We start from the raw sequence: 57,671 nt of genomic DNA, 5'->3' as shown, positions 1-57,671 counted from the left end.
AACGACTCGCCGCCCAGCAGCGCGCCGCGGTAGCCGCGCACCGTCGACGGGCCGCCCAGGTACCACAGCCCCTGCACCGGCACGTCGCCGGTGGTGGTCCCCGCCGCCGCCTCCAGCGCAAGGGCAAAGCGCCCCAGCGAAGGCGCCGCCATGCGGGCGAACGCCTGCCCCCGGCCAAAGCCGAAGGTCCCCGTCTGCCCCTCCAGCCCCGTCCCCAGCGTCAAGCGCGCAGGCGAGCGGTCGCCGCCGAAGTCGCGGGAAAGGGATACGCCCAGCCCCGCCTGGTCCGCGTCGTCCGCCGCGCGCACCTCGTGAAACGGGTCCGAGTCCCACGCGCGCGCCAGGGAGAACTGCGTGTTGCGCTGGACCGCGTGCTGGTGCTCGCCGAACGCGCGCCAGGCCAACGACCACCGCCCGTCGCGCACGGGGCGGCCGGTGAGCTCCGCGCCGGTGGCCCGGAAGTACTCCGCCTCGTCGCGGCCAAAGAGCAGCGCGTTCAGCGACGCGCCGATGCCGAACGCGCGCGCCGCCGGGTCGAACGCCGTCAGCCGCCGGTAGCCGGCGACGCGGGTGCGCCGCGCCAGCGTCTCGCGCGCCACCCCGATCTCCACGTTGGGCTCGCGGTCCGCCAGCCCGATGCGCGCCTCGCCGTCGATGGCCAGCGGTCCCCACGCCACGTCCGCCCGCGCCCCGATGGACAGCCCCTCCACGCGGTTGTAGCGCAGCATCCGCAGCCCGGCGATCTGCGTCGTCAGGTCCGGACGAAAGTCGCCCATGCTTCCCAGCGAGGGGGTGAGCACGCGGGCCAGCGACTCCACCTCTTCGCCGGTGATCAGCCGCGCGCCCTCGCTGGCCAGCGGCGGCGGCAGGTCGGCGCTGGTCAGCAGCGAGGCCGTGTCCGCCGGCACGTCCACCCGCCAGCGGCGGCAGCGGTTCCACTGGCACTGGCACGTCTCGCCCGCGGCTTCCGCGTCGCGCTTGCAGACGGTCTCGGCCGAGGTGTCGCGCTGCGCCAGCGTGGCCACCGGCGCCTGCTGCGGCGCCGCCGACGCCTGTACCTCGTAGTCGCTGTAGCTGCGCTCGAAGCGCACCGGCATGCCGGCCACCATCCCCAGGTTGGCCTCCATGTCGATGGCCATCAGCCGCGGCAGCCACCACCGTCCCTGCACCAGCGCGTACTCCACCGTCACGTACCGCACCGTGGCGCGCACGCCGCCCATGATGTTGATGATGCCGGGGACGTCCTCGTCCACGTCGCGGCTCAGGTCGAACGGACGCGCCGTCGTGAGCACGCTGCGGGCGACGCCGTGCGTCTGCGAGTCGATCCACAGCGACCCGCGCAGCAGCCGGAACTCGCGCCGCCGGGGGATGATCTCCAACTGCACCAGCCGCAGCTGCGACCCGTCGGGGAGGCGCACGACGGTGGTCTCGCCGGTGCGGAAGCGGTAGTGCGCCTCGCTTCCCGGGCTCAGCGGGTCGACCGGCTCCACGTCGACCTGCACGCTGATGGTGTCGTTCTGGCGCTCCACCACGTTCTCGCGCTCGTCCTCTTCGTCGTCGTCCACCCCCAGGCTTCCCGCGCCGAACTGGAACAGGCTCAGCTGCAGCTCGTCGGGGTCGAAGGCCAGGTTGGTCGCCTCGCCGGGCAGGTCGCCGGGGACCTCGGCGCCGCGGCTGGTGGCGGGGCTCACCTCGCGCGCGCCCAGCACCTGCACCACGCCGCTCTGCCCGCGGCGCCACTCGATGCGCACCGCCATCTCGCCCCCGAACAGCGTGCGGTCGCGGCTGAGCGCCTCCACGCCGGCGTGCGTGCGCTGGCGGGCGGTCACGCGGTACAGGTCGATGGCGCGCTCCACGCGGGCGCGGCGCTCGCGGGCGCCGCGCAGCAGGTCGGCGGCGCCTCGGTCCATGTAGGCCGAAAGGGTGTCCTGCGGTGTCGCCGCGGGAAGCGCGGCGGGGGTGCCCTGGAACAGAACGGCCAGGGCGGCGGCAATCAGCATCGGGGGATCTCCGGGTCGGGTAGGTTGCGCGCGTCCTGCTACGCCACACGGTGCACGTGAGTTTCATCGTCCTCGGCGGATGACCGGCAAAGGGGCAGGGGCGGTCGTCCGCGCCTGCCCCTTCCCGTTCGACGTCAGCCTCTCGGAGGGCGCTGGTCGTAGATCTTCTCGGCCCAGCCGCAGAATACCGCGGCGTCGTCCAGCAGCCGGCGCGCCTCGCCGACCCGGTAGTAGCTGCCCTGGTACGAAACGTGGTCCTTTTTGCCGACCACCGTCCGCAGCTGGCGAACCCGCTCCGGGGGCGCCTGGTGGCTCAGCGCGAACACCAGCGTGTCCGGCGCGCGCGTGTGGTCTCCCTCCGTCGACTTGACGCCCTTCCAGGCGATGCAGAGCGCGTCGTTGTACGCGATGCACGCGTGGACCGCCACCACCGCGATGGCGTTGCCGAAGCTGTCCGACTCCGTCGCCAGCTCCGCCATCACCTCCGCGCTCTGGAGCAGCGCGGCGCCCACGCGCCGGTACCGCTCCGCCTGTCCGCGGTCAACTTCCTTTCTGCTTCCGCGTGTGACCATGAACGATCTCCTCCAGTCGCTTGCCCGTGATCCGCCGGTTGTCCCGCAGCAGCTCCGCGATGAGCGCGTCTCCGTCCGCGTGCATCGTCCTGAGCTTCGCCAGATCGAGGACCACGGCGGAGAGCCGCAGCCCGTAGCGAGTGTACAGTTGTTCGGCGGATTGCGCCAGAGTTTCGTGCACGGTGTCCACCTGCGCGGGGCCCGAGACGACGGCGAGCACGTCGAAGTCGCTCCCCACGCGGTCCCTGCCGCGCGCCGCGCTCCCGAACAGGTACAGGCCTTCCAGGCTCTTTCCGGGCTTGCCCCCCACCGCGCGGGCCAGTTCGCGGAACACCTCGTCCACCCGCGCCTCCTCGGCCTGGAACAGTGGCCCCAGGGCGCGCTGCACCAGCACGTTCTGCCGGTTCAGCGTGTACAGGTGCTGGCTGCGGGTGTCGTCGCGATGCACCACCCCCAGCGCGACCAGCTGCGCGAGCGACCGCTGCGCGGGCTGCACCGCGACGCCGGCCGTGCTCGCCACCTCGCGCCCGGACACGGGAGAACGCATTCCGTGCAGCGCGCGCAGCAGCCGCAGCTTGCTGCTGGAAGACAGGATCAGGTCGAGCGGCGTAAAGAACAGTCCCATTCCGGAGCCCCGGTTCCGTGACTCACTTGTAAGTCACCTGACTTCATTGTAAGCCACGTGACTTACTTTTAAGTCACACAAGTATACTCCACCCTGGCTCCCGTGCCAAGGATCGCCTACCGATATCCCGCCGCCTGGAGGTTGAACAGCTCGGCGTAGCGGCCGGAAAGGGCCAGCAGGGCGTCGTGCGTGCCCTGCTCCAGCACGCGGCCGTGCTCCAGCACCAGGATGCGGTCCGCCATGCGCACGGTGGAGAACCGGTGCGAGATCAGCACCGCCATCCTCCCCTCCGTCAGCTCGGCGAAGCGGCTGAACACGCCGTACTCCGCGCGGGCGTCCAGCGCCGCCGTGGGCTCGTCCAAAATCAGCAGCTGCGCGTCGCGCATGTAGGCGCGGCCCAGCGCCACCTTCTGCCACTGCCCGCCCGACAGGTCCACCCCGCCGTCGAAGCGCCGCCCCAGCATCTGCCGGTAGCGCCCGGGAAGCGCTTCAACCACCTCCGACGCCAGCGACCGCTCGGCCGCGCCCACCACCTTGCCGTGCGCCCCGTCATCCCCCGACGCCAGCTCGCCGATGCGCCCCACGGCGATGTTCTCCTCCGCCGTCATGTCGTAGCGCACGAAGTCCTGAAAGATCACGCCCACCTGGTCGTGCAGCTCCGCGGGGTCGTACTCCGCCAGCGGGCGGCCGTCCAGCAGCACCGTGCCGCGGGTGGGCTCGTACAGCCGCGCCAGCAGCTTGGTGATGGTCGTCTTTCCCGCGCCGTTCTCCCCCACCAGCGCCACCCGCTCGCCGGGGTGGATGCGAAAGCTGATGCCGCGCAGCACCCACGACGGGTCGTCGTCCGGCACGTCCTCCGTCACCGGTGTCCCCTCGACCGCCTCGGGATAGCGGAACCAGACGTCGCGGAACTCGAAGCCCTGGCGGATGGGGCGGGGAAAGGGAATCGCGTGCTCCGGCCGGGCGATGGACGGGCGCATGGAGAAGAAGAGGAACAGGTCGTCCAGGTACAGCGCCTGCTCGTACAGCTCCGTGGTCGACAGCAGCATCCGCTGGATCAGGTCGCGCGAGCGGGAGAACGTTCCCGACAGCAGCGTCAGGTCGCCCAGCGTCAGCCGGCCCAGCACGGTGCGTTGGACGATGGTGGCGTACGCGGCGTAGTAGCCCAGCGTGGAGAGGAGGGAGAGCCCCGTGCTCACCAGGTTGCGGCGGATGGCCAGCCGCCGGTTGGCCGCGTAGAAGCGGTCCGCCAGCGTGCGGTACTGGTCGATGAGGTACGGGGACAGGCCGAAGAGCTTTACCTCCTTGGCCGTCTTTTCGGACGCGGCGATCAGCCGGTAGTAGTCCAGCTTGCGCCGCTCCGGCGTCCACTGGTACAGCAGCGAATAGCCCAGCGCCGCGAAGTGCGTTTCTCCCAGGAACGAGGGGAGCACCGTGATCACCAGCAGCGCAAAGAGGAGGGGCGAAAAGGCCAGCAGGGTGCCGGTCAGCGTGAGCAGCGTCAGCGCGTCCTGCGCCAGCCCGAACAGCTGGGACAGGAGGACGATGCGCCCCACCGTCTGCCGGCGGGCGCGCTCCAGCCGGTCGTAGAAGGCGGGATCCTCGAAGTGCTGCAGGTCCAGCTCGGCCGCGTGCTCCATCAGCCGCACGCTCATCCGGTTGCTGAACAGGTCGCCCAGCAGGCTTTCCAGCAGCGTCCCCGTGCGCGCCGCCACCTCGCCCACGGCCACGATGCCGAACTCCACCCCCACCAGCGTGGCGATGCGGTTCCAGTCCGGCGCCCCCGTGCGCGAGGCCTGCACCACCTCGTCCACGATCAGCTTGCCCACCCACAGCGTGGCGATGGGGATGAACGCCCGCAGCAGCCGCAGCGCGGCGACCCCCGCCACGTAGCCGCGGTGCGTCTGCCACACCATGCGCAGGAACGGCGGCAGGTTGCGCATGGCCCGCCAGCGCTGCGCCCACGTGGGGGACGCGGGCGGCGGCGTGCGGCGGCGGCTGGGGACGTGCTGGGGCTGCGACATTGCAGGAAAGTACGAGGGGACAGGTTACAGGGGACAGGGGACAGGGGGAGGATGTTACAGCCGGGCGTCTGCGATGCGCGGCTGTAACTCTCCGATCGGCGAGCCGGTCCAGGAAAATGCACGGATTTCCGCGGAATTCCGGGCGTTGGGAGGCGCGCGGCGGGGGTAGGCGTTCTCCGCAGGGCGCGTCCGAAATTTCCCCACAGACGCGGCGGCCGGCGGAGCATAGATTCCCCGGGCCGAAGCACGTGGTTTTTCCCTGCACGCGCGGTGCGCGGCGGGGCTGGCGAACGCTGGCGGGGGGGCGTATTATGCCCGCCGCCGGGCCGCCCGCCCGCTGCATGCGCGCCGAAGCGCGGGCCCGGGCCGCCGGAACGACCTGGAAAGAACGCCGAACACCCACAGCCGATGAAGTCAGTCTCCGCACCCGCCGGGCGCCTCGCCCGCCCGGGCGCCGCTCCCGGGGCGCGGCCCCTGCTGGCCGCCGGGCTCCTGCTGCCCCTGCTGGCCGCCTGCGGCGAGGACCACGTCACGCGCTACCCGCAGACCACGTTCGCCCCCACCACGGAGATGGGGGAGATCCAGATCGGGCTGTTCAACCTGACCCTGTACCTGGGGGTCGCGGTCGGCCTGCTGACGTTCGCGGGGCTGGGCTACATCCTGTGGAAGTTCCGCTACCACCCGGATGCGCCCGAGCCCACGCAGGTGCACGGCAACACCACGCTCGAGGTGGCGTGGACGCTGATCCCGGCCCTGATCGTGGCCGTGATCGCCGTGTTCACCGTGCAGGCCATCTTCGCCACGCAGCCCGAGCCGCCCGCCAACGCGCTGAGCGTGCGGGTGATCGGCAAGCAGTGGTGGTGGGAGTTCCAGTACCCGGTCAACGGCGGCCGCGACACCGTGGTCACCGCCAACGAGATCCACGTGCCCGTGGGCCAGCCGGTGCAGCTGCTGCTGGAGTCCGACAACGTGCTGCACTCGTTCTGGGTGCCGCAGATGGGCGGCAAGCGCGACCTGATCACCAACCGCGTCAACCGCCTCATCTTCACCCCGCGCGAGCCGGGCGTGTACATGGGGCAGTGCGCCGAGTTCTGCGGCGACAGCCACGCGCTGATGAAGATGCGGATGATCGCGCACACCCCGCAGGGCTTCCAGGACTGGCTGAACAACGAGGCCAGCCCCGCCCTGCAGCCCACCGACTCCACGTCGGCGGTGGCGCTGGGGAAGAAGCTGGTCACGCAGGGCGTGTGCGCCGGCTGCCACGTCGTCGGCGGCACGCCCATGGTGGGGCGCACCGGGCCCAACCTGACGCACTTCGGGCGGCGGCGCACGCTGGCGGCGGGGATCATGGAGAACAACGCGGCCAACCTGCACGCGTGGATCCGCAACGCCCCGTCCATCAAGCCGGGCTCGCTGATGCCGCAGCTGGGGGGCGACATCCCCAACGCGCTCACGGACGAGCAGATCACCTACATCGTGGCGTACCTGCAGTCGCTTCAGTAGCGGCGCGCAGGGCTGTACATAAAGACCGACGGCGACGGCCGGCCCCGGGAGCCATTCCCGGACGCGGCCTTTCGTGATCAGGCGCCCGCCCCGTAAAAAGGGCGCCCCGAACCCGATGGAGCAGGAATGGCATCGACAGCAACGGTGGCCGCACCGCACCACCCTCATACCGCGGCACCCGCCGAGCCCACCGGCCTGTGGAGCTGGATCACCACGGTGGACCACAAGCGGATCGGCATCATGTACGGGGTGACGGCCTTTGCCTTCTTCCTGATCGGCGGCATCGAGGCGCTGCTGATCCGGGTGCAGCTGGCCGTGCCCAACAACAACTTCGTCAGCGCCGACTTCTACAACCAGCTGTTCACGGTGCACGCGCTGACGATGATCTTCGCGGCGCTGATGCCCCTGACGGCGGCGTTCTTCAACTACATCATGCCGCTGCAGATCGGCGCGCGCGACGTGGCGTTCCCGCGGCTCAACGCGCTGTCGTACTGGGTGTACCTGTTCGGCGTGCTGTTCTTCAACGTCGGCGTTTTCCTGCAGATGGGCCCCAACTCGGGGTGGTTCGCGTACGCGCCCATCACCACCCGCGAGTTCTCGCCCGGGCTCAACATGGACTTCTACGTCCTGGGCCTGCAGATCCTGGGCTTCTCGTCGATCCTGGCGTCGCTCAACTTCATCGTCACCATCATCAACATGCGCGCGCCGGGAATGCGGCTGATGCGCATGCCGATCTTTACCTGGCTCACGCTCATCACGGCCATCCTCATCGTGACGGCCATGGCGGTGTTCACCATCGCCGTGACGGAGCTGATGGTGGACCGGCTGTTCGGGGCCACCTTCTACGACATCCGCAAGGGCGCCGACCCGCTGCTGTGGCAGCACCTGTTCTGGATGTTCGGCCACCCCGAGGTGTACATCCTCATCCTGCCCATCATGGGCATGGTGTCGGAGGTGATCCCCACGTTCAGCCGCAAGCCGCTGTTCGGCTACAACGTGATGGTGTTCTCGGGGGTGCTCATCGGCTGGCTGGGGTGGGGCGTGTGGAGCCACCACATGTTCGCCACGGGCATGGGGCCCATCGCCGACAGCTTCTTCGCGCTGTCCACGATGCTCATCGGCATTCCCACGGGGATCAAGATCTTCAACTGGCTGGGCACCATGTGGGGCGGCAGCCTGCGCTTCACCACGGCCATGCTGTTCAGCATCGCGTTCATCGCGATGTTCACCATCGGCGGCATCTCGGGCGTCATGCACGCGGCCGCGCCCAGCGACCTGCAGCAGACCGACACGTACTTCGTGGTGGCGCACCTGCACTACGTGTTCTTCGGCGGCACGGTGCTGGGGCTGTGGTCGGGGATGTACTACTGGTACCCCAAGATCACCGGCCGGCTGATGAGCGAGCGGCTGGGCAAGGCCCACTTCTGGCTCACCCTGGTCGGGATGAACCTGACCTTCTTCCCCATGCACTTCCTGGGGATGCTGGGGATGCCGCGCCGCATCTTCACCTACGCCGACAACATGGGCTTCAACGAGATGAACCTGGTCATCTCGGCCGGCTCGTTCATCATCGCCCTGGGCACGCTGGTCTTCGCGATCAACCTGGTGTGGGCGTGGAAGCGCGGGAAGATCGCGGGGCCCAACCCCTGGGGCGCGGCCACGCTGGAGTGGGCCATGGCCTCGCCCCCGCCGGTGTACAACTTCGTCAAGATCCCGGTGGTGCACTCGCGCATGCCCCTGTGGGAGGGCGACCCCACCAAGTCCAGCGGCATTCCGCACGGGCGGGTGGAGGAAGAGACGGAGCAGGTGACGCTGATGGGCGCGAAGGTGGGCGAGGTGCGCGACCCGGAGCAGGACGTGAACCGCATGTCGGCGCACGACCTGGGCATTCACCTGCCGCCGCCGTCGTACTGGCCCATCATCACCGCCGCGGCCATCTCGATCATCTTCATCGGCCTGCTGTTCCGCAACGTGGAAGGCTGGGCGCACAACCTGTGGCTGATGAGCATCCTGGGCGTGGTGGGGCTTGTGCTGTGCGTCTACGCCTGGGCGTTCGAGCCGGGGCACAGCCACTGAGGGAAGAGTGCCTAGTACCCAGTATCTAGTGCCAAGTAACTCAGGCACCAGGTACTGGGCACTAGGTACTGGGCACCAGGTACCAGGCACTTTGTACTTCGGCACTAGGCACTAGGAACTTCTTCGCAATGGACCACACCCACGCGCTGGACCCGAACGCGGCGCACGCGGCCCACGCGGCCCATATCGACACCAGCACGGGGCTGGACAGCCGCAAGATGGCGTTCTGGGGCTTCATCGGCTCGGAGTGCCTGCTCTTCGGCTCGCTGATCGCCACGTACATGGCGTACAAGGGCCGCAGCATCGGCGGGCCGCGCCCCCACGAGGGCGGCTGGACCAACTCGGTGACCGGCCAGGTGATGGAGCACGGGGTGTTCAACATCCCGCTCACCACCTTCAGCACCTTCATCCTGCTGATGAGCTCGGTGGCGATGGTGCTGGCGCTGAACTACACGCAGCGCGGCGACCGCAGGAACAGCGCGCTGTGGCTGTTCCTGACGGCGTTCGGCGGCTCCATCTTCCTGGGGTGCCAGGTGTACGAGTTCACGTACTTCGTGGTGCACGACGGGATGACGCTGAGCAGCAACCTGTTCTCGTCCAGCTTCTTTCTGCTGACGGGGTTCCACGGCGCGCACGTCACGGTGGGGGTGCTGTACCTGCTCACGCTGTCGGTGATGGCGTGGAAGGGAAAGATCGGTCCCGAGAAGTCGCTGAACGTGGAGATCGCGGGCCTGTACTGGCACTTCGTGGACGTGATCTGGATCATCATCTTTCCCCTGGTCTACCTCGTACGGTGAACGGCGACATGACGAGCGAACTGCGCGAAGTGGCGCACAACCAGCACGCCCATCCCACGAACCGGTTCTACATCATCGTCGGCGTGATCCTGATCGCGCTGACGGTGCTGGAGGTGCTGGGGTACATGGGCGAGCAGAGCGGCACCCTGGGCCCGGGGATGGCGACGACCATCATCCTGTTCCTGTCGGCGCTCAAGTTCCTGCTGGTGGTCGCGCTGTACATGCACCTGAAGTTCGACCACAAGTTGTTCACGGGGATCTTCGTGTTCCCCGCGCTGCTGGCCACGCTGGTGATCGGGTCGATGATCCTGCTCTTTGGCCCGCTGCACGGCACGTCCACGGCCATCCACGGCAGCATGAGCAGCGACGAGGGGGTGCACGGGCCCAGCACGGCGCCCCAGGGCAACCCCGGCGCGCCCACGACGCCCCCGGCGCCGGGGCACTGACGCACCCAGGCAGGACAAGGCAGGTTTCCGGATGTCCATCGCGGTTCTGGGCCTCGCGCTGCACGGCGAGGCCTTCTCGTGGTCCGAATGGCGGGTGTACCCCAGCTTCATGGCGGGGTGGCTGCTGCTGTTCGGCGCGTACTTTCTGCTGATCGGCCCCCTGCGCCACCGCTTTTCCGGCTCGCGTCCCGTGCCGGCGAAGAAGGTGGCGTCGTTCGTCTTTGGCATGGGGCTGATGTTCGCGGCGCTGCAGGGCCCGCTGCACGAGCTGAGCGACTACTTCCTGTTCAGCGCGCACATGGTGCAGCACCTGGTGCTCATCCTCATCATGCCGCCCTTTCTGCTGTACGCCACCCCCGACTGGGCGCTGCGCCCGGTGGTGCGGCGAAAGTGGCTGGGGAAGGCCGCGCGCCTGCTGACGCTGCCGCTGGTGGCGTTCGCGCTGAACAACGCCATCTTCCTGGCCTGGCACTTTCCGGGTCCGTACGACCTGATGATGCGCGACCACGGGGTGCACGTGACCATGCACCTGATGATCATGGTGACGGGCACCATCATGTGGTGGCCGGTGATGAGCCCGCTTCCGGAGCTGCCGCGCATCGCGCCGGCGCTCCAGATGGTGTACCTGTTCCTGGTGGGCATTCCCATGATGGTCTCGGCGGCGCTCATCACCTTCTCGGCCACGGAGCTGTACACGTGGTACGTCGAGGCGCCGCGCATCGTCCCCGGGCTGACGGCGCTGGAGGACCAGCGGCTGGGCGGGGTGATCATGTGGGTGCCGGGCGGGCTCACGCTGTGGCTGGCCATCACCGCGGTCTACTTTCGCTGGACCGGCCGCGAGCGCCGGGAGGACGAGGCGGTGGCGCTGCAGCAGCCGCGGGTGAACCGCGCTGGCCTCATCGTACCGCCGCCGTTTCCGCAGGGCTGATTCACGCAGCGATCGCAAACCGACGCGCCCGGACAAGTGCTTGTCCGGGCGCGTTTTGCGTATGGATCGTGGCCGGCGGGAAACGGGTCCGCGTGTTGGCGGGTCGCGGTATTGGACGTTCCGGACGGCCGGGTTATACTTGTGGGCGAGAAGAGAACGTGTCCCTGAACGGAGCAATCGATGAGCACTCCACTGCCGGCTGATGACGCCGAAGGACCCTGGGCAGATCCTTTCGTGCGCCGGGCGGAGTTCCGCCGGCGGCTGGCCGCCAAGGGGATCTTCGTCCGCTTCCCGAGGACGGACAAGGAGTGGGTGCCGCCGGTTCCACTCCCCGTCTCCGCCGACGAGGCCAGCCAGATGGTGATCCGGATGCGCCGGGGTGAGGATTGACCACCTACTTCTTCGACACGTCGGCGGTGGTCCGGCTGTACACGACGGAGACCGGAGCCGTCCTGGTCCGGAATCTGGTTCGCAGCGCGGTCGTCGCGCGGCCGACCACCGAGATCGTCGTGTGCGACCTCGCGCGGCCGGAGACCTTTGCGGCGCTCAGGAAGATCGCGACCGGAGCCGATGCCGCACGCCGGGGGCTGAGCCGTGCCGCGCTCCGCATGGTGCTTCCACGGGTACGCGAGGACTTCAGCGAACAGGAGAGCTTCTTCGTCATGCCGGCGACCCCTTGCATGACGGTAGCCGCGGAGATCGCCGGACGGCACCCCATCAAGGGGGCCGACGCGGTCCACATTGCATCCGCCCTGACCGCGAAAGAGGCTGCGCCTGTACCGGAGCGGTTCTTCTTCGTGAGCGATGACCTGGCGCAGTGCCGGGTTGCCGAAGCGGAGGGGTTGAACGTGCTGCGCCCCTCCGCGTAGCCGTCGCGGTTCAGCCGGCGCCTACCGCTCCAGCTGGCGCGGTCCAGCCGGCGAGGGTGGCGCGGGCGGCGCAGGTGGTCTCCAGAAAGTTGCGGAGGGCTGCGTCGGAATGGGGGGCGTGGACCAGGAGAGAGGAGACCGACGCCGCGTCCGTGCAAGTGCTTGCCCAAGCGCGTCTTGCGTTCGGATCGCGGTCGGCGGGAAACGGGTCCGTGAGTTGGCGGATCGCGATAATTGGACGTTGCAGGCGGTGCGGCTATACTTGTGAGTGAGAAGAGGACGTGTCCCTGAACGGAGCGGTTTGGTGAGCAACCCACTGCCGAAACATGACGAGGATGGCCGCTGGTCGGATCCACATGCGGTTCGTGCGGAGTTCCAGCGGCGCCTGGCCCAGCGCGGGATCTTCATCCGTTTGCCTGAACCGGGCAGGGAGTGGCTTCCGCCGGTGCCGTTCCCCGTCTCGGCCGATGAGGCCAGCGCGATGGTGATCCGAATGCGGAGGGAGGATTGAACACGTACTTCTTCGACTCCTCCGCACCCCTCCGCGTAGTCGTCGCCGGACAGCGGGCGATATCTGTGCGAACCTGAACCGTGTGCGATCATGAGCAACGCTGCGATTGAAACGCAACGCAAAGAGATGCCCCGGGACCCGCAGGCTTGGCGCGAGGAATTCCGCCGTCGCCTGGCCGAGCGGGGAATCCACATCCGCCTTCCGCCTCCGGGTGCAACCTGGGAGCCGCCGGAGCATCCCCTTCCGATCGATGCGGACGAGATGAGCCGCTTCGTGGTGCAACTGCGCAGGGAGGGCAAGCTGTGAAGGTGTTCTTCCTCGACACCTCGGCGATCATCCGGCTTTACGTAGTGGAGACGGGCTGGCGATGGCTCCGGGACCTGATGCGTAGCGCGACAGGTGAGCACGCATCGGCCCTGGTGTGCTTCTGTGACCTGGCACTCCCGGAAACCGTGTCTGCCCTCCGGCAGATCGCGCAGAAGCCCGACGCGGCCCGGCGGGGGCTGAGTCGCGCGGCGTTCCGGCAGACGGTGCCTCGCGTGAGGGCAGATCTGCTGGACGATTTCCTGCTCACCGTTCTCCCCGCGAGCCGGTGCATGCCGTTGGCCGCAGAGGTCGTGGAGCGGCGGGAGATCCGGGGTGCGGATGCGGTTCACCTGGCCGCCGCGCTCACCGCCCGGACCACGATCGCCGGTGACGCGCCTTTCGCGTTCGTGAGCCACGACCAGCGCCAGTGCCGCGCGGCGCAACGCGAAGGGCTGGAGGCCATCACGCCCTCCTGAGCCGCTCCGCCTACCGCTCCAGCGCGGCGCGGTCCCAGCCGGCCAGGGTGGCGCCGGCGGCGTAGGTGGTCTCCAGGAACTCGCGGAGGGCGGCGTCGGGGTCGGGGGCCGTGCGGACGGCTTCGTAGGGAAGCAGCCACTCGCCCATTTCGGCGCCGTAGTACGCGGCCTCCGGGCCCACGGAGGCCGATTTGTATCCCTCCGGCTCCGGGTAGAAGTAGGCGTAGAACGCCGGCTGCGGGAACATGGCGTTCCCCGGCCAGAAGCCCGCGCTGCTGGCCGCGTGCGAGTACGCCTCGCGCGTGACGGAGTCGGCGATGCCGGGCGCGCCGGGGTGCACCGGCGCCGGCCCGCCGCTGAAGCGCGTGACCGCCAGGTCCAGGCTTCCCCAGAACAGGTGCACGGGGCTGCACTTGCCCAGCCACCCCGCGCGAAACTCGCGCATCACCCGGTCCGCCTGCGCCAGCACCCGCCAGAAGCGGTTCGCCGCGTCCGCGTCGTACGAGGCGTGCGTGGTGTCGCGCTCGAAGGGAATGGGGTCCGGCACCTCCTGCGGCAGCGTGTTGATTCGCACCGTGATCCCCAGCTTCCCCAGCACCGCCATCAGCTCGGCATGAAAGTCCGCCACGGTGCGGGGGCGCAGCTCCAGCGTGCGCACCTCGCCCTCGCCGGTGCGCACCACCAGGCGGTGGTCGATGAAGTCGAAGTCGATCTCGAAGGTGCGGACGCCATACGGGATGGCGGTGGTGGTGAGGCCGCGGGCGCAGACGTACAGCGGCACGTGCCACCAGTGGTTCACCGCGGGGGTGAGCTCCATGCGGATCTTGCCCACGATCTGCGTCCACATGTGCAGCGTCTGCAGCGTGTCCTTCCACGCCTCGTACGGAAGCGCGGGCCAGACGTCGGTGCGGGGAAGGACCACGGTCTGCGGCATGGGGCACCTCCGGAGGGGAGAGGGAGGGAAGACGCCGCGCCGCCGGGGATCGGCGGCGCGGCGTTGTTGCGGTCGGAACGGTCCGCCGGGTCAGCCGGTGGGCGGCAGGCGCTCCCACTTGGGCAGCGCCGCGCAGGCCAGCGGCGGCGTGGCCGGGCCGGCGTTCTGGCCCTTGATGATCAGCGCGTGCTGGCCGTTGAGCACCGTGCCCACCGGCACCTGCAGCGTGTCGGTGAGCGTGGCGATGTTGCCGGCGCCCACCGGGATGGGCCCCACGGGAGCCACCTCGCCGCCGTTCTGCTCGCAGGTGCCCTGGACGATGGCGCCCTGCAGCTGCTGGTTCCCCTGCGAGATCCCGGTGACGTTCAGCGAGATCTCCGTTCCCTGGTCCAGCCCGCGAAAGTTCACGGAGCCGTTGACGCCGGAGTTGTTGACCGGCGACAGCTGCCCGGCGGCGATGGTCTGCTCGGGGCGGGGGATGTTCTCCACGCCGGGCGCGGCCTGCTGGCCGGCGTCGGCGTTGGGGGTCATGGTGGTGCCGGTCTGGCCCACCTCCTCGGTGTTGCCGCCCGGATCGGGGTTCTCGCCGCCGTCTTCCCCGCATGCGCCCATGGCCAGGCACAGCACCGCGGCCGCCGTCGTCAGCATCTTCATCCGCCCATCCTCCCTCGTCGTCAAAAATCCGCGATCAGGACCGGGGTGGCGGGCAAGGAGCGTTCCAGATCAGCCCCCGCCGAACCGCCGCCGGGCCTCCTCCAGCTGCTCCGGGCGGCCGATGTCCACCCACGCGTGGCCGTCCACGTGAAAGGGAAGGATGCGCTCGCCCTCCGCGGCCAGGCGCAGGTACGGATCCAGGATGGAGAACGCCCCGCGCTCCGTCATCAGATCGAAGATGCGCGGCGAGAGGACGTGGATGCCGGCGAACGGCAGCGCCCGCACCTCGCCCGCCGCCGGGCGGACGCGCAGGTCGATGCCCTTCGTCTCGTCGGTGCGCCCCAGCAGCCCGGCGTCGTCGAACAGCATCTTGCGCGTGGTCTGGCGCCGCATGACGGCGACGGTGGCCAGCGGGTCGCCGGCGGCCCCGTGCGCCGCGTACATCTCGCCCAGCGGGATCTCGGAAAGGATGTCGGCGTTGTGCAGAAAGAAGGGCGCGTCCTTTCGGAACAGCCCCTCCGCGGCCAGCAGCGCGCCGCCGGTCTCCAGCGGGCCGGGGTCTTCGCGCGAAAAGACGGCCTCCACGCCAAAGCCGTCCCTGGACCGCACGTAGTCCTCGATCTGCTGCGCCAGGTGGGCCGTGTTGACGATCAGCCGGTCCGCGCCGGCCTCGATCAGCCGCCGCGCCACGCGCTCGATGATCGGCATGCCGCTGACGTCGATGAGCGCCTTGGGGGTGTGGTCCGTCAGCGGGCGCAGGCGGGTGCCGAGGCCCGCCGCCAGGATCATGGCGTCCACGACGCTACTCCGGCTTCGACGCCGCGCCCGCCGCGGCGCCGGCGGCGGCGATCTCGGCCTGCTCGCGATTGGCGGGCCACTTCGATTCCTCCCTGTGCGTCAGCACCACGTTGACCGACGGGTAGTGCGCGCGCAGGAACGCCGCCAGCCGCTCCGCAAAGTAGACGGAGCGGTGCTGGCCGCCGGTGCAGCCGAAGTTGGCCGAGAGCGAGGCGAAGCCGCGGGTAAGCCACACGCCCACGTGGCTTTCCACCAGCCCGCGCACGTGACCCCAGAACTCCTCCACCTCCGGCTGCTGCTCCAGAAAGTAGACGACCGGCTCGTCGCAGCCGCAGAGCGGAGCATATTCCGCGTAGCGGCCGGGGTTGTGGATGGCGCGGCAGTCGAAGACGAAGCCGCCGCCGTGCCCGCCGCCGTCCTCGGGGTAGCCGCCCTTGAAGCTGAAGCTGCCCACGTGCACGGTAAGCCCGGGCAAGGCCTGCGGCGCCGCCTTTCGCAGCGACGTGGTCTTGCAGATGCGTTCGAACACGGCCTGCAGCTCGGGGAGCTCGATGCTGACGAAGCCGGTCTCCAGGATGCGCTCGATGTTGCGCACCGCCTGCGGCACGCTCTGCAGAAAGCGCGGCTTGCGCTCGTAGAAGCCGCGGTAGCCGTAGGCGCCCATCGCCTGCATGATGCGCACGAGCACGTAGCCCCGGAAGTGCTGGCGAAACCGGTCGCGGTCCACCGGCAGCAGCTTTTCCAGGTTGGCCAGGTAGTGGTCCAGCAGCTCTTCGCGCACGGGCTCCGTCATCCCCACCTTGGGGTCGTACAGCAGCGACGCCACGTCGTACTGCAGCGCGCCCCGCCGGCCGCCCTGGTAGTCGATGAACCACGGCTCGCCGTCGCGCAGCATCATGTTGCGGCTCTGGAAGTCGCGGTACAGGAAGTGGCGCGTGTCCGCCCCCAGAAGGAAGGTGGCAAAGCGGCGGAAGTCCTTCTCCAGCCGCGCCTCGTTGAAGGGGATGTGCGCCAGCTTGAGAAAGTGGTACTTGAAGTAGTTCAGGTCCCACAGGATGGACTGGCGGTCGAACGCGGCCCGCGGATACGCCAGCGAGTAGTCGATGACCTTGCCGCCCTCCACCTGGAATCGCGGCAGCAGCTCCAGGATGCGCCGGTAGACGGGGAGCACGGCCGCGGGAAAGTCCGCGCCGGGGTCCTCGCGGCGCGCCTGGGTGACCGCGTCGAACAGCGTGGTCTCGCCCAGGTCCTCTTCCAGGTAGATGCCGGCCTTTTCGTCCACGCCGTAGATCTGCGGGACGGGAAGGTCGATGGAGCGGAACGCCTTGGTGAACGAGAGGAAGGCGCGGTTCTCGTCCGCGTCGGGCCCCACCACGCCCACGGCCGTCTCCATCTCCTCGCCCACGAGCCTGAACATCTGGCGCGCCGAGCCGTCGCCGGCGATCTCGAGGATGCTGACGGGCGGCTTGCCGAAGTGCTGCTTGAACAGCCTGCGAAAGATCTTCTCCACTGCCGTGCCTTGCTTGCGGGCCGAAACGATTCCCCGGACGCAACATAACGTCGCAACCACGGTGCCGTCAGCACCGTGGACGTTGGACGATACGGACGCGCCACCGCCCGCAAGGCACTTTCCGCCGCTCCGTGGACGGGTGGAGACGCCGATAGAAACGAGCAAAGCCCCGCATCGTGCGGGGCTTTGAGGGATGGATACGGGTCCGCTCCGCCCTTGGACGATTACTGTCATTCTAAGGAAGGCGCTCGCCCACAACTATCCTCACGCTCCAGGGCCTGTGCGCCGACCGAAGAATCTCCGTCGGGAACGCGCGGCCCCTCGCGCCGAACCCGGCCGTAGCCGACGGGACGGTGCGCCCATCCGGCAGATTCTTCGGTCGGCGCACAGGCGCTGGTGCAACTGAAAAGGATTGCGCGCGCGCCCCCTCAGAACGACACCAGTCCGCTGGACTGCGTCTCTGTGCTCTTCCTGGATCGTCTCGCATCTCGCGCCACCGCGCGGACCGCGCGGTGCGTGAAAGCGGCCAGCGCGGCTATTCGTGGCGGATGGCGTCGATGGGGCTCAGCCGTGCCGCGCGCAGGGCGGGCCAGGTGCCGAAGGTAAGGCCGATGACGATGGCGGAGAGCGCGGCCACCGCCAGCGTGCTCAGCGAGACGCCGGCGTACATCGGCACGTCCAGCGTTGCCCGCATGACCGCAGTGACGGCGAACGCCACCAGCAGGCCGAAGACGAGCCCGATGGCGCTGCCGGAGCCGGTGATGGCGACGGACTCGGCGAGGAACTGCAGGATGATGTCGCGGCGGCGGGCGCCCACCGCCTTGCGGATGCCGATCTCGCGGGTGCGCTCGGTGACGGAGGCCAGCAGCACGTTCATGATGCCGATGCCGCCCACCAGCAGCGAAATCCCCGCGATGGCGCCCATGAACACCTTGAAGAGCAAAAAACCGCGCGCCATCTCGCGCGAGCGCGCCTGGTCCGTGGACACCTCGAACCGCGCCGGGCTGCCGTAGCGCGCCGCCAGCCACCGCTCCGCCGCCGCGCGGGCGCTGTCCACCTGCTCCACCGTGGCGGCCCGCAGCACCAGCATGCGCGCGCGGTCCGCTTCGCCCGGCGCCATCACGGCGGGCCCGGCGCCCAGCGGCACGTACGCGGCGAATCCTTCCTCCCCCGGCCGCCCCTTCAGCACGCCCACGACGGTGCGGGGAACGCCGCGAAACAGGAGGGTGCGGCCCAGGATGGCCGGCGGGTCCTGCCCGGGGGCGAACTCGCGCGCCAGGTTGTGCGATACCACCGCCACCGGCGCGTCCGCCGCCACCTCCGCGGGGGTAAAGAAGCGCCCCGCGGCCAGGTCCGCGCCGTAGAACTGCGCCGTGTTCGCCATCGCGGCGGTCACGCGGGCGGCCCGGTCGCGGCCGGCGGAGTCGCCGCGGACCCGCGTGGTGCCCGAGTAGGTGATGGAGACGCTGCCCACGCCGGGGACGCGCGCCGCCTGCGCCGCGTCCGCCGCCCCGAAGCGGGGAAAGTCTTCGCGCGGCACGCGCATCCCGTCCATCGTGTCGTAGGTGACGGGGCTCACGTAGACGTTCTGCACGCCGGTGGTGACGGCAAGCTCGCCGCGGGCGTAGCGCTCCATCCCGTCCCCCAGTGACAGCACCGCCACCAGCGCGCCCACGCCCACGATCACCCCCAGCGTGGCGAGCACCGTCCGCAGCGGGTTTACGCGCAGGGCCGACAGCCCCACGCGCACGGAGGCCAGGTCCGCGACACGCGTCCGCGGCGAGCGTTCTGGTTTTTCGGACGGCATGATGCGGATCGGGCGCGGAGGGGCGAGAAGGGTGGAGCACGATGGATGATGATGCGCACCGGCAAGTACGCGGGTGCGGCGGCGAAGTTTCGCGCGGAGCGTAGCGAGCGCATGCGCCGCGTGATGAACGCGCGATGGAACCGGGCAAACGCGCTGATTTGGTGGAACATCAACGTGGCCGTGCTCATGCTTGTTGCTTTTCCGCAACGATTGCGCATTTTGGAGCGGAATGCGGATGTCGTATCCCACCCTTGGAATGTATGGAGGACAGTCATGAAGAAGCTGAAGATGGAAGACCTGCGCGTGGAATCGTTCCTCACCGAGCTCCCGATCCAGGCGCGGGGCACGGTGCACGCGGAAGGGTCGGGGTTCTGCGAGACTGGTGGCTCGATAACGAACTGCATGGAAACCTGCGCCGCCACCCATCCCTGCGGATCGTGCTTCCCCGACAACTCTTGTGGATATACCTGCGACAACAACTACGGCTGCAGCACGCAGGATTACCGATGCACCTATGGAGGGGTTTATGCCTGCTGATCGTGAAGGATTGCGCGTTCGAGGATGGTCAGATGATCGCGGCTGGTCGGGTGAAGCGTCCGCGGGACTATCCGTCGTGCAGTGACGAGACCGGCTTCTCGTAGCCCGCGGGCGGCGCGAGGGCGGCTGCCCGGTAACGGATACGTGCGCGCGCCGGTGGTGGCAGTTCGCCGCGCCGAGATTTTAGAAGCGAGATCGAGTTCTCGCTTTTCTCCCGCGCAGCGGGGGAGAGGGGCCGCCGGGCGCCAGCTCGATCCCCATCGCCGAGCCCGCAGCCCGTCGGCAACACCAACCTCCCCCAATCTTGGGGGAGGTGCGAGCCTAAGCGAGCGGAGGGGGCGCCCCGCCGACGCAGCGTGATCCCCTTCGCCGAGCCTCCGTCCCGGCCCTACGCTCCCCTCCCTCCCGAAATCGAAATCCCACCCCGGCGGCCGCGCCAGGGTGGGATTCCGACCTTCAGCCGATCTGCGGCTCAGTACATCCGCCGATCCGCCGAGCCGACGGGATCAGCGCGACTTGGGCGCCGCGCCGGCCGGAGCCGCCGCCGGGGCCGCGCCGCCGGCCGCGGGAGCCGCCGTGGCGGGCAGTTCGCGCGGCGTGCGGCCGCCCAGGGCGCTGCGGTTCAGGTACTGCGCCTGGCTGGCCGGGTAGCTGATCGTCCGCGGATCGCCGTCCGACACGTAGCGGTGCGTGGGGTCCGCCTCCCAGCGGCGCAGCTGCGCCTCGAGCGCGCCCGGCGCCACGATGAAGCGGTCCACCGAGTGCGGGTCCCACCGCGTGTCCCACGGCGTCACGCTGGGGCCGCCCGAAACCTCCAGCACCACCTTGTTCTCGTAGCGCTTGCCGTTGCGGTACGTGCCCTCCCACGCCGCCGACTTCTGGTCGGGCCACATGCCCAGCGGCAGCGCAAAGGTCACGATGTCGTAGTCCGCCGGCAGGTACGCCTTGATGCTGTCCTCGCCGATGCCGATCCAGTCCATCGCCTGCTGGGCGCTGCTGGCGCGGTCGAGCCGGGCGTGGTACAGCGTGTGGTTGCACACCTCGTGGCCGTTCTGGACGATGAACTCCATCTTCTTGCGGATGGTGGCCTCGCGCTGCTCGCGCGGCGTGTCGCGGTCCTTGGTCTCGCCAAAGAAGTTGGACGGGTGCGCCGCCGCGGGAAGGATGCACCACACCATGCCGCCCGGCCCCCAGCTGGGGTTCTGCTCCTTGAACGACACCCACGACCCCATCATGGTGTTGGGGTCGATGCTGCCGTCCGGGCGGTAGTAGAACTGCCCGCGCGTGGCGTCGTCCATGGTGAACACCACCGGCGTGGTGCCGCGGGGGATGTCGATGTTCCCCTCCAGCACCTGGCGCATGGTCACCGGGCGGTAGCCGGCGTCGTGCAGCGCCTTGAGGTCCTTGCGGAAGTTGTCGAGCGTGCGGACGAACTCGCCCTCGGGGCTGCCGGTGCGGTGGTACTCAAGCACCATGATGCGGCCCAGCTCGTTGGGCGGCAGCTGCGTGGTGGGCCCGGCCGGCAGGTTGTTGGCCGGCTGGCCCCCCGGCGCCGCCGACTGCGCCCCGCCCGCCGAGTCGAACGGCGCCGCCGTGGCCGAGTCCGTCGCCCCGCCGCCCTTTTCGCCGGCGGCTTCGTCGCCGCCGCCGCACGCCGCCAGCAGCGCCAGCAGGGCCGCCGCCGCGGTGCCGCGAATCCGTTCCATCTCCATGCGCATTCTCGCCAGTCCGTCTTCGTTTGATTCCGTCAGAAAGCCCGCCGGGCGGCGGGGATCACCGCCGCCCGGCAGGCGCAAGGTTCGTGCTTGAAGGGGCGCGCTACTGCTGCTCGTCTTCCGGCAGGCGGGGAAGCAGGTCCTCGGCCAGGCGCGCCATCACCCGCTGGTACACCATGCGCGCGCGCAGCTCCGGCAGCTCCAGCCGCTCCACGTACAGCGCCACCGCGCGCGTGGGGTCGGCGTGGTCGCCCATCACCTCCACGAAGCGGCTGGCGTGCTGCATGTGCGCGTCCACCAGCGTCTCCTCGGCCCGCGCGGCCGACAGCTCCAGCCACAGCTCCTCCTCGTCGCTGCGCTTCTGCTGGCGGCGAATGTAGCGCACCATCCCCAGCGGCGTGGCGTAGCGCCAGTTCCATCCCCAGCCGCGGTGCCCCTCGCGCGCCAGGTCCTCGCGCACCTCGCCCTCGTTCATCAGCGCCACCGCCCGCGTGCCGATGGCCTCCTTTTCTTCGCCGTCCAGCGCCACCGACTCCAGGTAGCGCTCAATGGCCTCGTCGAAGGGCATCCGCGGGGCCAGGATGCTCACCAGGTCCAGCGCCAGGTTGGCGTGCACGTCGATCAGCGCTTCGCGGGCCAGGGCCTCGGCGCGCTCCAGCTTGCGTTCCAGCTCCGGCGGCATGCGCGAGAGCCACTGCGTAACGGGGGATGCCATGGGTACGGTCCGGACGGGGGAGGGAAGGGCCGCCGGGGCCTAGAAGCCCCGGCTGTTCCAGTAGATCGCGACCAGCACGATCCCGAATACAATGCGGTACCAGGCGAACGGGCGAAAGGTGTTCTTCGACACGTACGCGATCAGCGTGCGGATCACCACCAGCGCCGAGACGAACGCCACCACGAAGCCGATGGCGAACACCGGGATGTCGGCGGGCGTGGCCACCTCGGCGATGTCGCCCATCTTGACCACCGACGCGCCCAGCATGGCCGGGATGGCCAGGAAGAACGAGAACTCCGTGGCCGCCGTGCGCGAAAGCCCCAGCGTGAGCCCGCCCATGATCGTCGCCCCCGAGCGCGACATCCCCGGCCAGATGATGGCCAGCACCTGGAACAATCCCACGCCGATGGCCTTGGAAAGCGGAATGCGGTCCACCGACTCCACCGTGGGCGTGCGGAAGTACTTTTCGATCAGCAGGATGGCGATGCCGCCCACCACCAGCGCCAGCGCCACGGGAAAGGGCTTGAACAGCCGCGCCTCGATCCACTCTTCCGTGGGCAGCCCCACCAGCACCGCGGGGATCGTGGCGACGATCAGGTTGATGATGAGCCCCTTGCTTTCCGGCTGCCGCCAGGTGCGCAGGACGTTCCAGATCTTGGCCCGGTACATCCACACCACGGCCAGGATGGCGCCCAGCTGGATGAAGATGATGAAGGCGTTTTCCTTTTTGCCCGTAAAGTTCAGCCAGTCCTGCGCAAGGATCAGGTGCCCGGTGGACGAGACGGGGATGAACTCCGTGATCCCCTCCACCAGCCCCAGCACCGCCGCCTTGATCCAGAGAATCGGATCCATCCACGCCTCGTTTTGCTGCGTCCCCGCCCGCTGGACTGGTTGTATTGTGATCTCTGGCTACGACGACTGCGACGGCGGGTTTGGGCGTGTCCCTCCGCTGCGCTCCGGGCCGGGCTGCGCGCGCCGTAGGCAACGATACAACTGTTGCCAACGGCGCCGAGCCCCCGGCGCGCACCCGCCTCCGCGCGTTTCCGCCTCGCTCGTGCACGCGCGCCGTGTTCTCGGCCCTGCGGGCGCGCATCCCTCACGCGGGCTCGTCGGGATCGGCGCGCTTCGAACGGCGCCGAACTGCGCCGGACGGGGTGCCCCTCCCCCGACCCCTCCCCGTTCGTTCCTCACGGAGAGGGGAGAATTCGATCGCGCTTCGGCTGGCCACAATGTGACCGCTTTTCCCCAACCCGCAACGTGGCAGGCACCCGCCCTCACCCCGCGTCCGCCAGTCCGCGAAGGCGGCCTTCGTGTGGTCGTTGCAGCGAATTCATTCGCCCTTGCCGCCCCGCCGCCCCAACCCGCCCAATCCAACCTCCCCCAGCAGTTTTGGGGGAGGTGGGCGAGTAATGCGAGCCCGGAGGGGGGCGCCCGCCCCTCGCTCCCCACTCGCCGAAGCACACCGCCGCCCGTGCCGTGTATCCCCCTTCCCGCGCGGTTTGCGGGAGGGGGGCGCGCACTCAGGCGCCGCCGGGGGAGGGCTCGCCGACGGCGGGCCCGCCCCGCAGCCGCGCGCTCAGCATCCCCACGCCCACGGTGATGGCGGAGCCCAGCAGCGCGAACCACAGCGTGTCGACCACCCTGGGGATCGCGCTGAACTGCTGCAGGGCCCACAGCGAGGCCATCGCGGCGATGGCAATGCCCATGCCCGTCAGCGCGTCGCGCCCGTCCGCGCGCCTGGAGACCAGCCCCAGCAGAAAGCCGCCCAGCAGCCCGCCGTAGGTGAACGACGCAATCTGCAGCGCGATCACCACCAGCGGCGTTCCCGCCGCCAGCAGCTGGAACGTCAGCGACACGGCGATCATCACCACGCCCCAGCCGAGCGTGAACCGCTTGCCCACCTTCAGCAGGTGGGCATCGTCCCGGCGGCCGGTGCGCGGCACGTACAGGTCGTGCACCGAAACGGCGGCCAGCGCGTTGAGCGACGACGACATCGCCGCCGCCAGGATCGCCGCCACCACCAGCCCCGCCACTCCCGGCGGCAGGTGCTCCACCGCGAAGGTGGGGAACACCGCGTCCGGCTGGGCGAACGCGCGGCCGCCGTAGAACACCCACAGCCCCGCGCCGATCACCAGGAACAGCGCGAACTGCAGAAAGACCAGGATCCCCGACCCGATCAGCGCCCGCCGCGCGTCGCGCAGCGAGGGCGAGGCCAGCAGCCGCTGCACGATCAGGTGATCGGCCCCGTGCGAGGCCATCGTCAGGAACGCGCCGCCCACCAGCCCCGTCAGCAGCCAGTTGCCCTTGGCGAAGCCGCCGTCCAGGTGAACGATCCGCAGCTTGTCCGCGTCCCCCGCCGCCGCCGTGATCCCCTCCCATCCTCCCGGCACCAGGCCGACCAGCACCCACAGCACCGCGATCCCGCCCACGATGTAGATGAACATCTGCGCCACGTCCACCCAGACCACGGCGCGCAGGCCGCCGTAGTAGCTGTACAGCAGCGTGAACAGGCCGATGGCCACGATGGACTGCCAGACCGGGATGCGCGCGATGACCGCCAGCGGAATGGCGGTGGCGAAGATGCGCACGGCGTCCGCCAGAACGCGCGTCACCAGGAACACCAGCGACGCCAGCCGCCGCGTGCCGTTGCCGAAGCGGCGCTCCAGCAGCACGTACGCCGTGGCGATCTCGCCGCGAAAGTAGCGGGGGAGCAGGAAGACGGAGATGGCGATGCGGCCGACGAGGTAGCCGGCCGCCAGCTGCAGCATCCACAGGTCGCCCGTGTAGGCGGTGGCGGGAACGCTGATGACGGTTAGCGCGCTGGTTTCCGTCGCCACCACGCTGAAGCAGGCGGCCCACCAGGGGATGGCGTGGTCCGCGAGAAAGTAGTCGCCGGCGTCCTTCTGCTTTCCGCCCAGCACCCCGCCCAGGACGGCGACGAACGCCACGTACGCCAGGATGACGGCCAGGTCCAGCGGCGAAAGGGTCACGGGCGGGGCTCCGCCGCCCCGGGGAGGACGGAATCGGGCATGCCTTCGGCGGCGCGCTCGCGGCGCCGCCCGTCCACGTAGACGGAATCCAGCTGCCGCCCCCTGCGAAGGACCCACTGGCGCATGTGCGGGTTCTGCTCCGCCTGGCGGTTGAACGCAAAGCTGGCCGAATCCAGCCCCTCGCCGGCCCAGACGCTGCCCAGCATTCCTTCGTACACGCCGCGCGCGTCGAGGTCGTAGGCGCGCACGCGCCACGCGTACCCCTTGGTGCCCCTGAAGAACTGCACGGCCCACACCTCGGGCGTCCCGTCGCCGTTGGCGTCTTCCACGCCCGACATGCGCCCGATGGCGGCCGAGTCCAGCCTGGGGTAGCCCGTGGTGTCGTGCCAGCGCTCCAGCCACGGAAGACGGCTGGTGTACAGCCCCGGCCTGCGAACCGCGTCCGCCCCCGGCGTGGATTCCACGACCACGATCTCGTATCCCCCCGGTTCCACGTGTTTCCCCGGCTCCGCCTGGTCCGGCACCCACCCGGGGATCGGGATGGCCGCTGCGACGAACCCCGCGTCGCCGTGCGGGGTGCGGAAGGGGATCGCCATCCCCACGTCCTGCCCCAGCGCTCGCCGGGCGATGGCCATGGCGGAGGTGTCGGCGGATGCCGCCGTGCCGCCCGCGGGCGCGGCGGCGTCCGCCTGGCTGCCCCCGCACGCGGCGGAGAGAATGGATGCGCAGAGCACGGCGGCCAGTGCGGCGCGCCGCGCGCGGGTACGGGTGGGTTCGCCGATGTGCATGGAGGGTGCGGTCGCGCGCCCGGTGCGGTGGGTCAGCGGCATTCGCCGGAGGCCCTCCGCGGCCGCCCCGGCGCGGAGACGAACGCGGCGTACGCCGGGACGAGGACGAGGTCCAGCGGCGAAAGGATCAACGCGCGCCCCCCGCCGGCATCGCCGCCAGCGCCGCCTCGAGCTCGTCCACCCTGGCCGCCAGCCACTGCCGCATGGCCGGGTTCTGCGCCACGTTGCCCGAGAACGAGTGGGCCGACGCATCCACGCCACCCGCCTGCTTCGCCGTCGCGATCAGCTGGTAGAGGGTGCGGTCGTCGCGTTCGTAGGCGCGCACGTCCCAGGTGTGGCCGCCGCCCCGCGCGGCGCGGTACTGCGCGGCCCACACCTCCGCGTCGCCGTCGCCGTCCGCGTCGGCCACGCCCATCATCCGCGCGATTTGCGCACTGTCGGCGGGGACGGCGGTGGCGGTGTCGTCCAGGCGGGGAAGGAAGGGCTCGCGGGTGGCGTACAGGCCGGGCTTGTGCACCGCGTACGAATCGCCGATGGCCTCCACGATCACCAGCTCGTGCCCGCCGGGGCCCACGCTGTTGCCGGAGCGCGACACGTCCGGCACCCACTCCATCACCGGCAGCGCCGCGGCCACGAACTGCGCCGTGCGGTGCTGCAGGCGAAACGGGACGGCCATCCGCACGTCCGGCCCCAGCGCCCGCCGCGCCACCGCCATCGCCGACGTGTCCAGGGGCACGGTGTCCGCCGCCGCGGCGCTCTTCATCTCCTCCGCGCCGCCGCCGCACGCGGCGAAAGCGAGGCACAGCGCCGCCAGGGCAGCGGTGCGCGTCCAGGTCCGGATCGGTTGGATGATGTGCATGGATGGATGCCGGCGAGGTGCGCGAGTGGGTCCAGCGCGACGATGGATGGTGCAGCGGGACAGTATAGTGCGCCCGGCGCGCCCCGCGAAACGCCGATGGGCCGGGCGGCTGCTACGATGCAGCCGTGGATGATTCCGGATCGGCGGCGTCCGGCGCGGAAGCGGTGGCCGGCGGAGCGAGCGGATCGAGCGCGGTCTGCAGCCACTGCAGCAGAAACGCGGCTTCGTCGTGGCTGGTGATGCCGGTCGTGCTCCGGATTGCCGCCGTGACCACCAGCAACACCCCGAAGCCGGCCGCCACCCACGCGACACCCCCGTTCCCCGTCCACGCCAGGACGCCCGCGATGCCGAACACCACCAGCGCGGTGGGTCCGGCATTGTGGTCCTGCACCGCCGAGGCCTGTACGTCGCTGCCGCCGCCCTCGGCCGCGACGACCATGCCGACCAGCTCCGTCTGGTCGCCCTCCCAGATGCGATCGAGCCAGATGCTGAACCGCTCCCCGCGCACCTTCCCCACCAAGCCGCGTACGCCCTTGCGGACCTGCGCCGGGATGTCGCTTCGGCGCGCGTCGGCGATGGAGCCCTGAATGGCCGCGAGCACTTCGTCCGGCGGCGCGGGGACGTGCCGCGCGACGCGGTACCGCGGATCGCTCATCCGCCGCCCAGGCGACGGAGCTCCGCCGCCACCCGCGCGATCACCGGCTCCCACTCGCCCGCCGTCTGCTGCCGGAACAGGCGCATGGTGGGGTACCAGGGCGAATCGTCGCGGCCTTCCATCCACCGCCAGTCCGCCTCCTTCTGCAGCAGCGTCCAGACGGGAACGCCCAGCGCGCCGGCAAGGTGCGCCGGCATGCTGTCGATGGAGACCACCAGGTCCAGCGCCCGCATCACCCCCGCCGCCTCCGTGGGATCGTCCGAGCCGGAGAGGATGCCGAAGCCCTCTTCCCGCTCCGCCAGCCCGGAGCCGCGCTGCAGCACGTGCAGCTCGATCCCCGGCACCTGCGCCAGCGGCGCCAGCAGGGGGTAGGGGATGTTGCGCCGCCCGTCCCAATCCCCCGCCTTCCATGCGATGCCGACCGCGAGCCGGCCGCTGGTCTGGATGCGCGCGGGCTCGGCGTGCAGGTAGGGGACGATGGCGGGGAGCGTGTCGGGCGTGCTGCGGAAGACGTGCGAAAGCTCCATCACCTCCACGTCCACGTCGTACTCCACGCCGACGTCGCCGTCGTGCAGCGGCAGCAGCCGGTCGATGCCGCCCACCGTCCGGAGGAGCGGGATGAGCGCCGGCTGCGCCCAGACCGTCACCTCCGCCGCGACCTGCTTGACCCGCGGCGCGAAGCGGATGAACTGGATGGTGTCGCCCAGGCCGTGGTAGCAGCGGATGAGGACCCGCTTGCCGTCCAGCGGCGTGCCATCCCACACCCACTGCTCGTGCCGCGGCCGATCCCAGCACGCCACGCCCGCGTGCGACGCGAGCACGCGGTCGCTCACGCGCCACGCCGCGTCCCACTCGCCCGCGCGCATGTGCCGCATCCACGCGGCGCCGAGGTCTTCGCCCGCCGCTACGTCCGCCGCCTGATTCAACGCACCTCCCGCCGCCGCACCCCGCATCGCATCTCCATCGTGATCGGACACGCCCGCCCGCCACGCCACGGGTTAAAGCCCGCCGCTAGAACGGCCATAAGCCCCGTCTTTGCTCGTTCCTCGCAAAACGGGGCTTCACCTGCTCGCGTGAGCCGCGCCCTGCGTAACCCTCGTTTGCGCGGAGCGCCCATGGGGGTGAAGCCCCGCCGGGCGAGCTCCGCGAGCCCAGGGCGGGGCTTATGGCTTTTCCAGCCGCGGGCTTCAGCCCGTGGCGCTTTGGCCCCGCGGACCTCACCCCGTGGCGGCGGTCCCCGCGGCGAGTTGCGTCGGCACGAACGGCGCCTCGTGCATCACCGCCGGCTTGCGCTTGCGGACGATCAGCAGCCACTCGCGCAGGGAGACCAGGATCACCATCGCCGCGACGGCCATGAAGACCAGGGCGACCACCGCGTCCAGCCGCGCGTTGAAGATCATCCGCTGCGCCGTCTCCACTGTCTTGGCGGCGGCGGGAAGGCGGCCGGCGTCCAGCCCCGCCTGGATGGAGCTCGCCTGCGAGAGGAAGCCCAGCTTGGGATCGGGCGAGAACACCTTCTGCCAGCCCGCGGTAAAGGTCACCACCGCCAGCCACGCCAGCGGCACCAGCGTGACCCAGGCAAAGCGCGCCTTGCCCATCTTGATGAGCACCGTGGTCCCCACGCACAGCGCCACCGCCGCCAGCAGCTGGTTGCTGATGCCGAACAGCGGCCACAGCGCATTGATCCCCCCCAGCGGATCGGTGACCCCCTGGTACAGGAAGTACGCCCACCCCGCCACCACCAGCGCGCTCGACACCACGATGGACGGATACCACGAGGTGCGCCCCATCGGCGGGTAGACGTGCCCCAGGATCTCCTGCAGCATGAAGCGCCCCACCCGCGTCCCGGTGTCGATGGTCGTCAGGATGAACAGCGCCTCGAACATGATGGCGAAGTGGTACCACAGCGCCGCCATCCCGGGCCCGCCGGCCACCCCGCTGAAGATCTGCGCCATCCCCACCGCCAGCGACGGCGCGCCGCCCGTGCGCGCCAGCAGCGACCCCTCGCCCACCTGCGCGGCCAGCGTCGTCATCTGCTCCGGCGTCACCACGAAGCCCCACGCCGCGATGGTGCGCGTAGCCTCTTCCAGCGTGGCGCCCACCACGCCGGCCGGCGCGTTGATGGCAAAGTAGACGCCGGGGTCCAGGATTCCCGCGGCCACCATCGCCATCACCCCCACGAACGACTCCATCAGCATGGCGCCGTAGCCCACCAGCCGCGCGTCACCCTCCCGCGTCAGCATCTTGGGCGTGGTCCCGCTGGCCACCAGCGCGTGAAAGCCGCTGATGGCCCCGCACGCCACGGTGATGAAGGCGAACGGAAACAGCTTGCCGCTGAAGACGGGGCCGGTGCCGTCCACGAACTGCGTCATCGCCGGCATTTTGACCTCCGGCAGCGTCAGCAAAATGCCGGCGGCCAGCCCCAGGATGGTCCCGATCTTCAGGAACGTCGACAGGTAGTCGCGCGGGCACAGCAGCACCCACACGGGGAGCACGCTGGCGACGAAGCCGTACCCCGCCATCAGCCACACCAGCGTCGTCTTCTCCACCGTGAAGAGGGCGGCCAGCGTCGGGTTCTCCGCCACCCATCCGCCGGCCACCACGGCCGCCAGCGTAAGCACCACGCCGATCAGCGACACCTCCAGCACGCGGCCGGGGCGAAAGCGGTGCAGCCACCACCCCATCAGCAGGGCGATGGGGACGGTGCAGGCGATGGTGAACAGCCCCCAGGGCGAGTGGGCCAGCGCGTTCACCACGATCAGCGCCAGCACGGCGAGGAGGATGCACATGATGGAGAGCACCGCCACCATGGCGATGAACCCCGCCGTGGGGTTGATCTCCTCGCGCGCCATCTGCCCCAGCGACTTGCCGTCCCGCCGCATGGACGCGAAGAGGATGACGAAGTCCTGCACCGCCCCCGCCAGCACCACGCCGATGATGAGCCACAGCGTCCCCGGCAGGTAGCCGAACTGCGCCGCCAGCACCGGCCCCACCAGCGGCCCCGCGCCGGCGATGGCCGCGAAGTGGTGGCCAAAGAGCACCCAGCGGTGCGTGGGGACGAAGTCCACATGGTTGTCCAGCCGCTCCGACGGCGTGGCGCGGCCGTCGTCCAGCTCGAAGACGCGGCGGGCCAGGAACTTTGCGTAGAAGCGGTAGGCCACCACGTAGGTGCACACCGCGGCGATCACCAGCCAGGCGGCGTTGATGGTTTCGCCGCGGTGCAGGGCGATGAGCCCCAGCGCCACGGTGCCCAGCACGGCGACGGCGGCCCAGAACAGCTTGGGAAGGTGCGTGCGCATCGGGAGAACGCGGGGAGTGGATCGGTAGGATCGTTGGAAGACCGGGCAACAGTATACGGCGCTATCCCCCGCGGCGGGAGGGATGACCAAGCGGGACGTACCGTTCCGGCGCCGACGGCTTCCGGGTCGGGCGGTGGCGCGGTGATCGCGCGGAAACACGTGGGGCAGAGGTATCTGGTTGGGTCGCCTGTGTTTGTAAGAAGATAGGCCGGAGATAGTACGCGCGCGGCCCACTCTCTGCGACTGCATGTGCTTTGGGGAGCGCTCCCTATCGGACTATGCTGATGGTCGGCGCTTGGCCTCCTCCCCCTTTCATCCGTAGTGTTCTGGAGGTATCGATGCCACTGTCCCGCATCCCGTCCCGATGTCACCGTGCCGTCCCCATCCACCTTGCCGCCTTTGCCGAAGTTGCCCTTGCCTCCGCCTGCCGTCCCGATGCTGCACCGGAGGGTTAGGCAGCGGGCGCGGAGTTTCCCGCGCCGGAGCAGTGCAGTGGGCCCGCTTGACACTGACCGAGCTGTTCCGCACCGGCGAGTCGGTTCCGCTGACGCTGGTGCAGCGGAATGGTGGTGGACGACCAGGGTTGCGCCTGGTTTCGCGGTCGGCCGCGCTGGAGGGCAGCCGTCGGAGTGGCTGGTGTACCACCCAGGCAGCCGCTTCTCCGCCTCCGCCGTCCCCCCACTGGCAGCAACGTGATGCGTACCGGCCGCCGCCTGTACGCGGTGCAGACCGACGCGTTGGACGTGCCGCGGCTGGTGGCATACGGGGTGGAAGGCGTGCGCTGACGCTTCCGGACCCGGGCGGCGGGATCACATGCTGATCTGCAGGACACGCTGTTTCCGCCAGGGGTTGACATGCATATGTTTGCTATAGATCTTCGTAAGCGATTGAAGGGGATGGTGTTCGAAGCTTTGGGCCGCACCGGTCAAGTACTCGTTGCAGCACCGAACTGCGCACCCGTGCACCTGCGCCCCAAGTGTGGAGCGCCTGTTTTCGGACTATCCATATTCGTTTCCCGGGCCCATCAGACAAGCCGGGACCGTCGCGGAAGCTCCGCGACGGCCCCCCTCGTCCCGCGACCGGCCGGATCCTGCGTCCGTCCGCCGTATCCCCCTTGCAGTCCAGGTACGGATGTCCATCGCAGAGTCTCTGGAAGAGATCCGCCTTGCCCCTGCTGGCAGCCTGCTGCTCCCTGACATGGCCGGCTTTGCCCGCGTGGCGGCCGAGAGCGGGCACTCCGTGCTCATCACCGGCGAAACCGGGTGCGGCAAGACGCACCTGGCCCGGCTGATTCACGAGTCCGGACCGCGGTCAAAGCAGCCCTTCGTGCGGGTGAACTGCGCGGCCATCCCCGATGCGCTGTTCGAGCGTGAGATGTTCGGCCACGTGAAGGGCGCCTACACCGACGCGCGCGACGCGGCTGCGGGGTTCCTGGAGGCGGCCAACAGGGGAACGCTGTTCCTGGACGAGGTGGCGGAACTGGCGCCGCAGAACCAGCCCAAGTTGCTGGCTGTGCTAGAGGACGGGTGCTTTCGCAAGCTGGGCTCGCCGGTGGAGACCCGCGCGGACGTGCAGGTGATCACCGCCGCCAACCGCGACCTTCCAGAGATGGTGGGGCTCAAGCAGTTCCGGCAGGACCTGTTCTACCGCATCTCTGTACTGCGCTACACCGTGGTGCCGTTGCGCGAGCGCCGCGGCGAGATCCCTGCGCTCGTCGAGCAACTGCTGGAAAAGAACCGCCGCCCCGGCACCTCCCGCCCACACGTCTCGCGCGAAGCGCTGGCGGTGCTGCGGCGGCACACGTGGCCGGGCAACATCCGCGAGTTGGAGAACGTGCTGCGCGCCGCCGCCGCGTTCGCCGTCGGTGGCGAGATCGGGCCGGAGCACCTGCCGGCGGAGGTGGTGTCGCCCTCAGACGCGTTCGCGTTGTCGTCCACGTTCGCGCGCCCGGCGGAGCGGTATTCCGCGCCCACCGAGCCGGACCGCGAGCTGGAGATGATTCGCCAGGCGCTGAACGGCGCCGGCGGAAACAAGACGGTGGCGGCGCGCGCCCTAGGAATGTCGCGCTCCACCCTGTGGGCCAAGCTGCAGCGCTACGGCTGATCTTTCCGGACGTCCGCCGGGGAGGGCAACTGTTCCCGCCGGCGTGGCGTCTACTATAATGAACGGAATCCGGGCTTGTACGCACGGTGGCGGATTTTTGCCGTCCAATTGTGCTTACTCGCTGTTGTAGATAGGTTTACGGTCCTGGCCTGTCGACGTCCCGGCCGAGCGTTCTTCGCTTTTTCCCGCGTGTGCCGATGCCTACCCGACGCACTCTCACCACCAGCGCCCTTGCCGCCGTCGTGGCCGTCGCCACCGGCGCCGCCGTGTACGGCCGCATCCAGAGCGCCGACGCCGCCTCCGGTGAAGACACCGGCAAGGGCGCCGCGGCGCCGCTGGTGCAGACCTCCGCGGCCACCGGCTTCGCCACCGACGTGGCCATCCCGGTGCAGGGGGTGGCCGCCACGCGGGGCGAGCTGGTGATGTCGGTGAGCGCCGCCGGCCAAGCCGAGGCGTGGCAGAAGACGGTGCTGGTGGCGCAGGTCAACGGCCGCGTCGTCAGCCTGCCGGTGCGCGAGGGCGACGGGGTGCGCAACGGGCAGACGGTGGCGGGGCTGGACGGCGCCGAGTACTCGCTGGCGGTGGAAGAGGCGCAGGCGGCGCTGGCCGACGCGCAGAACAAGCTGCGCGAGGCCACCCTGTTCGACGACCGCATCGAGGACGCGGCGGTGCGCCGGGAGCGCGCGGCCGCCGCCAGCATCCGCAGCGGCGTCGAGGCCGCCGACGTGCGCCTGCGCCGGGCCCGGCTGGACCTCTCGCGCACGCGCATGGGCTCGCCCATCACCGGGCGCGTGGCCTCGCTCAAGGCGGTCCCCGGGCAGTGGGTGCGCACCGGCGACGAGCTGATGACCATCGTGGACCTGGACCCGATCCGCGTGGAGGTGCAGGTGCTGGAGAGCGAGATCGCCCACCTTGCGCCCGGCCGCACGGCCAACGTGAGCTTCGCGGCGTTCCCCGGCGAGCCGTTCACGGGCCGCATCCAGACCATCAACCCCATCGTGGAAAGCGGCACGCGCACCGCGCGCGTCACCGTGCTGGTCGACAACCCCGGCGGCCGCATCCTTCCCGGCATGTACGCCCGCGTCAGCCTGGAGGCGCGCCGCTACGCCGACCGCGTGCTGGTGCCCCGCAGCGCCATCCTGGAGCGCGACCGCCGCGCCATGCTCTTCGTGTACGAGCCCGGCAGCGCCGACGGCCTGGCCAAGTGGCGCTACGTGACCACCGGCCTGCAGAACGGCAGCATGGTCGAGATCGTGTCGCAGGGCGTGGAGACCGACAGCGTGAAGCCCGGCGAGGTGGTGCTCACCGAGGGGCACTACACGCTGATCCACGACGCGCGCGTGCGGCTGGTGGACGACGCGAAGAAGGAAGGCGGGCGGCCGCAGTAGGTGAAGGGGTGAAGGGGTGAACGGGTGAACGGGTGAACGGGTGAACGGGTGAAGGGGTGAAGGGGTGAAGGGGTGAAGGGGTGAAGGGGTGAAGGGGTGAAGGGGTGAAGGGGTGAAGGGGGCGCCGCCGGCGGGTTTCGTCCCGGGCGGGTGAACCCGCGGCTGGAAAAGCGGGAAGCCCCGCAAACCGCGCGGGGCTGCGCGACCGGCACCGCGGAGGGTCACGGACGGTGTGGCGACCACGCCGGGATTGTCCCCGCAGGATGGGGAGACACCCGGATCGTCATTCCGAGGGAGCGCCGCGCCGCAACCCGCCTCTCGCGACGAACCGGCGAGCGGACGAGGAATCTGCTTTCGGAATTCTCGTGACCTGACCGGTGCACCGGACCCGCCGCAACGAATCCGCGCAGGCGGATTTTGCGCCTTTCCCGCGGCGAATTCATTCGCTCCGGCTGCGTGCGTCGGATTCCACGATCCGCCGATCCGCCTGGATCTGTCGTCTGATCCACCGATCCACCTGGATCCGCCGCCTGATCCGCCGATCCGTATCGGCCGCCGCGGCCGGGTGCGGCGATCCGGGGACGTGTCCGCCCATCGAATCCTATCAGTCATGGTCCCAATGACGCCGAACCGAGTTTTCGCGCTGCTGGCGCTGGCCCTGGCCGCCGCCCCCGCGCACCTGGGCGCGCAGGACGCGCAGCCGCGGCAGGGCGAGCCGCTTACGCTGCAGCAGGCGCTGCGCACCGCCGAAGAGAACAACCCGGCGTACCGCCGCGCGCTCACCGAGATCGGCACGGCCCAGGCCGACGTGCGGCGCGCGCGCGGGGCGTTTCTTCCCGAGCTCAGCCTTAGCATGGGGGTGGGCGGCAGCTACAGCCGCGCGCTCACCGGCACCGGCCAGTTCGGCGAGGTGGTGCGCCGCGAAGAGGCGCTGGAAAGCAACGGCAGCAACTCCACGCAGTCCATCTCGCTGAGCGGGCTGACCCTGTTCGACGGGGGGCAGCGGCGCCGCGACCTGCGCGCCGCCCGCGCCGGGCAGGGCTCCGTGGCCGCCCGCGTGGGCAGCGAAGAGATCCGCATGCGCGCCGACGTGGCCCGCCGCTACTGGGAATCGGTGCGCACCGACCGGGTGATCCGGCTGGAAGAGGAGCTGATGGCCTCCGCGCGCGACCGCCTGGTGCTGACGCAGGCGCTGGTGCGCGTGGGCGTGCGCGGCCCGCTGGACGTGCTGGGCGCGGAGGTGGCCGTGGCCGAGCAGGAGCAGGCGCTGGAGCGCGCCCGCGGCGAGGCCCGCAAGGCGCAGCTGGACCTGCGCCAGGCCATGGGCGTCATCCAGGGCGGCTGGCTGCGGCTCACGGACGAGCCGCCGGCCATGTTCGACCCCTCCACACTGAACACCGAGGCGCTGGTGGCCTCGTCGCTCTCCACGCACCCCCGCATCCAGCGGGTGGACCTGGTGGTGACGCAGTCGGACGAGCGCTACGGCGCCTCGCGCGCGGGGCGCCTGCCGCGGCTTTCCATGGGTGCCAGCGTGGGGCGCAACCAGCGCTACACCGACTACGCGGGGCTGGTGGGCATCAACCCGCTGGACCAGAGCGCCGGCCTCAACTTCAGCCTGTCGGTGCCGCTGTTCACCGGCTACCGCACCACCTACCAGATCCAGTCGGCCCGCGCGGCCACCGTGGCCGCGCGCGAGGACGCCCGGGGCGAGCGGCTGGCGCTGGAGCGCGAGGTGCGCGGGGCGCTGGTGGACCTGGACAACGCCTTCCGCGCGGCCCGCAACGCCGAGCGCACCCTGGGGCTGAACCGCCAGCGGCTGGAGCTGGCGCAGGAGCAGTACCGTGTGGGCGCGCTGACCCTGAACGACCTGACCGACGCCGTGGAGCGCGCCTCCCGCGCCGAGCGCGACGCGCTGCGCACCCGCTTCGAGTTTGCCGCCGCGCTGGCCACGCTCGAGGAGCGCGCCGGCGCCCCGGTCCGCCCGTGACCCTGGGCGTGCCTTGCATCGGCACGGCGGCGGCCCCGGCCGCCGCCGTGCCGCCGGCTCCCCGCACCACCCCTCCCGTCCGGTAGCCCGCCATGTCGCTCCCGCGCATCGCCATCGCCCGGCCGGTGGCCGTGGCCATGTTCTTCCTGGGCGTGGTGTTCCTGGGCGTGCTGTCGTTCGTGCGGCTGCCCATCGACCTGCTTCCCGACGTCGCCTACCCGCGGCTGGTGGTCTACACCACCGACCAGGGCGCCGCCCCCGCCGAGGTGGAGCGCTTCATCACCGAGCCGGTGGAGCAGGCCATCAGCACCGTCCCCGGGGTGCAGGGGGTGGAAAGCGTGACCCGCGAGGGCGCGTCGCTGGTCACGGCGCGCTTTGCGTGGGGCACCGACATGGAGTTCGCGGCGCTCAACGTCCGCGAAAAGCTCGACAACATCCGCGACCAGCTTCCCGACCTGGCCGGCCGCCCCGTGGTGCTGCGCACCGACCCGCGCAGCGAGCCCATCATGGCGCTGAGCGTGGCCGGCGGGCGCGACCTGCCGGGGCTCAAGGAGCTGTCGGAGCTGGTGTTCAAGCGCCGGCTGGAGCAGATCGACGGGGTGGCGCTGGCGCAGGTGGCCGGCGGGGTGGAGCGCGAGATCCACGTCGAGGTCGATCCCCGCCTGCTGGAAAGCTTCGGGCTGACGGTGCAGGACGTGTCGACGGCGCTCAAGGAGGCCAACGCCTCGGCGCCGGGCGGCACCATTCGCCGCGGGCGCTACCGCTATTCGCTGCGCACCCTGGGCGAGCTGCAGGGGACGGACGAGATCGGCGCGGTGCCGCTGCGCAAGGTGGGGTCGAAGCCCGACAGCAGCGGCGCGCAGGTGCTGATGCGCGACGTGGCGCGGGTGGAGGACGGCTTTCGCGAGCGCGAGTCCATCGCCCGCTACAACGGGCAGGAGTCGGTGGGGCTGATGGTGTTCAAGAACGCCGACGCCAACACCGTTCGCGTGGCCCGGCAGGTGGAGGAGACGCTGGCCCAGCTGCGGCGCGAGTACCCGGACGTGAAGGTGGAGGTGGCGATGAGCCAGGCCGGCTTCATCGCCGACGCGCTGAGCAACGTCGTCCAGGAAGTGATCCTGGGCGGCGTTCTGGCGTTCCTGGTGCTCTTCCTGTTCCTGCGCGAGGCGCGCTACCCGGTCGCCATCGCCCTGGCCATCCCCATCTCGCTCATCGCCACCTTCGCGATGATGCACGCGGCGGGCGTGTCGCTCAACATCCTTTCCCTGGGCGGCATGGCGCTGGGTGTGGGGCTGCTGATGGACAACTCCATCGTGGTGCTTGAAAACGTCTTCCGCCACCGCGAGCTGGGCCTGCGCGCCCGCATGGCGGCCGCCGTGGGCGCGGAAGAGGTGCAGCGCGCCATCACCGCCTCCACGCTGACCACCATCGCCGTCTTCGGCCCCATCGTCTACGTGGAGGGCGTGGCGGGCGAGCTGCTGGGCGCGCTGGCGCTCACCGTGGCCTTTTCGCTCCTCGCCTCCATCCTGGTCGCCATCACCCTGCTCCCCGCCCTGGCCGCGCGGTGGGAGGGAGAGACCAGGCGGACGGGGGAGACGGGGATCACCCGCGTCTTTGCGCCGGTGCTGGACGGGTTCGACCGCGGCTTCGCGCGCTTCACTCGGCTGTACGAGCGCACGCTGCACGCGTCGATGGCGCGGCGGGGGCGGACCATGGCGGTGGCGTTCGGGCTGCTGGCCATCGGCCTCCTGGTCGGCTTCTCGCTGGACCGCGGGGTGCTGCCCGAGGTGGACCAGGGGCAGTTCCGGCTGCGGATGGAGCTGCCGCAGGGAACGCCGCTGGAGCGTACGGCGGACGAGACGGCCCGGCTGGAGAAGCTGCTGGCCGCGGACCCCGCCGTGGCGGCGACCTTTACCCGCGTGGGGCGGCAGATCGCCGTGGCGGGGATGGACGACCGCGAGAGCGGGCTGAACACCGCGGTGGTGGACGTGCGGCTGAAGGACGGCGAGGCGACGGCGGCGGCGCTGGACCGGCTGGCGGCGGGGCTGCGGACCTTTCCCGCCGGCGCGGTGACGGTGGAGGCGGGGCAGGCGACGGCGCTGGGCAAGCTGCTGGGCGGCGGCGAGGCGGACCTGGCGGTGCGGGTGCGCGGCGAGAACCTGGAGCAGGCCATGGCCTACGCCACGGCGGCGCAGCGCCGGCTGGCGCGCGAGCCTTCGCTGCGCAACGTGCGGGTGGGGACGGAGATGGGGCAGCCGGAGATGCGGGTGGAGATCGACCGCGAGCGTGCGGCGGCCTTCGGGGTGGACCCGGCGAAGATCGCGTCGACGGTGCAGGACTACATGCAGGGGAACCCGGCCACGGAGCTGGTGGAGTTCGACCGCAAGGTGCCGATCGTGGTTCGCCTCCCCGAGGAGGCCCGCCGCAGCGCGCAGACGCTGGAGCAGCTGACGGTGGACGGCGTGCCCCTGCGCGAGCTGGTGCGCGTGTACGACGCGGCCGGCCCGTCGGAGATCCGCCGGGTGGACCAGTCGCGGGTGGTGACGGTGCACGCGGACGTGGGCAGCGGCGGCGTGGAGGGCGCGGTGTCGACGGTGCAGGCGGCGCTCTCCGCCACCCCCGCGCCGCACGGGCTGCGGGTGGAGATCGGCGGCGAGAACGAGGAGATGCGCAAGGGATTCCGCGACCTGGCCTTCGCCTTCCTCCTCGCCGTGCTCCTGGTCTACATGCTGCTGGCGGCGGAGTTCGAGTCGCTGCTGCTGCCCTTCATCGTCCTGCTGGCCGTCCCCCTGGCCGCGGTGGGCGCCACGCTGGCGCTATGGGTGACGGGGGCGGGGATCAACACCATGTCGCTGATCGGGATGGTGATATTGGTGGGGATCGTGGACAACGACGCGGTGGTGAAGGTTGACTTCATCAACCAGATGCGAAAACAGGGGATGGGACGCCGCGAGGCCATCTTCGCGGCGGGGCACGCGCGCATGCGGCCGATCGTGATGAACACCATCACCGCCATGCTGGGCCTGCTGCCGATGGCGCTGGCGATCGGCCCCGGGGCGGAGCTGCAGGCGCCGCTGGCCATCGCGGTCTTCGGCGGCCTGCTGTCGGCGACGGCGCTGACGCTGGTGGTGATTCCCGTTGCCTACGACCTGCTGGACGAGGCGGGCGAGCGCATCGCCGCCTTCTTCGGCCGCCCTGCCACACGTCCCGCGCCCGAGGTGCAGGTGCCCGCCGGGCTGGCGGCGGGGGACTGAGCCGGAATCCGCAAAAAGGAATGGCCTCACACGGAGTCAACGGAGTCAACGGAGTTTTCTCGTGCCGTTTCCTCGGACTTTCGGGCCGGGCCTTGTTCAAGTGAGCGGAGGCATGGCGCTCCGGCCGACGAGGCACGAGCCGGCGTGGGCGGTCGGGAACGGGAGAGGGGTGGAAGCGCGGCAGGGGGCCATGAGAATTTTTTTGGGGGAGGATGCGGGTCTCCGGATCATCTCCGGAGCGCGATGGATTTCGTCGATCGGACCCCCTGATGCGCGATCCCGCGAACCCTCCGCCGGCTCGGAGGCTGGGAGACGCCGGCAAGGGCGAATGAATTCGCTGCAACGACCACACGAGGTCCGCCTTCGCGGACAGGCGGCTCTTCGGCGTGAGCCAGGTGCCTGCCGCGTGGCGGGATCGAAGCAGCATCGAAGTTCAACCTCCCCCAGGGGTTCTGGGGGAGGTGGGCGAGTCATGCGAGCCCGGAGGGGGCGTGCCTCTCGCGCAGGACCCTCCGAAGCGGGATCGAATTCTCCCCTTTCTCCCGCTCCGCGGGGGAGAGGGGCCGGGGGAGAGGGGGCCTCTCGGGCGCCAGTTCGATGCCTTTCGCCGATCCTCCAGACCAGCGGCTCCGATCCGTCGGGCCGGCAGTGGCCTGCAAGGGCGAATGAATTCGCTGCAACGACCACACAAGGTCCGCCCTTCGCGGACAGGCGGCTCTTCGGCGTGGGGCAGGTGCCTGCCGCGTGGCGGGATCGAAGCAGCATCGCAGTTCAACCTCCCCCAGGGGTTCTGGGGGAGGTGGGCGAGTAATGCGAGCCCGGAGGGGGCGTGCTTCTCGCGCAGGCCCCTCCGAAGCGCGATCGAATTCTCCCCATCCGCACGTCTCATCCACCCGTGGCCGCGTCGGCCGATGCACACTGAACGCAGGACGCAGATCGTGAACTCCGCGCGATGATCCGCTTCTCCATCCGCCGTCCCGTCGCCGTCGCGATGCTGTACGCGGCGCTCGGCCTGCTGGGCGTGGCGTCGTGGCTCAACGTGCCCGTCGAGCTGCTGCCGGAGACGGAGCTGCCGCGGCTGCGCATTACCGCCACCTGGCCCGGCGCCTCGCCCGAGGTGACCGAGGCGTTCCTTACCTCGCCCATCGAGGCGGCGGTGCAGCAGGTGCGCGGGGTGGAAAAGGTGACCAGCACCTCGCAGGAGGGGCAGGGGCAGGTGGAGGTGGAGTTCGGGCGCGAGGTGGACATGGACTTCGCGCGGCTGGAGCTGAGCGAAAAGCTGGCGGCGCTGGACGAAAGCCTTCCCGAGGGCGCCATGCGCCCCACGGTGGAGCCGTACGTCCCGGAGGAGTTCGAGAGCCAGAGCCGCCCCTTCCTGCGCTACACGCTGACCGGCCCGCTGACCACCGAGGCGCTGCGCCAGGTGCTGAACGAGACCGTGGCGCCCGAGCTTCGGCAGGTGGACGGCGTGGCCGACGTGCAGGGGTGGGGCGGGCGCGACCGGGTGCTCGAGGTGGCGCTGGACGAGCGGCGCATCCTGGCGCTGGGGCTTACCCCCGACGTGGTGCGGCAGCGGGTGTCGGACCTGGAGGACGTGCGCGAGGCCGGGGTGGTGCGGCGCGCGGGGATGCTGTACACACTGGCCGTGCGCGAGACCGCCGGCTCGGCGGCGCGCATCCGCCGGCTGCCCCTGCTGACCGACAAGGGGCGCGTGGTGCGGCTGGAGGACGTGGCCGTGGTGCGCGATACCTACGAGGAGCCGCGCACCTTCTACCGCATCGACGGCCAGCCCGCCGTCAGCTTCGTGGTGGTCAAGGAGATCGGCACCAACGTGGTGCAGGTGGCCGACGCGGTAAAGGCGCGCGTGCGGCAGGTGGGGCGCGGGCTTCCCGGCGGCGCGCGGGTGATCCTGGACGACGACGAGAGCGAGGCGGTGCGCACCCAGCTGACGGACCTGCGCGGCCGCGCGCTGTCGTCGGCGCTCATCGTGTTCGTGGTGCTGTTCTTCTTTCTCCGCTCCTTCCGCTCCGCCGCCATCGTCTTCGGCAGCATCGCCTTCGCGGCGCTCATCACGCTGAACCTCATCTACTTCGGCGGCCTTACGCTGAACGTGCTGACGCTGATGGGGCTGGCGATGGGCTTCGGCCTCATCATCGACAACGCGGTGGTGGTGCTGGAAAACGTGTTCCGGCACGCCAGGACCGCCCCGGACGCCGAGGCCGCGGCGGAGCGGGGCGCGCGCGAGATGGTGCTCCCGGTGCTCGCCGCCACGCTGACCACCATCATCGTCTTCATCCCCTTCGTCTACCTGCAGGGCGAGCTGCGGCTGTTCTACGTGCCGCTGGCCATCGTCGTCGGCTTCACCAACCTGGCGTCGCTCCTCGTCACCTTTTCGTTCACCCCCGCGCTGGCCGGGCGGCTGCTGGGAAGCCGGGTAAAGCGGATCCGCGAGCGGGCGCACAGCGAGAGAATCCCCGTCTACCAGCGCCTGTACGCGGGGATGGTGGGTGCCACGCTGCGCCGCCCCTGGCTGGCGGTGGCAGTGTCGGTGCTGGCGCTGGCGGGGTCGGGGTACCTGTTCGAGAAGTACGTCACCCGCGGCACGGTGTGGCGGCCCTGGTACGAGGAGGACTCGTACATCCGCATCAGCTTCAGCCTGCCGCGCGGCGAGGAGCTGCAGCGCACGGACGAGCTGGTGCGGTACTTCGAGCAGCGGCTGTCGCGGATGCCGGAGGTGGCGCGGTTCACGACGGACGTGTATCCGCAGGCCGCGCAGATGAAGGTGGAGTTCCCCGACTCGCTGCAGGACACGGCGGTGCCGCTGTCGGTAAAGGAGCAGCTGGAGGCGTACAGCCACCAGTACGGCGGCGCGGAGGTGCGGGTGTTCGGCTACGGGCCGTCGTTCTACGGCGGCGGATCGTCGCCGCCCAACTACAGCATCCAGGTGCTGGGCTACAACTACGAGCGGGTGCGCGAGATCGCCGAGGACCTGGGGCGGCGGCTGCAGAACTTCTCCCGCATCCAGGACGTGGACACCAACTCGTCGGGCGCCTGGTACCAGCGCGACAAGGCCACCGAGGTGGTGCTGAACGTGGACCGCGCGGCGCTGGCGGCGCACGGCCTGTCGGCGCGCGAGGTGGTGGAGCGGGTGAGCGCGGCGGTGGGGCGCAACGGGGCGCGCGGCCGGCTGCGCGTGGCCGACGAGGAGGTGCGCTTCGCGGTGGCGCTGGACGGGCACCAGCGGCTGGACGTGCAGGAGCTGCAGAACCTGCTGATCCCCGGCCCCGCGGGCGGCTCGGTGCGGCTGGCGGACGTGGCGCGCGTGGGCGAGCGCGAGGTGCTGAACCAGATCGTGCGCGAGGACCAGCAGTACCAGCGCACGGTGAGCTACGAGTTTCGCGGCCCCAACAAGCTGGGCGACAAGGTGCACGAGGCGGTGATGCGCAGCACGCGCCTCCCCCCCGGCTACACGCTGGTGGGGCAGGAGGAGTGGAAGTGGTCCGACGACGAGCGGGCGCAGATCTACGGCGTGCTGGCCGTTTCGCTGGTGCTGGTGTTCATGGTGACGGCGGCGCTCTTCGAGTCGCTGCGCCAGCCGCTGTGCGTGCTGCTGACGGTGCCCATGGCGCTCATCGGCGTGTTCCTCACGTTTTTCTTTACCGGGGCCAGCTTTACGCGCGAGGCGTTCATCGGGGTGATCATGATGGGCGGGGTGGTCACCAACAACGCCACGCTGCTGGTGGACCACATCAACCACATGCGGCGCGAGGCGGGGCTCACCCTGCACGACGCGGTGCTGCGGGGCACATTGGAGCGGGTGCGGCCCATCCTGATGACCAGCGCGGTCACTATCCTGGGCTTGCTGCCGCTGGTGATCGCCAGCGAGGCCGCGGACGCCAACATCTGGAACGCGCTGGGCTACGCGCTGCTGGGCGGGCTGGCGAGCTCGACCGTCCTGGTCCTTACCGTGACCCCCGCGCTGTACCTGCTCTTCGAGCGCGGCCCCGATCGCAGGCGTGCTCCCGTTTCCGTTCCCGATGCGCCTGCGGAGACCGCATAGCTTTACTGCGCGGGGGTACAGAGGAACAGAGAAAAGAACAGAGGAGCAGAGGACAACGGGCGTCCTCTGCTCCTCTGGTTTTTGTCTGTTCCTCTGTACCCCAACCTTTTGGAAGATCAGCGGATAAACGATTGCGTCCGAAGCGGCATCATACGCCTACTTCGGTGACGCCGGCCTGGTACTGGGCCAGCAGGCGGTCCAGGCGCGGGCGCGAGACGCCCAGGATGCGCGCCGCCCGGCTCTTGTTGCCGCCGGTGTGGGCAAGCACCCGCTCCACGTGCCGCCGCTGCGCCTGCGCCAGCGTGCCGATCTCGTCGGTCGCGGGCTCGGAGGCGCGCTCGGCGGCGTGCGATTCCTGGAAAACGAAGTGTTCCGGGCTCAGCGCGGGGCCGTGGGCCAGCACGGCGGCGCGGGTGATGGCGTTCTCGAGTTCGCGCACGTTGCCCGGCCACGGCTGCTCCTGCAGCAGCTGCATCACCCGCGGGGGGATGATGTGCACGTCCTTGCCCAGCTCGCGCGCGCTGCGGGCCAGCAGGTGCTCGGCGAGGATGGGGATGTCTTCCCTGCGCTCGCGCAGGGGCGGCAGGTTGACCTCCACCACCCGCAGGCGAAAGTACAGGTCTTCGCGGAACTGCCCCTGGCGGATGAGCTCCTCGATGGGGCGGTGCGTGGCCGCGATGACCCGCGCCTGCGTCTTGCGCGGCCGCTCGCTGCCTACGGGATAGAACTCGCGGGCCTGCAGCACCCGCAGCAGCTTGGCCTGGAACGAGAGCGTGGTGTCGCCGATCTCGTCCAGGAAGATGGTGCCCGTTCCCGCCAGCTCGAACTTGCCCTTGCGGTCGCCCATGGCGCCGGTGAACGCGCCCTTCACGTGGCCGAACAATTCCGACTCCAGCAGCGACTCGGCCAGGGCGGTGCAGTTGATGGCCACGAACGGCTCGCCGCTCCACGGGGAGTAGTTGTGGATGGCGGACGCCACCAGCTCCTTGCCCGTTCCCGTCTCGCCGCGGATGAGCACCGGCGTGCGCGACGACGCCAGCATGCCGATGAGCTTGTAGATCTCGATCATCTGCGGCGAGCGCCCCACCCCGGCGTCCAGCCGGTCGGGCGGTGCGGGGGCGCCGGGCGGGGCGGCGCCCACGCGGCGGCGGGCGGCGCGGTCGCGCAGGCAGCGGTTCACCACCAGCTCCAGCTGCTCCACGTCCACCGGCTTGACCAGGTAGTCGTAGGCGCCGCTGCGGATGGCGCCGATGGTGGTGCGCATATCCTCGTAGCCGGTGATGACGATCACGTCCACCTCCGGCATCCCCCGGTTCACCGCGTCCAGCAGCTCCAGGCCGCTCATCCCCCCCATCTGCACGTCGGTCAGCACCACGTCGGGGCGGTACTCGTGCAGCATCCCCAGCGCCTCCTCGGCGCTGGCGGCGGTGCGCACCTCGAAGCCGGAGCGCAGAAAGTGGAACTCCAGGGCCACCAGGATGGCCGGGTCGTCGTCCACCAGAAGAAGCTTTCGGCTCACGGGCGCGGAGGGGGCTCAGGGATGTTCGAAGGGGATCGCGGGCGCCGTCCGGCCACTCCGTGCGGCGCAAGGCCCGATCCGGCGGTGCCGGCGGAAGCTTTTTCCAGACACCGGGCGGAGTTTTTCGCCTCCGCCGCACGTGCGGACGGCGGCACCGGCGCAACGCGGCGTTGCACTCTGCAACGAATTGTTGCACCTTCCTCCCGCTGGCGGAAGAGGGAAGGTCAGGATGCATCCCGCCGGGGACCCGCGCGGCGCCGTCCGTTCCGTTCAGAGACGGATTCCGTTCTTCAGCCGGAGCGCCGCTCCGCCCCGGCGCCCTCTCTCGATTTCGCCGTCCGTCTCCGGCGCGCCGGCCGGGTGCAGGGACCGCGGAGCCGCCCCGGGGGTGGGACGGCTCGCGCGGCGGCGGGTCAGTTGGTCTTGCACCAGGGCGGCGGCGGCCCGCCGGACCCGCCCGTCTCCTCCTGGTTGGGCGGGGGCGTGTAGAACTGGCAGCAGCCGTTGGCGCAGGCCATCCACCCGTAGGTGCCGCCAGGACCCTCTCCGTCGTCGTCCCGGCCCTTGCCCTTGCCCTTGCCCTTTTCCGCGCCCGGGCCGGCCGGCTCTTCCGGGCGCCACTGCGCGGCCGGCGCGGTGTTGACGTGGCCGTCCTGGCAGTAGAAGAACTTCCAGCTCCTGGCCGGCGCGTGCCGGGTGGCCGTCCCGTGGCGGTACACCAGGGTGGCGTGGTGCGAGGCGCCGGGGGTGCCGCGCGAGAACATGAAGATGGTGTCGCCCGCGGGAATGGTTTTGAACCCGCCCTGCTCGGGGAACGTGTCCAGCAGCACCATCATCCCGGCGATGCGCTGCTCGGGGACGTTCTGCGGGGTGATGCAGTACGTGCTGTTGGCGGACTGCAGCCGCACGCCCACCCCCTTGCAGCCGGGGCACAGCGGCACGGTGTCTACCGCCACGTTCTGCGGGGTGGTGGGAAAGGTGACGTCGTTGGTGTTGATCCAGGTGACCAGGTCCTGCCACGAGCCGGTGAGCAGCGCCGGCGGCGGAACCGGCGGCGGCGTGCAGGTGCTGTCCGCGGCCGCCACCCGGGCGCTCGGCGGCGCCGCCCGCGCCGAATCGGCCCCGGCTGCCTCATCGCCGCCGCCGTTCTCGCCTCCGCCGCAGGCGGACAGCGCCAGGGCCAGCAGCATCGCGGGCAGGCGGCCCGGCATCCAGCATCGCGTACGCAGTGGGTCTCGCATCGTGGTTCCCTCCCTTTCGGGGGTGGTGGAATGGGGCTCCGCCAGGAAGCGCGCGGGCCGCGGGCCGGCGCACCGGGGAGTGCGCGGGAACGCCGCGCAACCTACACCGGGTGCCGAACAAAACAAACTGTTTCAATCTGCTACGCAGCCGGGTGCAACGCCACGGATTGCCGCGTGCGAAGCCGGGGTGCGTGGACCTGACCGCCTAAGACACTTGACGACGTTTTCCGATTTCCTGGCACGGGGGGCGCTTGCGTCCCCGCCGTGTCGCGTACAGTATGGGGCTGCCCGCTCAACCTTGTTTCCCCTTCTCGTCAACCCGCCCGCCGCGTGCCGATGTTCGTGCTGAAAGTGCTGGGGGGTGCCGCGCTGGAGCGCGGCGGGGTGCCGGTGTCGGGCCGCGCCGTGCACCGCCGCCGGCTGGCGCTGCTGGCCCTGCTGGCGGCGGCGCGGGGGCGCATGGTGCGGCGCGAGCGGCTGATCGGCTACCTGTGGCCCGACCACCCGGGCGACGCCGCCCGCCACCTCCTCTCCGAGTCGCTGTACATCCTGCGCAAGACGGTGGGCGAAGACACCTTCGTCTCCGCCGGCGACGAGCTGGCGCTGGACCCGGCGGTGGTGCGCAGCGACCTGGCGGACTTCTGGGCGGCGCTGGACGCGGACGATCCCGAGGCGGCCGTGGCGCTGTACGCCGGCCCGTTCCTGGACGGCTTCTACGTGGCCGACGCGCCCGAGTTCGAGCGCTGGACGGAGGAAGAGCGCGACCGGCTGGCCCGGGCGTACGCGCGGGCGCTGGAGCAGCTGGCCGAGGCGCGCGAGGCCGAGGGCGACCCGCGCGGCGCGGCGGAGTGGTGGAAGCGGCTGGCCCGGCACGACCCGTTCAGCTCGCGCATCGCCCTGCGCACCATGCAGGCGCTGGAGGCCGGGGGCGAGCGCGCGGCGGCCATCCGCCACGCGGCCAGCCACGCGGGGCTCATGCGCGCGGAGATGGAGGCGGAGCCCGACGCCGCGGTGGAGGAGCTGGCGCGCCGCCTCCGCGAGTCGCCCCGCCCGGCGGATCCGCCCCCCGCCGTCGTCCCTGCGGCCTCCGCGCCCGCGTCCGCCGCGCCCGCCGCGTCCGCGACAGCGGTGGAGGCGGTGACGGCGGTGGAGGCTCCGCCAGCCCCCGCGCCGGCCCCCGCCGTCCGCGCGTTGGAGCCGGAGGCACAGGCGCAGGCGGTTGCGGCCCCGCGGACGGAGTCGCGGACGGAGCCGGAGGCGCGGCCGTTCGCCGCGCCCGTCCGGCGGTGGCTGGCGCCGGGGCTGGCCCTGGCGGCGGCGCTGGCGGCGTTCGCCGTGGCGATGCTGGGCGGGCGGGAGCGGGTGAGCGCGGCGGGGCTGGACGCGTCCGTGTACATCGTGCTCCCCTTTGCCCAGCGCGGGCCGGCCGCCGTGACGCCCGACCAGGCGGAGCTGCTGCTGCACGACGCGCTGTCGCGGTGGACGGACCTGCGGCTGGTGGACGCCCAGCGCGCCCGCGACCTGCTGGCCCGCAACGGCCCCCCCGAGAACCTGCGCGAGGCGCGCGGCATTGCCCGCGAGGCGGGCGCCGGAAAGCTGATATGGGGCGAGATCACGCCGCTGGGCGACAGCATCCTGGTGCGCGGCGCGCTGTACGACCTCACCCGCAGCGGCGACCCGCAGACGCGCACCATTCGCGTGGGGCGCGACCTGCGGGGCGTGTCCGCGAGCTTCGGCGCGCTGGCCTCGGCGCTGCTGGGGCGCAGCGGGGGCGACGTGGGCGGCGCCACGGGCACCACGTCGCTCGCCGCGTGGCAGGCGTACGGCCGCGGGCGCCTGGCGATGTCGCAGTGGGCGCTGGGGCTGGCGCGTACGGAGCTGGCGCGCGCGGTGGCGCTGGATCCCGGCTACGCGGCGGCGCACCTGTGGCTGGCGCAGGCCATTGCCTGGGACGGCGCGTGGAGCGAGTCGGAGTGGGGCGAGAACGCGGCCCGCGCCCTGGCCGACAGCGCCCGGCTCTCCGCGCGCGAGCGGGCGCTGGCCGGCGCGCTGGTGGCGCTGGGGGAGCAGCGCTACCCCGACGCCTGCCAGCTGTACGAGGGGCTCATCGCCCGCGACAGCAGCGACTTCGCGGCGTGGTTCGGCCTGGGCGAGTGCCACCGGCGGGACCAGGTGGTGCTGCCGGACCCGTCCAGCCCGTCGGGGTGGCGGTTCCGCAGCAGCTACCACCGCGGGGTGCAGGCGTACAGCCGCGCCCTGCGGGCCGTTCCCAGCTCGCACCTGGCGTTCCGGGGCGCGGGGTTCGCCCGGCTGACGGAGCTGCTGCGCACCAACGAGGCGGTGCTGCGCCCGGGGGTCGCCGGCAGCGGGGCCACCGCGGTGCGCTTCGCCTCGTATCCGTCGCTGGCGGGCGACACGCTGGCGTTCGTCCCCTGGACCATGGAAGACGTGGCCAGCGTGCGCAAGGAAACGGTGCCGGCCACCCGCCGCGCGGCCACGGGGCGCAACCGCCAGGTGCTGCGCACCATCCTGGTGGACTGGGCGCGGGCCTTTCCCCAGAGCGCCGACGCGCACGAGGCGCTGACGTGGGGGCTGGAGGGGCTGGGCGAGGTGCGCGACGTGGCGCAGGGGCAGCCCTCCGCGTTCTCCGAGCTGGCCCGGGCCCGCGCGCTGGCGCGCGACCCGGAGCAGCGGCTGCGGCTGAACATCGGCCAGATCCGCCTGTACGTGCGCGTGGGCGAGTTTCCCAGGGCGCGGGCGCTGGCCGACAGCACGCTGCGGCTGTGGCGCACGCCCGGACGGCGCGAGGCACGGGCGCTGGCGCCGCTGGCCATGCTGACGGGGCGCGTGGAGCAGGCGCGGGCGCTGGCCCGCGCGGCCGCGCCCGAGGCACAGTTCTTTTCGCCGCGCGGGCAGCTGGTGCAGGTCCCCGTCCCCCTTGCGCAGGCGCACGCGGACGCGGTGCTCTTTGCCGCGCTTGGGCTGCACGCCGAGGCGGCGGAGGCCGAGACGGCGCTGCTGCGGCTGGCCGAGGCGTGGATCGAGCCGGCGTCGCGCGACCCGGTGCACACGGCGCTGCTGAACGGGCCGCGGCGGATGTCGTTTCCCCAGAACGTGGCGCGGGTGCGGCGGCTTCCGCTGCGGGAGCCGGACTTCGTGGTCGAGATGCAGCAGATGCTGGCCGCCGGCGACGCGGCGGGGGCCCGCGCGCGGCTGGCGGCGCTTTCCGAGGGCCGCGGCGCGCGCCGGCCGGGCGACCTTACGCTGGACTTCGCCTTTCCCGAGGCGGAATTGTACCTGGCGCTGGGCGACACGGCCCGGGCGCTCCAGGAGCTGGACCGGTCGTTGATGGCGCTCGAGGCGCTCCCCATCAGCGTGCTGGACCGGGTGGAGGAGACCGCGGGGCTGCTGCGCGCCATGCACCTGCGCGCCGAGCTGGCCGCCGCCCGCGGCGACGCCCGCACGGCCGCGCGCTGGCGGGGCGCGCTCGCCACCCTCTGGTCCGGCGGCGACGCGCGCCTGCGCCGCACCCTGCGCTGACGCCTCGCCGGCTTTCGCTTGCTCGATCGAAGGGCCCGCCGGAGACTCTCCGGCGGGCCTCTTTGCGTTTCCGCCATCATGGATGGATGGACCTCGTCCCTGACAAAACCTGCCATTCTGAGGGAGGCGCCGCGCAGTACTTTCCGTTCGCCCGGGAGCGTGGCGCCGACCGAAGAATCTCCATCTGGGCGGCGGGATCTGTCCGTCACGTGGGGTTCCCGGGCGGTGCCCGGGACAGGGCCCCGCGCGAGGGGCGGGAGATTCTTCGGTCGCGCCGGCCGGCTCAGCGGTGTTCCCGAAAAACCGGGGCGGGCGCTCCCTCAGAATGACAGGTGTTTCCTCCGACCTGGAGTAACGGAGGACCGGCTCCCCGCTGGCTCCGCCGGCTCCGGGTGAGGGCCCAGCGGTCGGGGGCAGGGGAGGATGAGAAGCGAACCGCTACGGGCCGGTGTCCGGATCTGGGGACACTTGCCCGCGGTCACCGATCACCTCAGGCGATCAACCTGTCCGATGCCCCTGTGGAGGGTGAGTCGAACATGTTCATCTATTTTGCAAGTTGTAGTTTTGCAACGGGTTGATTGGTTGAGAGGGAGATTGATGGAATAAGAGGATTGCGTTGAGCGCCCACGCGTAGCTTTGGCCCAGGATCGCAACCGGGACCCACCCTGCCCACCCCGACCGGGGAGGGGACACCCGGAAGCGGTCGAGACGAGTCCCCCGAGACCCGCTGGACCGAGGCAAACCGAAATGCGCACGACCCGCCGTCCCCGCCACCTCCGCCGCGTCGCCGCCGCCCCCGTCACCGGCAGCCTGCTCCCCCTCGCCATCCGCGACGCCCTGCACGCCCGCCGGGAACTGTTCCTCCTGGCGCACCAGGCGCCGAACGCCGCACCGGTGGAGGCCGCCCCGCGCTGGACTCGGCTCGCCGCCGACCCGGTGCTGCGCCGCGTGCTGGACGCCCGCCACCCCCAGCCCACCGCGCCGGCCGCGGCCGCCGTGGCGTGGCGCCGCGGCGAGGACCGCCACACGGCGCTGGAGGAGTTCGGGACCGAGTCCGAGCGGCTTCGGCTGGCGGAGCGGGAGGCGCGGCTGCGGGTGGAGGCGCTGGAGCGGCGCGCCCGGCTCTCGGCGTCCGTCGGCGCGCTGCTGGAGGTGGCGCCGGAGGAGCTGGCGGAAAGCACCTCGGCCGTCCTTTCGCGCCTGGTCTGCCTGCTGGTGCCCGCCCTGGCCGACTTTGCGCGCATCGACCTGCTGCGCGAGGACGGCGCGCTGGAGCTGGGCGCCGTGGTGCACACCGGCCCGGCCCGGCGCGACGGATGGGTGCCGGACGGCGCCCCCGCGCTGGCTGTCCGCGTCGCCCGCGGTGGCGCGTTGATGGTGTGGGACCGCGTGGACGGGGACGATGCGGCCGGGCTGCCGCAGGACGTGCGCCGCGCCGCCTGCCTGCCGCTGCGGGCCCGCGGGCGGACGCTGGGCGTGCTGACGCTGGCCGCCGGCGCCCGCGGGCTGAGCGAGGACGACGTGCAGCTGGCGGCGGACGTGGCCCGCGGCACCGCGGTGGCGCTGGACAACGCGCGGCGGTTCGTGGAGGTGCAGGCCGAGGCGCGCCGCGGGGTGCAGGCGCTGGCGGCGGTGTCGCACGAGATGCGCAGCCCGCTGCAGGTCATCTCCATCTCCAGCGGCGCCCTGCTGCGCGCTTGGCCGGCGGACGCGGCGCTCCTTCCCGAGCGGCGGCAGATCGCCCTGATCGCCCAGTCGGCGGACCGCATGCGGCGGCTGGCGGCGGACCTGCTGGACGTGGCGCAGATGGACGCCGGCCGCTTCGCCGTGGCGCCGGAGCCGGTGTGCACGGGGGTGCTGCTGAAGGGCGCGGCGGAGGCCAACGCCGCCATCGCCGGGGAAAAAGGGGTGACGCTGTCCGTCTCTTCTTTTACGCCGCTCGCCACGCTGGCGGACGAGCAGCGGGTGCAGCAGGTGTTCGCCAACCTGATCGGCAACGCGGTGCGCTACACGCCCGCGGGCGGCGCCATCACCCTCTCGGCCGAAGCGGCGGACGGCGAAGTGCGCTTCTCGGTGACGGACACGGGCCCCGGCATCGCGCCGGAGAACCTGCCCCGCGTGTTCGAGCGCTTCTGGCGCGGCGACCGCTGCCGGGGCTGCGCGGGGCTGGGGCTGGCCATCAGCCGCGCCATCGTCGAGGCCCACGGCGGCACCCTTTCCGTCGACAGCCGCCGCGGCCAGGGCACCACGTTCACCTTTACGCTTCCCACCGCCGACGCCTGAAGGCTCACGGCCACCCTCCTGAATCCCGCAGTTCGCCCCACTCCGCAGGTTCCCCCGCCCGGCGCCGAGTCCTTTCTCGGCGCCGGGCTCTCTTATACCGAATCCGGCTAAACACTCAGTAATCAGCAACCGATTGCCTCATGCTCATACCAGATCCTGAAAAAGAAATAATCGTACAGAGGAACAGAGTCAGACAGAGGAACAAGATCATATTTCAACTCGCTTTCTCTGTCTGACTCTGTTCCTCTGTACGATCATTCTTTTTCAGAATCTGGAATGAGGATGAGAACAGTGGCGGAGGCAAATCCTAAAGGGGACGCGGACGATCTCTCATCCGCGTCCCCTTTCTTTTCCTCCACGTCCTTCGCCTGAGCCAGGATCAGCCGCCGGTGCGTGCGCCCGTGGGGCCGGTGTTGTCCTTCTGCGCGGAATCCGCGGCGGCGCCCTGGCCCGGCTCCGCGGAGGGCGGCCCGCCCCCGCCGTCGTCGCGGCCGCACGCGGAGGCCGCCAGCAACACGACGATCATCAGCATCTTCTTCGTCATCCCTCAGTCTCCCTCTTTCATGCCAAAAACGGTGTGGTGCACTTTGGCGTAGGCCGAGTACGCCGCCACCACCCGCGACGACGTGCCCCGCGCCCCCACGCGCCCCGCCCGCAGCGCCGCCAGGAACGACGCGCGGTCGGGCGCGAAGGCCGGCACCTCCACGTACGCCGTGCCGATCTCCCCCACCGTGTGCGCGTCGCTCCCCGCGCCCAGCGGAATGCCGCGCTCGCGCGCCCACGCCTCGCCGCGCTCGTTGACGCCCGGGCCCCAGGTACGCGCGTTGTGTGCCTCGACCACGTCCACCAGGTCCTCGATGGCGCGCAGGTGCTGCTCGCCGCCGCCGCGCCGCCGCACGTCGAACGGGTGCGGCACGTACACCACGCCCCCCTGCGCCCGGATCATCTCCGCCGCCCGGCGGATGGGCGTGCCGCGGGGAATGCGCTCCGTGAGGAAGATGCCGATGAGGTCCGGCCCCTCGGCCGTGCGCACCTCTTCGCCGGCGATCACGCGGTCCGGCGCCGTCTCGCGCATCCGCAGCGCCAGGTCCAGCTGGTCGTGGTCCGCCACCACGATCCACCGCAGGCCGATGGCGTCCATCCCCCGCAGGATGGCGTCGGGCGTGTTGAGCGAATCGTACGAGGCGCGGGTGTGGACGTGCATGTCCACGCGCACCAGCGGCTCAGCCACCGCCGCCGGCCCGGCGCTCCAGCTGCCGCCACACGTCGCGGGCGGCGTCCTGCAGGTCGCCCAGCGTTCCCGCGTTGCGGATGACCACGTCGGCGCGGGCTTTCTTGAGCTCCGAAGGCATCTGCGTCGCGATCATCCGCCGCGCCTCGTCCTCGTCCAGCCCGCGGTCGGCCACGATGCGCGCCAGCCGCACCTCTTCGGGCGCGTCCACCAGCACCACCACGTCGAACTCGTCGGCCATCCCCACCTCGAACAGCAGGGGGATGTCGGCCACCACGATCTTCTCGCCGCGCGCCTGCGCCTGGCGAAAGTGCTCGTCGCGCAGCGCGGCCACGGCGGGGTGCACGATCGCCTCCAGCCGCGCCCGCGCGTCGGGGTCGGCAAAGACGATCTGCCGCAGCGCCGCCCGGTCCAGCGCGCCGCCCTCCTCCAGCACCCACGGGCCCCACTCGCGGGCGATGGCGTCGTGCGCGGGCGTGCCGGGCTCCACGGCCCGGCGCGAGAGCTCGTCCGCATCCACCACGGTGGCGCCCATGGAGCGCCACACGCCGGCCACCGCGGACTTGCCCGCGGCGATGTTCCCCGTCAGCCCCACCTTGAGCATCGATGATCCAGAACTGTGTGTTGGGCGTATGCGCCGCCGCTATTTTCCGGGCGCGACCATGCTGGTCTTGGAGACCAGGTCGTCCTCGTTGCCGCGCAGGCGGTCGGGCCCCGCGGAGCCCACGTAGTACGAGCGTTTGGTGGCGGCCAGGTAGAACGGCTCGTTCCACGGGTCCACCGCCGCGTCGGCGCCGTCGCGCTGGGCCAGGAACGCGTTGAAGTGGCGCGGGGTGGGAAGGGGGGTGCCCTGCGCCCGCTCGCGCTCCAGCACGCGGTAGATCTCGTTGACGCGGTTCTTGGCCTCCCACCGGTAGATGGGGTTCAGCACGAACTCGATCTGCGGGCGCGCGCGCTCCCGCAGCGGCCGAATGGTGAGCACCGCGACCAGCGACAGCGCCAGCAGCCAGAAGATCCGCGACATTCAGCTCTCCCCCGTCCAGGCTTTGCCCCGCGCGGGCCGCTCGCCGTCCGCGCCTAGAAAGAACCGCGCCGCGCCGCCGTCCGCTTCCGCGACGGACGCGCGGCCCGCCGCCACCAGCCGGTCCAGGTGCGCCAGCGTTTCGCGCAGGGCCAGCATGCGCGTGGGCGCCGGCTGCTCGCGCCCGGGGTAGCGCGCGGCCACCACCTGCCAGCAGGTGCGCGGCTCGGCCCGCAGCAGCGAGCGCACCGTCTCGGTTTCCGCGTCCGCCGCCGCACGCAGCTCGCGAATGCGCTGCACCCCGTCCGCCGGCGGCTCGCCGTGGCCGGGAAGGACGAGCGAGGGACGGAGCGCTTCCAGCCGCCCCAGCGCCGCCGCGTAGTCGCCCACCGGGTCGGTGCGCTGGCGGTTCACGCCCAGCGTGGGGGTGATGCGCGGCAGCACGGCGTCGCCCGCGATCAGCACGCGGTCCGCCGGGCGAAAGAGCGACACGTGCCCCGCCGTGTGCCCCGGCGTCCAGGCGAAGCGCCAGCCGTCGGCGCCGGGGACCTCGCCCTCCTCGCCGTCCAGCATCCCGTCGATCTCCACCGCGGGCGCCAGCGACTCGGCCCGGCGGCGCATCTCCTCGACCGTGCGCACCATCTCGTCGGGCGCGCCGCAGCGGCGCAGCAGGCCGGCACGGTAGTCCGCTTCGTCGTCCGGGTGGGCGGCGGCGTGCGCCATCCGCTCGGCGTCCAGCCGCCCCATCCACACGGCCGCGCCGGACTCGCGCTTCACCCGCGCCGCCAGTCCCACGTGGTCCATGTGCATGTGGGTCACCACCAGGATGGAGACGCGCTCCCATCCGCCCGCGGCGGCGCGGACGCCGGCGTCCAGCGCGGCCCACGCCTCGCCGGTGTTCAGCCCGCCGTCCACCAGCATCCACCGTCCCCCGCCGATGGCCGCCAGGTACGCGTTCACCTGCGGCGGGCGCCCCTGCATGGGGGTGGAGATGCGATGAACGTCCTCCGTAGCGGCGGTGTGCACCGGGAGATTCGCGTCGGTGTGTGGGTCCGGAAGGGAGCGGTTGTCCCGCAAGATAGGGTGCGGACAGGCGATTGGGGTAGAGCGGCGGTTTGGCGGGGCAGAAATGCCGTGCCGGAAAGAAGCGTTTGGCGGGTCGATGGAGGACGTGCGAGGCCCGGCCGTGGCGGCCGGGCCCCCGGCGAAATCACGCCGCCGCGCAGTCGCAGAGGGAGAGCAGGCAGGTGAGGTTGCCGCAGTGCGTCCAGCCGCTGTGCGCCATCACGGTGCCCCGCTCGTCCGCCTCTGCCGCCGTGCCGAACGTCTCCACCTTCAGCATCTCCAGGTCCAGCTTGAGCTTCTGCATGGGATTACGATCCTCCCGGCCGGGTTGAAAGGGAACATCCGAAGCCAGGAAGGCGCCGCGAGCATCGTGCCATGCTTCGCGGATGGCGCCGGTTTGTGCCGACCCGCAAGTGCGCGCGCCGTTCAGAAACCTGGATGATCCTCACGCGAAGGAAGCAGAGTACACCAGCGCGGTACGCTGCTTCCTCCGCGTGCGAACGACTTTCTTTTCCGGCGCCGCGTCAGATGAGGCAGCGGCAGCAGCCGGGGTTCATGGACTCGCAGGTGCCGATCCCGCTGGCGCAATACTGTCCACACTGCGTCTTCGAGGGGCAGTAGCCTACGTACACCTGGTCCTGCCCGTCGCAGGCGGACCTCGGTGCCGCAGACACCTGCGTGGCGCCGAATCCGAGTGCCGCCGCGATCGGCAGCGCGAGCATCAGGCGACGAATCCAGTTCCAGTTCTGCATGGGAGCCTCCGTGGAAAGTGAAAGGGGCCGCCGTCCCCCAGGGGAGCGGCCGGGCAAAATCAAAGTACGATAGCTCTGCACGCCTTTCAAGACAAAAGAAATCCTGATGCAGTGCGCTGTTCCCCGGGCCGGGGGAGCGGCTTTCCCTAAAAGCGGCAGTTGCAGCAGCCGTTCAGGCACGCACCCACGCCGCCGGCGCAGTACGCGCCGCAGTCACGCGTCGGACCGGGGCAGGTGCCGAGGTAAACCTGTCCCTCGCCGTCGCAGTCCAGCCTGGACGTGGACGAGGCGGCCGCCTGCGACGCCCCGAAGCCCAGTGATCCCAGCACCGCCGCCCCGAACACCAGCGTACGAACCGTCCGCAGCACGTTTTGCATGGCAGGTCTCCGCGTGGAATGATGCGAGGCCGGCGGGCAAGGGCGCGCCGACACATCCGCAGGGATGCTTCAGAAGCCGGAAGATGCAAGAAATCCGCCTTGTTAGGCGTGAAAGGATGGTAATTCCGACTCGCATCTCCGCGTTCCAAGGTGCTGCCGCGATCAACCGCGCATCGTATCTTCATCGCCTGGTATCTGATCCTCCTGCCGTCCGCTGCCTCTTGATCTCTCACGAACCGTTCTCCGCCGCGCCCCGGGACCGGCGCCCGCTGCGGGCCCTGGCGCTGTACCTGATGGCCGTCTTCATCGGCGGCCCGCTACTGGCGCCGTGGCTGTACCACGGCATCCAGGCGCTGGCGCAGTCCGTTCCCGCGCTGGAGACGGCGGCACGGATGCCGTTTGCGCGGTACGTGAACCGCGGGCTGCTGATCGTGGCGCTGCTGGGGCTCCCCTTCTTCGTGCGCGGCGCGGGCGTGCGGCGCTGGGCGGACGTGGGGATTGCGCCGGGCTTCATCCGCTGGCGGCGGTTCGGGGCCGCGTTCGCGCTCGGCTTCCTCTCCCTGGCGGCGGTGTGCGCCATCACGCTGATGGCCGGCGGGCGGCTGCTGAAGCCGCGTACGCCGGGGGAGCTGGCGGGCCAGTTCCTGGGGGTGCTGGCCACGGCGCTGATCGTGGCGGTGATCGAGGAGCTGCTCTTTCGCGGCGCCATGTTCGGCATGCTGCGGCGGGCCATGCGCTGGCCCGCCGCGCTGGCGGCCAGCAGCGCCGTGTACGCCATCACCCACTTCATGGCGCGCCCCGAGAACCCGGCGGAGGTGGGCTGGCTTTCCGGCCTGCGCGTGCTGCCCACCATGCTGGCGGGGATGACGGAGCTGCGGACGCTGTTTCCCGCGCTCCCCAGCCTGGCGCTGGCCGGGGTGATCCTGGGGCTGGCCTACCAGTGGACGGGCGACCTGTCCGCCTCCATCGGCATCCACGCGGGGTGGATCTTCTGGCTCAAGTTCTACGGCTTCGCCACCCGCCGCGCGCCGGACGTGGACCCCTGGTTCTGGGGATCGGGGAAGCTGGTGGACGGCTGGCTGGCCTTTGCCGCGCTGGTGGTGGTGCTGTCGCTGCTGGTGATGACGGCCAGGCGGCGCCGCGTTCTGGGTGGCGCGTCATGGACTGTCTGAGCGGATGGATGTGGACGGCCGAGGAGGATGACTGCTGTAGATCGACCCCCCTCCCCCTCAACGGAGCCCGCCGCGCTCCGGAGCCGGAGGACGTGCTCTCGGTAGCAGCTCCCTTGCTCAGTGACGCTGGCGAATTATCTTTCGGTAGGCGCAATTGGGTGCTCTCCTGCCTGGAGGTGGAGTTGGCTCGAACGCGAATCGAAAGCAGCGATCCCTGCCCGTTCTGCAGCGGACGCTCGGTACGGAAGAACGGGAGCAGCCGGGGCCACGCGCGCCTGCACTGC

Annotated in this window: 47 protein-coding genes (1 of these 47 running past the window's edge); 19 read left to right on the top strand and 28 right to left on the bottom strand. The window is 70.9% G+C overall.

The window, feature by feature from the left end; all coding sequences use genetic code 11:
• The 4 genes from VGC13_RS28910 to VGC13_RS28895 all read right to left on the bottom strand — a co-directional run.
• Positions 1-2,000: the 5' portion of a BamA/TamA family outer membrane protein gene (locus tag VGC13_RS28910; RefSeq protein ID WP_331128808.1), read on the bottom strand. It extends 229 nt beyond the left edge of the window; only the first 2,000 of its 2,229 coding nucleotides appear in the window; the start codon lies at positions 1,998-2,000; its stop codon lies off the left edge, out of view.
• 134 nt (positions 2,001-2,134) lie between these two features.
• Positions 2,135-2,572 (bottom strand): hypothetical protein, encoded by a 438-nt coding sequence (locus VGC13_RS28905; protein WP_331128807.1) that lies wholly within the window; start codon positions 2,570-2,572, stop codon positions 2,135-2,137.
• Positions 2,541-3,197 (bottom strand): nucleotidyltransferase domain-containing protein, encoded by a 657-nt coding sequence (locus VGC13_RS28900; RefSeq protein ID WP_331128806.1) that lies wholly within the window; start codon positions 3,195-3,197, stop codon positions 2,541-2,543. The genes VGC13_RS28905 and VGC13_RS28900 overlap by 32 nt, the downstream gene beginning before the upstream one ends.
• A gap of 116 nt (positions 3,198-3,313) precedes the next feature.
• Positions 3,314-5,221, bottom strand: a complete 1,908-nt coding sequence (locus VGC13_RS28895; protein ID WP_331128805.1) for an ABC transporter ATP-binding protein — start codon at positions 5,219-5,221, stop codon at positions 3,314-3,316.
• Between the two features lie 408 nt (positions 5,222-5,629).
• On the opposite strand from VGC13_RS28895, the gene coxB reads away from it, so the two are divergent.
• The 10 genes from coxB to VGC13_RS28845 all read left to right on the top strand — a co-directional run bounded on the left by coxB (position 5,630) and on the right by VGC13_RS28845 (position 13,133).
• Positions 5,630-6,724, top strand: coding sequence for a cytochrome c oxidase subunit II (gene coxB / locus VGC13_RS28890; RefSeq protein ID WP_331128804.1), 1,095 nt, complete (start codon positions 5,630-5,632; stop codon positions 6,722-6,724).
• Between the two features lie 126 nt (positions 6,725-6,850).
• Positions 6,851-8,800 (top strand): cytochrome c oxidase subunit I, encoded by a 1,950-nt coding sequence (ctaD, locus tag VGC13_RS28885; protein WP_331128803.1) that lies wholly within the window; start codon positions 6,851-6,853, stop codon positions 8,798-8,800.
• Positions 8,801-8,928: 128 nt separating this feature from the next.
• Complete coding sequence (locus VGC13_RS28880; RefSeq protein WP_331128802.1) at positions 8,929-9,597, top strand: cytochrome c oxidase subunit 3; 669 nt, start codon at positions 8,929-8,931, stop codon at positions 9,595-9,597.
• A gap of 8 nt (positions 9,598-9,605) precedes the next feature.
• Positions 9,606-10,043: a cytochrome C oxidase subunit IV family protein gene (locus tag VGC13_RS28875; protein ID WP_331128801.1), complete on the top strand. Its 438-nt coding sequence runs from the start codon at positions 9,606-9,608 to the stop codon at positions 10,041-10,043.
• Between the two features lie 31 nt (positions 10,044-10,074).
• A complete protein-coding gene (locus tag VGC13_RS28870; RefSeq protein WP_331128800.1) occupies positions 10,075-10,971 on the top strand; it encodes a cytochrome c oxidase assembly protein in 897 nt (298 codons plus the stop codon).
• A 180-nt stretch (positions 10,972-11,151) separates the two neighbouring features.
• Complete coding sequence (locus VGC13_RS28865; protein WP_331128799.1) at positions 11,152-11,361, top strand: hypothetical protein; 210 nt, start codon at positions 11,152-11,154, stop codon at positions 11,359-11,361.
• Positions 11,358-11,840, top strand: coding sequence for a type II toxin-antitoxin system VapC family toxin (locus VGC13_RS28860; RefSeq protein ID WP_331128798.1), 483 nt, complete (start codon positions 11,358-11,360; stop codon positions 11,838-11,840). Before VGC13_RS28865 ends, VGC13_RS28860 begins: the two co-directional genes overlap by 4 nt.
• 304 nt (positions 11,841-12,144) lie before the next feature.
• Positions 12,145-12,351 carry a hypothetical protein gene (locus VGC13_RS28855; protein ID WP_331128797.1) on the top strand — a complete coding sequence of 69 codons (207 nt, stop codon included), beginning with the start codon at positions 12,145-12,147 and terminating at the stop codon, positions 12,349-12,351.
• A gap of 90 nt (positions 12,352-12,441) precedes the next feature.
• The gene (locus VGC13_RS28850; protein WP_331128796.1) at positions 12,442-12,657 is read left to right on the top strand and encodes a hypothetical protein; all 216 of its coding nucleotides are present in this window, start codon (positions 12,442-12,444) and stop codon (positions 12,655-12,657) included.
• A complete protein-coding gene (locus VGC13_RS28845) occupies positions 12,654-13,133 on the top strand; it encodes a type II toxin-antitoxin system VapC family toxin (protein ID WP_331128795.1) in 480 nt (159 codons plus the stop codon). Before VGC13_RS28850 ends, VGC13_RS28845 begins: the two co-directional genes overlap by 4 nt.
• A 10-nt stretch (positions 13,134-13,143) precedes the next feature.
• Here the strand turns inward: VGC13_RS28845 and VGC13_RS28840 are convergent, their stop codons facing one another.
• The 5 genes from VGC13_RS28840 to VGC13_RS28820 form a co-directional block, all read right to left on the bottom strand.
• Positions 13,144-14,067, bottom strand: coding sequence for a DUF5996 family protein (locus tag VGC13_RS28840; RefSeq protein ID WP_331128794.1), 924 nt, complete (start codon positions 14,065-14,067; stop codon positions 13,144-13,146).
• Between the two features lie 90 nt (positions 14,068-14,157).
• On the bottom strand, positions 14,158-14,721 hold the full coding sequence (locus tag VGC13_RS28835) for a hypothetical protein (protein WP_331128793.1): 564 nt from the start codon (positions 14,719-14,721) through the stop codon (positions 14,158-14,160).
• A gap of 69 nt (positions 14,722-14,790) precedes the next feature.
• The gene (locus tag VGC13_RS28830) at positions 14,791-15,510 is read right to left on the bottom strand and encodes a nucleotidyltransferase family protein (RefSeq protein WP_331128901.1); all 720 of its coding nucleotides are present in this window, start codon (positions 15,508-15,510) and stop codon (positions 14,791-14,793) included.
• Between the two features lie 13 nt (positions 15,511-15,523).
• Positions 15,524-17,029 (bottom strand): RapZ C-terminal domain-containing protein, encoded by a 1,506-nt coding sequence (locus VGC13_RS28825; protein ID WP_331128792.1) that lies wholly within the window; start codon positions 17,027-17,029, stop codon positions 15,524-15,526.
• A 535-nt stretch (positions 17,030-17,564) separates the two neighbouring features.
• Complete coding sequence (locus VGC13_RS28820; protein ID WP_331128791.1) at positions 17,565-18,836, bottom strand: ABC transporter permease; 1,272 nt, start codon at positions 18,834-18,836, stop codon at positions 17,565-17,567.
• A 45-nt stretch (positions 18,837-18,881) separates the two neighbouring features.
• Here VGC13_RS28820 and VGC13_RS28815 point away from each other — a divergent pair, with 45 nt between their 5' ends.
• Positions 18,882-19,373: a pinensin family lanthipeptide gene (locus VGC13_RS28815; protein WP_331128790.1), complete on the top strand. Its 492-nt coding sequence runs from the start codon at positions 18,882-18,884 to the stop codon at positions 19,371-19,373.
• 506 nt (positions 19,374-19,879) lie between these two features.
• Here the strand turns inward: VGC13_RS28815 and VGC13_RS28810 are convergent.
• The 9 genes from VGC13_RS28810 to VGC13_RS28770 all read right to left on the bottom strand — a co-directional run bounded on the left by VGC13_RS28810 (position 19,880) and on the right by VGC13_RS28770 (position 30,394).
• A complete protein-coding gene (locus VGC13_RS28810) occupies positions 19,880-21,085 on the bottom strand; it encodes a hypothetical protein (RefSeq protein WP_331128789.1) in 1,206 nt (401 codons plus the stop codon).
• 106 nt (positions 21,086-21,191) lie between these two features.
• On the bottom strand, positions 21,192-21,803 hold the full coding sequence (locus VGC13_RS28805; RefSeq protein ID WP_331128788.1) for a hypothetical protein: 612 nt from the start codon (positions 21,801-21,803) through the stop codon (positions 21,192-21,194).
• A 39-nt stretch (positions 21,804-21,842) separates the two neighbouring features.
• The gene (locus VGC13_RS28800; protein ID WP_331128787.1) at positions 21,843-22,655 is read right to left on the bottom strand and encodes an undecaprenyl-diphosphate phosphatase; all 813 of its coding nucleotides are present in this window, start codon (positions 22,653-22,655) and stop codon (positions 21,843-21,845) included.
• A gap of 668 nt (positions 22,656-23,323) precedes the next feature.
• Positions 23,324-24,793: a sodium:solute symporter gene (locus VGC13_RS28795; RefSeq protein ID WP_331128786.1), complete on the bottom strand. Its 1,470-nt coding sequence runs from the start codon at positions 24,791-24,793 to the stop codon at positions 23,324-23,326.
• Positions 24,790-25,623: a hypothetical protein gene (locus VGC13_RS28790; protein ID WP_331128785.1), complete on the bottom strand. Its 834-nt coding sequence runs from the start codon at positions 25,621-25,623 to the stop codon at positions 24,790-24,792. The genes VGC13_RS28795 and VGC13_RS28790 overlap by 4 nt, the downstream gene beginning before the upstream one ends.
• Positions 25,624-25,708: 85 nt before the next feature.
• Positions 25,709-26,440: a hypothetical protein gene (locus tag VGC13_RS28785; protein WP_331128784.1), complete on the bottom strand. Its 732-nt coding sequence runs from the start codon at positions 26,438-26,440 to the stop codon at positions 25,709-25,711.
• Positions 26,441-26,552: 112 nt separating this feature from the next.
• Positions 26,553-27,095: a hypothetical protein gene (locus VGC13_RS28780; protein WP_331128783.1), complete on the bottom strand. Its 543-nt coding sequence runs from the start codon at positions 27,093-27,095 to the stop codon at positions 26,553-26,555.
• Positions 27,092-28,021, bottom strand: a complete 930-nt coding sequence (locus VGC13_RS28775) for a hypothetical protein (RefSeq protein ID WP_331128782.1) — start codon at positions 28,019-28,021, stop codon at positions 27,092-27,094. Before VGC13_RS28775 ends, VGC13_RS28780 begins: the two co-directional genes overlap by 4 nt.
• Before the next feature lie 291 nt (positions 28,022-28,312).
• Positions 28,313-30,394, bottom strand: coding sequence for a carbon starvation CstA family protein (locus tag VGC13_RS28770; protein ID WP_331128781.1), 2,082 nt, complete (start codon positions 30,392-30,394; stop codon positions 28,313-28,315).
• A 1,131-nt stretch (positions 30,395-31,525) separates the two neighbouring features.
• On the opposite strand from VGC13_RS28770, the gene VGC13_RS28765 reads away from it, so the two are divergent.
• The 5 genes from VGC13_RS28765 (at position 31,526) to VGC13_RS28745 (ending at position 43,186) form a co-directional block, all read left to right on the top strand.
• Complete coding sequence (locus VGC13_RS28765) at positions 31,526-32,497, top strand: sigma 54-interacting transcriptional regulator (protein WP_331128780.1); 972 nt, start codon at positions 31,526-31,528, stop codon at positions 32,495-32,497.
• Positions 32,498-32,694: 197 nt separating this feature from the next.
• A complete protein-coding gene (locus VGC13_RS28760; protein WP_331128779.1) occupies positions 32,695-33,885 on the top strand; it encodes an efflux RND transporter periplasmic adaptor subunit in 1,191 nt (396 codons plus the stop codon).
• 619 nt (positions 33,886-34,504) lie between these two features.
• On the top strand, positions 34,505-35,872 hold the full coding sequence (locus VGC13_RS28755; RefSeq protein WP_331128778.1) for a TolC family protein: 1,368 nt from the start codon (positions 34,505-34,507) through the stop codon (positions 35,870-35,872).
• Positions 35,873-35,964: 92 nt separating this feature from the next.
• Positions 35,965-39,126 carry an efflux RND transporter permease subunit gene (locus tag VGC13_RS28750; RefSeq protein ID WP_331128777.1) on the top strand — a complete coding sequence of 1,054 codons (3,162 nt, stop codon included), beginning with the start codon at positions 35,965-35,967 and terminating at the stop codon, positions 39,124-39,126.
• A gap of 952 nt (positions 39,127-40,078) precedes the next feature.
• Positions 40,079-43,186, top strand: coding sequence for an efflux RND transporter permease subunit (locus tag VGC13_RS28745; protein ID WP_331128776.1), 3,108 nt, complete (start codon positions 40,079-40,081; stop codon positions 43,184-43,186).
• Between the two features lie 148 nt (positions 43,187-43,334).
• Here VGC13_RS28745 and VGC13_RS28740 read toward each other — a convergent pair whose 3' ends face one another.
• Complete coding sequence (locus VGC13_RS28740; RefSeq protein WP_331128775.1) at positions 43,335-44,705, bottom strand: sigma-54 dependent transcriptional regulator; 1,371 nt, start codon at positions 44,703-44,705, stop codon at positions 43,335-43,337.
• 413 nt (positions 44,706-45,118) lie between these two features.
• Positions 45,119-45,916, bottom strand: a complete 798-nt coding sequence (locus tag VGC13_RS28735; protein ID WP_331128774.1) for a hypothetical protein — start codon at positions 45,914-45,916, stop codon at positions 45,119-45,121.
• A 366-nt stretch (positions 45,917-46,282) separates the two neighbouring features.
• Between VGC13_RS28735 and VGC13_RS28730 the strand changes: the two genes are divergently transcribed.
• Positions 46,283-49,486 (top strand): BTAD domain-containing putative transcriptional regulator, encoded by a 3,204-nt coding sequence (locus tag VGC13_RS28730; RefSeq protein ID WP_331128773.1) that lies wholly within the window; start codon positions 46,283-46,285, stop codon positions 49,484-49,486.
• A 747-nt stretch (positions 49,487-50,233) separates the two neighbouring features.
• Positions 50,234-51,769 (top strand): GAF domain-containing sensor histidine kinase, encoded by a 1,536-nt coding sequence (locus VGC13_RS28725; protein WP_331128772.1) that lies wholly within the window; start codon positions 50,234-50,236, stop codon positions 51,767-51,769.
• Positions 51,770-52,148: 379 nt separating this feature from the next.
• Here the strand turns inward: VGC13_RS28725 and VGC13_RS28720 are convergent, their stop codons facing one another.
• The 8 genes from VGC13_RS28720 to VGC13_RS28685 all read right to left on the bottom strand — a co-directional run bounded on the left by VGC13_RS28720 (position 52,149) and on the right by VGC13_RS28685 (position 56,215).
• Positions 52,149-52,313: a hypothetical protein gene (locus tag VGC13_RS28720; protein WP_331128771.1), complete on the bottom strand. Its 165-nt coding sequence runs from the start codon at positions 52,311-52,313 to the stop codon at positions 52,149-52,151.
• Between the two features lie 3 nt (positions 52,314-52,316).
• On the bottom strand, positions 52,317-53,000 hold the full coding sequence (locus VGC13_RS28715; protein ID WP_331128770.1) for a PHP domain-containing protein: 684 nt from the start codon (positions 52,998-53,000) through the stop codon (positions 52,317-52,319).
• The gene (coaE, locus tag VGC13_RS28710) at positions 52,993-53,604 is read right to left on the bottom strand and encodes a dephospho-CoA kinase (protein ID WP_331128769.1); all 612 of its coding nucleotides are present in this window, start codon (positions 53,602-53,604) and stop codon (positions 52,993-52,995) included. Before coaE ends, VGC13_RS28715 begins: the two co-directional genes overlap by 8 nt.
• A gap of 39 nt (positions 53,605-53,643) precedes the next feature.
• Positions 53,644-54,024 carry a hypothetical protein gene (locus VGC13_RS28705; protein WP_331128768.1) on the bottom strand — a complete coding sequence of 127 codons (381 nt, stop codon included), beginning with the start codon at positions 54,022-54,024 and terminating at the stop codon, positions 53,644-53,646.
• Entirely contained in the window at positions 54,025-55,047 is a 1,023-nt protein-coding gene (locus tag VGC13_RS28700) for an MBL fold metallo-hydrolase (RefSeq protein ID WP_331128767.1), read from the bottom strand.
• A gap of 184 nt (positions 55,048-55,231) precedes the next feature.
• Positions 55,232-55,390 (bottom strand): hypothetical protein, encoded by a 159-nt coding sequence (locus VGC13_RS28695; RefSeq protein WP_331128766.1) that lies wholly within the window; start codon positions 55,388-55,390, stop codon positions 55,232-55,234.
• Positions 55,391-55,610: 220 nt separating this feature from the next.
• On the bottom strand, positions 55,611-55,838 hold the full coding sequence (locus VGC13_RS28690; RefSeq protein ID WP_331128765.1) for a hypothetical protein: 228 nt from the start codon (positions 55,836-55,838) through the stop codon (positions 55,611-55,613).
• 146 nt (positions 55,839-55,984) lie between these two features.
• Positions 55,985-56,215, bottom strand: a complete 231-nt coding sequence (locus tag VGC13_RS28685; protein ID WP_331128764.1) for a hypothetical protein — start codon at positions 56,213-56,215, stop codon at positions 55,985-55,987.
• A gap of 221 nt (positions 56,216-56,436) precedes the next feature.
• Here VGC13_RS28685 and VGC13_RS28680 point away from each other — a divergent pair, with 221 nt between their 5' ends.
• Positions 56,437-57,387: a CPBP family intramembrane glutamic endopeptidase gene (locus VGC13_RS28680; RefSeq protein ID WP_331128763.1), complete on the top strand. Its 951-nt coding sequence runs from the start codon at positions 56,437-56,439 to the stop codon at positions 57,385-57,387.
• Positions 57,388-57,671: the final 284 nt, after the last annotated feature.

The organism is Longimicrobium sp., from assembly GCF_036399255.1.
Classification (GTDB): domain Bacteria; phylum Gemmatimonadota; class Gemmatimonadetes; order Longimicrobiales; family Longimicrobiaceae; genus Longimicrobium.
The sequence above is the reverse complement of the archived record's forward strand: the minus strand, read 5'-3'. Positions and strand labels throughout refer to the sequence as shown.

Coding starts and splice junctions, on each gene's coding strand:
- VGC13_RS28690 (WP_331128765.1), bottom strand. CDS start 55,838: ATGCAGAACTGGAACTGGATTCGTCGCCTGATGCTCGCGCTGCCGATC.
- VGC13_RS28905 (WP_331128807.1), bottom strand. CDS start 2,572: ATGGTCACACGCGGAAGCAGAAAGGAAGTTGACCGCGGACAGGCGGAG.
- VGC13_RS28770 (WP_331128781.1), bottom strand. CDS start 30,394: ATGCGCACGCACCTTCCCAAGCTGTTCTGGGCCGCCGTCGCCGTGCTG.
- VGC13_RS28830 (WP_331128901.1), bottom strand. CDS start 15,510: ATGATCCTGGCGGCGGGCCTCGGCACCCGCCTGCGCCCGCTGACGGAC.
- VGC13_RS28810 (WP_331128789.1), bottom strand. CDS start 21,085: ATGGAGATGGAACGGATTCGCGGCACCGCGGCGGCGGCCCTGCTGGCG.
- VGC13_RS28755 (WP_331128778.1), top strand. CDS start 34,505: ATGACGCCGAACCGAGTTTTCGCGCTGCTGGCGCTGGCCCTGGCCGCC.
- VGC13_RS28870 (WP_331128800.1), top strand. CDS start 10,075: ATGTCCATCGCGGTTCTGGGCCTCGCGCTGCACGGCGAGGCCTTCTCG.
- VGC13_RS28720 (WP_331128771.1), bottom strand. CDS start 52,313: ATGACGAAGAAGATGCTGATGATCGTCGTGTTGCTGGCGGCCTCCGCG.
- coxB (WP_331128804.1), top strand. CDS start 5,630: ATGAAGTCAGTCTCCGCACCCGCCGGGCGCCTCGCCCGCCCGGGCGCC.
- VGC13_RS28865 (WP_331128799.1), top strand. CDS start 11,152: ATGAGCACTCCACTGCCGGCTGATGACGCCGAAGGACCCTGGGCAGAT.
- VGC13_RS28815 (WP_331128790.1), top strand. CDS start 18,882: ATGATGATGCGCACCGGCAAGTACGCGGGTGCGGCGGCGAAGTTTCGC.
- VGC13_RS28730 (WP_331128773.1), top strand. CDS start 46,283: ATGTTCGTGCTGAAAGTGCTGGGGGGTGCCGCGCTGGAGCGCGGCGGG.
- VGC13_RS28790 (WP_331128785.1), bottom strand. CDS start 25,623: ATGCCGCTGACCCACCGCACCGGGCGCGCGACCGCACCCTCCATGCAC.
- VGC13_RS28725 (WP_331128772.1), top strand. CDS start 50,234: ATGCGCACGACCCGCCGTCCCCGCCACCTCCGCCGCGTCGCCGCCGCC.
- VGC13_RS28820 (WP_331128791.1), bottom strand. CDS start 18,836: ATGCCGTCCGAAAAACCAGAACGCTCGCCGCGGACGCGTGTCGCGGAC.
- VGC13_RS28760 (WP_331128779.1), top strand. CDS start 32,695: ATGCCTACCCGACGCACTCTCACCACCAGCGCCCTTGCCGCCGTCGTG.
- VGC13_RS28695 (WP_331128766.1), bottom strand. CDS start 55,390: ATGCAGAAGCTCAAGCTGGACCTGGAGATGCTGAAGGTGGAGACGTTC.
- VGC13_RS28765 (WP_331128780.1), top strand. CDS start 31,526: ATGTCCATCGCAGAGTCTCTGGAAGAGATCCGCCTTGCCCCTGCTGGC.
- VGC13_RS28900 (WP_331128806.1), bottom strand. CDS start 3,197: ATGGGACTGTTCTTTACGCCGCTCGACCTGATCCTGTCTTCCAGCAGC.
- VGC13_RS28685 (WP_331128764.1), bottom strand. CDS start 56,215: ATGCAAAACGTGCTGCGGACGGTTCGTACGCTGGTGTTCGGGGCGGCG.
- VGC13_RS28800 (WP_331128787.1), bottom strand. CDS start 22,655: ATGGATCCGATTCTCTGGATCAAGGCGGCGGTGCTGGGGCTGGTGGAG.
- VGC13_RS28895 (WP_331128805.1), bottom strand. CDS start 5,221: ATGTCGCAGCCCCAGCACGTCCCCAGCCGCCGCCGCACGCCGCCGCCC.
- VGC13_RS28850 (WP_331128796.1), top strand. CDS start 12,442: ATGAGCAACGCTGCGATTGAAACGCAACGCAAAGAGATGCCCCGGGAC.
- VGC13_RS28805 (WP_331128788.1), bottom strand. CDS start 21,803: ATGGCATCCCCCGTTACGCAGTGGCTCTCGCGCATGCCGCCGGAGCTG.
- VGC13_RS28840 (WP_331128794.1), bottom strand. CDS start 14,067: ATGCCGCAGACCGTGGTCCTTCCCCGCACCGACGTCTGGCCCGCGCTT.
- VGC13_RS28745 (WP_331128776.1), top strand. CDS start 40,079: ATGATCCGCTTCTCCATCCGCCGTCCCGTCGCCGTCGCGATGCTGTAC.
- coaE (WP_331128769.1), bottom strand. CDS start 53,604: ATGCTCAAGGTGGGGCTGACGGGGAACATCGCCGCGGGCAAGTCCGCG.
- VGC13_RS28750 (WP_331128777.1), top strand. CDS start 35,965: ATGTCGCTCCCGCGCATCGCCATCGCCCGGCCGGTGGCCGTGGCCATG.
- VGC13_RS28735 (WP_331128774.1), bottom strand. CDS start 45,916: ATGCCGGGCCGCCTGCCCGCGATGCTGCTGGCCCTGGCGCTGTCCGCC.
- VGC13_RS28835 (WP_331128793.1), bottom strand. CDS start 14,721: ATGAAGATGCTGACGACGGCGGCCGCGGTGCTGTGCCTGGCCATGGGC.
- VGC13_RS28875 (WP_331128801.1), top strand. CDS start 9,606: ATGACGAGCGAACTGCGCGAAGTGGCGCACAACCAGCACGCCCATCCC.
- VGC13_RS28780 (WP_331128783.1), bottom strand. CDS start 27,095: ATGAGCGATCCGCGGTACCGCGTCGCGCGGCACGTCCCCGCGCCGCCG.
- VGC13_RS28785 (WP_331128784.1), bottom strand. CDS start 26,440: ATGCACATCATCCAACCGATCCGGACCTGGACGCGCACCGCTGCCCTG.
- VGC13_RS28880 (WP_331128802.1), top strand. CDS start 8,929: ATGGACCACACCCACGCGCTGGACCCGAACGCGGCGCACGCGGCCCAC.
- VGC13_RS28705 (WP_331128768.1), bottom strand. CDS start 54,024: ATGTCGCGGATCTTCTGGCTGCTGGCGCTGTCGCTGGTCGCGGTGCTC.
- ctaD (WP_331128803.1), top strand. CDS start 6,851: ATGGCATCGACAGCAACGGTGGCCGCACCGCACCACCCTCATACCGCG.